At 41.4% G+C, this 57,671-nt stretch carries 48 protein-coding genes and 1 pseudogene; 21 read left to right on the plus strand and 28 right to left on the minus strand.

Annotated features, from left to right (window positions below):
• The first annotated feature begins 288 nt into the window (after nt 1–288).
• Entirely contained in the window at nt 289–1,893 is a 1,605-nt protein-coding gene (locus V7K55_RS09220) for an NAD(P)H-quinone oxidoreductase subunit N (protein WP_334830397.1), read from the plus strand.
• A 276-nt stretch (nt 1,894–2,169) separates the two neighbouring features.
• Here the strand turns inward: V7K55_RS09220 and V7K55_RS09225 are convergent, their stop codons facing one another.
• The 5 genes and pseudogenes from V7K55_RS09225 to V7K55_RS09245 all read right to left on the minus strand — a co-directional run bounded on the left by V7K55_RS09225 (nt 2,170) and on the right by V7K55_RS09245 (nt 7,949).
• A complete protein-coding gene (locus tag V7K55_RS09225; protein WP_334830399.1) occupies nt 2,170–3,537 on the minus strand; it encodes an ATP-binding protein in 1,368 nt (455 codons plus the stop codon).
• 84 nt (nt 3,538–3,621) lie between these two features.
• The gene (locus V7K55_RS09230) at nt 3,622–4,164 is read right to left on the minus strand and encodes a methanogen output domain 1-containing protein (protein WP_334830518.1); all 543 of its coding nucleotides are present in this window, start codon (nt 4,162–4,164) and stop codon (nt 3,622–3,624) included.
• Nucleotides 4,165–4,389: 225 nt separating this feature from the next.
• The gene (locus V7K55_RS09235; RefSeq protein WP_334830401.1) at nt 4,390–5,439 is read right to left on the minus strand and encodes a sensor histidine kinase; all 1,050 of its coding nucleotides are present in this window, start codon (nt 5,437–5,439) and stop codon (nt 4,390–4,392) included.
• Nucleotides 5,440–5,445: 6 nt separating this feature from the next.
• On the minus strand, nt 5,446–6,597 hold the full coding sequence (locus V7K55_RS09240) for an FIST signal transduction protein (protein ID WP_334830404.1): 1,152 nt from the start codon (nt 6,595–6,597) through the stop codon (nt 5,446–5,448).
• Nucleotides 6,598–6,626: 29 nt separating this feature from the next.
• Nucleotides 6,627–7,949, minus strand: a pseudogene (locus V7K55_RS09245) (sensor histidine kinase).
• Between the two features lie 606 nt (nt 7,950–8,555).
• Here V7K55_RS09245 and V7K55_RS09250 point away from each other — a divergent pair.
• Both V7K55_RS09250 and V7K55_RS09255 read left to right on the plus strand, forming a co-directional pair.
• The gene (locus V7K55_RS09250; RefSeq protein ID WP_334830406.1) at nt 8,556–9,527 is read left to right on the plus strand and encodes a terpene synthase family protein; all 972 of its coding nucleotides are present in this window, start codon (nt 8,556–8,558) and stop codon (nt 9,525–9,527) included.
• A gap of 165 nt (nt 9,528–9,692) precedes the next feature.
• Nucleotides 9,693–11,033, plus strand: a complete 1,341-nt coding sequence (locus tag V7K55_RS09255) for a cytochrome P450 (protein ID WP_334830408.1) — start codon at nt 9,693–9,695, stop codon at nt 11,031–11,033.
• A gap of 149 nt (nt 11,034–11,182) precedes the next feature.
• Here V7K55_RS09255 and V7K55_RS09260 read toward each other — a convergent pair whose 3' ends face one another.
• Together V7K55_RS09260 and V7K55_RS09265 are read right to left on the minus strand one after the other, a co-directional pair.
• The gene (locus tag V7K55_RS09260) at nt 11,183–16,858 is read right to left on the minus strand and encodes a trifunctional serine/threonine-protein kinase/ATP-binding protein/sensor histidine kinase (protein ID WP_334830410.1); all 5,676 of its coding nucleotides are present in this window, start codon (nt 16,856–16,858) and stop codon (nt 11,183–11,185) included.
• Nucleotides 16,859–17,602: 744 nt separating this feature from the next.
• Nucleotides 17,603–18,289 (minus strand): response regulator, encoded by a 687-nt coding sequence (locus V7K55_RS09265; protein ID WP_334830413.1) that lies wholly within the window; start codon nt 18,287–18,289, stop codon nt 17,603–17,605.
• A gap of 343 nt (nt 18,290–18,632) precedes the next feature.
• On the opposite strand from V7K55_RS09265, the gene lipA reads away from it, so the two are divergent.
• Both lipA and V7K55_RS09275 read left to right on the plus strand, forming a co-directional pair.
• On the plus strand, nt 18,633–19,565 hold the full coding sequence (lipA, locus tag V7K55_RS09270) for a lipoyl synthase (protein WP_334830415.1): 933 nt from the start codon (nt 18,633–18,635) through the stop codon (nt 19,563–19,565).
• Nucleotides 19,566–19,732: 167 nt separating this feature from the next.
• Nucleotides 19,733–19,870, plus strand: coding sequence for a photosystem I protein PsaX (locus V7K55_RS09275; RefSeq protein ID WP_334830417.1), 138 nt, complete (start codon nt 19,733–19,735; stop codon nt 19,868–19,870).
• A 21-nt stretch (nt 19,871–19,891) separates the two neighbouring features.
• Here the strand turns inward: V7K55_RS09275 and V7K55_RS09280 are convergent, their stop codons facing one another.
• Nucleotides 19,892–20,758, minus strand: coding sequence for a branched-chain amino acid ABC transporter permease (locus tag V7K55_RS09280; RefSeq protein WP_334830419.1), 867 nt, complete (start codon nt 20,756–20,758; stop codon nt 19,892–19,894).
• 207 nt (nt 20,759–20,965) lie between these two features.
• Here V7K55_RS09280 and hrmK point away from each other — a divergent pair, with 207 nt between their 5' ends.
• Together hrmK and larE are read left to right on the plus strand one after the other, a co-directional pair.
• Nucleotides 20,966–22,786 carry a hybrid histidine kinase/response regulator HrmK gene (hrmK, locus tag V7K55_RS09285; RefSeq protein WP_334830421.1) on the plus strand — a complete coding sequence of 607 codons (1,821 nt, stop codon included), beginning with the start codon at nt 20,966–20,968 and terminating at the stop codon, nt 22,784–22,786.
• 110 nt (nt 22,787–22,896) lie between these two features.
• Nucleotides 22,897–23,724, plus strand: coding sequence for an ATP-dependent sacrificial sulfur transferase LarE (gene larE / locus V7K55_RS09290; RefSeq protein ID WP_334830521.1), 828 nt, complete (start codon nt 22,897–22,899; stop codon nt 23,722–23,724).
• A gap of 25 nt (nt 23,725–23,749) precedes the next feature.
• Here the strand turns inward: larE and V7K55_RS09295 are convergent, their stop codons facing one another.
• The 7 genes from V7K55_RS09295 to psaA all read right to left on the minus strand — a co-directional run bounded on the left by V7K55_RS09295 (nt 23,750) and on the right by psaA (nt 31,696).
• Nucleotides 23,750–24,112 carry a DUF4864 domain-containing protein gene (locus tag V7K55_RS09295; protein WP_334830423.1) on the minus strand — a complete coding sequence of 121 codons (363 nt, stop codon included), beginning with the start codon at nt 24,110–24,112 and terminating at the stop codon, nt 23,750–23,752.
• 21 nt (nt 24,113–24,133) lie between these two features.
• Nucleotides 24,134–25,192, minus strand: a complete 1,059-nt coding sequence (locus tag V7K55_RS09300; RefSeq protein ID WP_334830425.1) for an SGNH/GDSL hydrolase family protein — start codon at nt 25,190–25,192, stop codon at nt 24,134–24,136.
• A 515-nt stretch (nt 25,193–25,707) separates the two neighbouring features.
• Nucleotides 25,708–25,872 (minus strand): hypothetical protein, encoded by a 165-nt coding sequence (locus tag V7K55_RS09305; RefSeq protein WP_334830427.1) that lies wholly within the window; start codon nt 25,870–25,872, stop codon nt 25,708–25,710.
• Complete coding sequence (locus V7K55_RS09310) at nt 25,872–26,078, minus strand: hypothetical protein (protein WP_334830429.1); 207 nt, start codon at nt 26,076–26,078, stop codon at nt 25,872–25,874. The genes V7K55_RS09305 and V7K55_RS09310 overlap by 1 nt, the downstream gene beginning before the upstream one ends.
• A gap of 107 nt (nt 26,079–26,185) precedes the next feature.
• The gene (locus V7K55_RS09315) at nt 26,186–26,950 is read right to left on the minus strand and encodes a hypothetical protein (protein WP_334830431.1); all 765 of its coding nucleotides are present in this window, start codon (nt 26,948–26,950) and stop codon (nt 26,186–26,188) included.
• A 141-nt stretch (nt 26,951–27,091) separates the two neighbouring features.
• Nucleotides 27,092–29,317 carry a photosystem I core protein PsaB gene (gene psaB / locus V7K55_RS09320; protein WP_334830434.1) on the minus strand — a complete coding sequence of 742 codons (2,226 nt, stop codon included), beginning with the start codon at nt 29,315–29,317 and terminating at the stop codon, nt 27,092–27,094.
• 120 nt (nt 29,318–29,437) lie between these two features.
• Nucleotides 29,438–31,696, minus strand: coding sequence for a photosystem I core protein PsaA (psaA, locus tag V7K55_RS09325; RefSeq protein WP_334830436.1), 2,259 nt, complete (start codon nt 31,694–31,696; stop codon nt 29,438–29,440).
• Nucleotides 31,697–32,223: 527 nt separating this feature from the next.
• Between psaA and V7K55_RS09330 the strand changes: the two genes are divergently transcribed.
• Nucleotides 32,224–33,879 carry a hypothetical protein gene (locus V7K55_RS09330; protein ID WP_334830438.1) on the plus strand — a complete coding sequence of 552 codons (1,656 nt, stop codon included), beginning with the start codon at nt 32,224–32,226 and terminating at the stop codon, nt 33,877–33,879.
• Here V7K55_RS09330 and glsA read toward each other — a convergent pair.
• A complete protein-coding gene (glsA, locus tag V7K55_RS09335) occupies nt 33,844–34,758 on the minus strand; it encodes a glutaminase A (protein WP_334830440.1) in 915 nt (304 codons plus the stop codon). The two genes, V7K55_RS09330 and glsA, sit on opposite strands and share 36 nt — an antisense overlap.
• Nucleotides 34,759–34,886: 128 nt before the next feature.
• Between glsA and V7K55_RS09340 the strand changes: the two genes are divergently transcribed.
• The 4 genes from V7K55_RS09340 to V7K55_RS09355 all read left to right on the plus strand — a co-directional run bounded on the left by V7K55_RS09340 (nt 34,887) and on the right by V7K55_RS09355 (nt 39,372).
• Entirely contained in the window at nt 34,887–35,426 is a 540-nt protein-coding gene (locus V7K55_RS09340; protein ID WP_334830442.1) for a MarR family winged helix-turn-helix transcriptional regulator, read from the plus strand.
• The gene (locus V7K55_RS09345; RefSeq protein WP_334830444.1) at nt 35,419–36,372 is read left to right on the plus strand and encodes an amidohydrolase family protein; all 954 of its coding nucleotides are present in this window, start codon (nt 35,419–35,421) and stop codon (nt 36,370–36,372) included. Before V7K55_RS09340 ends, V7K55_RS09345 begins: the two co-directional genes overlap by 8 nt.
• Before the next feature lie 44 nt (nt 36,373–36,416).
• Nucleotides 36,417–37,520 carry an FAD-dependent oxidoreductase gene (locus V7K55_RS09350; RefSeq protein WP_334830447.1) on the plus strand — a complete coding sequence of 368 codons (1,104 nt, stop codon included), beginning with the start codon at nt 36,417–36,419 and terminating at the stop codon, nt 37,518–37,520.
• Between the two features lie 337 nt (nt 37,521–37,857).
• Nucleotides 37,858–39,372, plus strand: a complete 1,515-nt coding sequence (locus V7K55_RS09355; RefSeq protein WP_334830450.1) for a thioredoxin-like domain-containing protein — start codon at nt 37,858–37,860, stop codon at nt 39,370–39,372.
• A gap of 79 nt (nt 39,373–39,451) precedes the next feature.
• Here V7K55_RS09355 and V7K55_RS09360 read toward each other — a convergent pair whose 3' ends face one another.
• A complete protein-coding gene (locus tag V7K55_RS09360) occupies nt 39,452–39,985 on the minus strand; it encodes a DUF4352 domain-containing protein (protein WP_334830453.1) in 534 nt (177 codons plus the stop codon).
• Between the two features lie 394 nt (nt 39,986–40,379).
• Here V7K55_RS09360 and V7K55_RS09365 point away from each other — a divergent pair, with 394 nt between their 5' ends.
• The 4 genes from V7K55_RS09365 (at nt 40,380) to V7K55_RS09380 (ending at nt 43,043) form a co-directional block, all read left to right on the plus strand.
• A complete protein-coding gene (locus tag V7K55_RS09365) occupies nt 40,380–40,829 on the plus strand; it encodes a KGK domain-containing protein (RefSeq protein ID WP_334830455.1) in 450 nt (149 codons plus the stop codon).
• On the plus strand, nt 40,826–41,179 hold the full coding sequence (locus V7K55_RS09370; RefSeq protein ID WP_334830458.1) for a DUF952 domain-containing protein: 354 nt from the start codon (nt 40,826–40,828) through the stop codon (nt 41,177–41,179). Before V7K55_RS09365 ends, V7K55_RS09370 begins: the two co-directional genes overlap by 4 nt.
• Before the next feature lie 88 nt (nt 41,180–41,267).
• On the plus strand, nt 41,268–41,927 hold the full coding sequence (locus tag V7K55_RS09375) for a Uma2 family endonuclease (RefSeq protein ID WP_334830459.1): 660 nt from the start codon (nt 41,268–41,270) through the stop codon (nt 41,925–41,927).
• A 198-nt stretch (nt 41,928–42,125) separates the two neighbouring features.
• Nucleotides 42,126–43,043 (plus strand): RluA family pseudouridine synthase, encoded by a 918-nt coding sequence (locus V7K55_RS09380; protein ID WP_334830523.1) that lies wholly within the window; start codon nt 42,126–42,128, stop codon nt 43,041–43,043.
• A 212-nt stretch (nt 43,044–43,255) separates the two neighbouring features.
• Here V7K55_RS09380 and V7K55_RS09385 read toward each other — a convergent pair whose 3' ends face one another.
• The 3 genes from V7K55_RS09385 to V7K55_RS09395 all read right to left on the minus strand — a co-directional run bounded on the left by V7K55_RS09385 (nt 43,256) and on the right by V7K55_RS09395 (nt 45,617).
• A complete protein-coding gene (locus tag V7K55_RS09385; protein WP_334830460.1) occupies nt 43,256–44,023 on the minus strand; it encodes a phycobilisome rod-core linker polypeptide in 768 nt (255 codons plus the stop codon).
• Nucleotides 44,024–44,466: 443 nt separating this feature from the next.
• Entirely contained in the window at nt 44,467–45,012 is a 546-nt protein-coding gene (locus V7K55_RS09390; protein ID WP_334830462.1) for a hypothetical protein, read from the minus strand.
• A complete protein-coding gene (locus tag V7K55_RS09395) occupies nt 45,009–45,617 on the minus strand; it encodes a phycobiliprotein lyase (RefSeq protein WP_442949077.1) in 609 nt (202 codons plus the stop codon). Before V7K55_RS09395 ends, V7K55_RS09390 begins: the two co-directional genes overlap by 4 nt.
• Nucleotides 45,618–45,948: 331 nt before the next feature.
• Here V7K55_RS09395 and V7K55_RS09400 point away from each other — a divergent pair, with 331 nt between their 5' ends.
• The 4 genes from V7K55_RS09400 to V7K55_RS09415 all read left to right on the plus strand — a co-directional run bounded on the left by V7K55_RS09400 (nt 45,949) and on the right by V7K55_RS09415 (nt 48,426).
• Complete coding sequence (locus V7K55_RS09400) at nt 45,949–46,119, plus strand: NblA/ycf18 family protein (protein WP_442949078.1); 171 nt, start codon at nt 45,949–45,951, stop codon at nt 46,117–46,119.
• Nucleotides 46,120–46,509: 390 nt separating this feature from the next.
• Nucleotides 46,510–47,067, plus strand: coding sequence for a bleomycin hydrolase (locus V7K55_RS09405; protein WP_334830464.1), 558 nt, complete (start codon nt 46,510–46,512; stop codon nt 47,065–47,067).
• Between the two features lie 85 nt (nt 47,068–47,152).
• The gene (locus V7K55_RS09410) at nt 47,153–47,647 is read left to right on the plus strand and encodes a bleomycin hydrolase (RefSeq protein ID WP_334830466.1); all 495 of its coding nucleotides are present in this window, start codon (nt 47,153–47,155) and stop codon (nt 47,645–47,647) included.
• A 173-nt stretch (nt 47,648–47,820) separates the two neighbouring features.
• Entirely contained in the window at nt 47,821–48,426 is a 606-nt protein-coding gene (locus V7K55_RS09415) for a HEAT repeat domain-containing protein (RefSeq protein WP_334830468.1), read from the plus strand.
• 56 nt (nt 48,427–48,482) lie between these two features.
• On the opposite strand, the gene V7K55_RS09420 is transcribed toward V7K55_RS09415, so the two are convergent.
• From V7K55_RS09420 to V7K55_RS09440, 5 genes are all read right to left on the minus strand, one after another.
• The gene (locus V7K55_RS09420) at nt 48,483–48,881 is read right to left on the minus strand and encodes a helix-turn-helix domain-containing protein (protein WP_334830471.1); all 399 of its coding nucleotides are present in this window, start codon (nt 48,879–48,881) and stop codon (nt 48,483–48,485) included.
• Nucleotides 48,865–49,164 (minus strand): type II toxin-antitoxin system HigB family toxin, encoded by a 300-nt coding sequence (locus V7K55_RS09425; protein WP_265273077.1) that lies wholly within the window; start codon nt 49,162–49,164, stop codon nt 48,865–48,867. Before V7K55_RS09425 ends, V7K55_RS09420 begins: the two co-directional genes overlap by 17 nt.
• Nucleotides 49,165–49,270: 106 nt before the next feature.
• Nucleotides 49,271–50,179 carry a HEAT repeat domain-containing protein gene (locus V7K55_RS09430; RefSeq protein ID WP_334830475.1) on the minus strand — a complete coding sequence of 303 codons (909 nt, stop codon included), beginning with the start codon at nt 50,177–50,179 and terminating at the stop codon, nt 49,271–49,273.
• Nucleotides 50,180–50,203: 24 nt separating this feature from the next.
• Nucleotides 50,204–50,443, minus strand: a complete 240-nt coding sequence (locus V7K55_RS09435; protein ID WP_334830477.1) for a hypothetical protein — start codon at nt 50,441–50,443, stop codon at nt 50,204–50,206.
• Nucleotides 50,444–50,666: 223 nt separating this feature from the next.
• A complete protein-coding gene (locus tag V7K55_RS09440; RefSeq protein WP_334830479.1) occupies nt 50,667–51,467 on the minus strand; it encodes a DUF1838 family protein in 801 nt (266 codons plus the stop codon).
• A 205-nt stretch (nt 51,468–51,672) separates the two neighbouring features.
• On the opposite strand from V7K55_RS09440, the gene V7K55_RS09445 reads away from it, so the two are divergent.
• Nucleotides 51,673–52,956: a HEAT repeat domain-containing protein gene (locus tag V7K55_RS09445; protein ID WP_334830481.1), complete on the plus strand. Its 1,284-nt coding sequence runs from the start codon at nt 51,673–51,675 to the stop codon at nt 52,954–52,956.
• Between the two features lie 283 nt (nt 52,957–53,239).
• Here the strand turns inward: V7K55_RS09445 and V7K55_RS09450 are convergent, their stop codons facing one another.
• From V7K55_RS09450 to hemC, 3 genes are all read right to left on the minus strand, one after another.
• A complete protein-coding gene (locus tag V7K55_RS09450; protein WP_334830483.1) occupies nt 53,240–54,328 on the minus strand; it encodes an acyltransferase family protein in 1,089 nt (362 codons plus the stop codon).
• A 599-nt stretch (nt 54,329–54,927) separates the two neighbouring features.
• Complete coding sequence (gene glgA, locus V7K55_RS09455) at nt 54,928–56,367, minus strand: glycogen synthase GlgA (protein ID WP_334830486.1); 1,440 nt, start codon at nt 56,365–56,367, stop codon at nt 54,928–54,930.
• A gap of 133 nt (nt 56,368–56,500) precedes the next feature.
• Entirely contained in the window at nt 56,501–57,472 is a 972-nt protein-coding gene (gene hemC / locus V7K55_RS09460; protein WP_334830489.1) for a hydroxymethylbilane synthase, read from the minus strand.
• Nucleotides 57,473–57,671 lie beyond the last annotated feature (199 nt).

Below are 57,671 nucleotides of genomic sequence, written 5' to 3' on the forward strand. Positions count from 1 at the left end.
TTTTCTCCCGCAGGTCTACTGAGTAGGGTTTCATCTGATTTTTTACTTTTATCTTCTCAACTACTGTACCAAACCGTTACACAAAGTGCTGTATTACCGGAAATTATTAGCTTACTGTGACTCCCCTAGTCCAGATAAAGCCTAAGAGCTTCTAGCACCGCCTCTCGATCGAATTTTGCTAATGTGAAATATTAAGCTCTTGTTCAAAGAGGTAGTCCGGGAATTAGAAAACTTGCTAGAGTGAACAGAGTTAGCCTTAATGTCTAATCGCCAAAACCTATACATCTCATGGATTTTGCTAATATTGCATCCCAGTTGAACGCTGGAACGATTTTACCAGAGGGGATTGTTATTCTCACCCTCTTGGGGGTTTTGATTGTTGATTTGATTTTGGGGCGTACATCCGCACGCTGGATTGGATATCTAGCGATCGCAGGTTTACTTGCTTCGATTGTCGCCCTATATTTTCAATGGGACAATCCTAATCCCATCTCTTTTACCGGTGGCTTTAATGGTGATGACCTGAGTATCGTCTTTCGCGGCATCATTGCCTTGTCTGCGGCTGTCACTATACTGATGTCAATTCGCTACGTCGAGCAAAGCGGCACTCCTTTAGCCGAATTCATCGCTATTTTGCTGAGTGCTACTCTTGGAGGGATGTTTTTATCCGGGGCTAGTGAGTTGGTGATGATTTTCATCTCCCTAGAAACCCTGAGTATTTCCTCGTACTTGCTAACAGGTTATACCAAGCGTGACCCCCGCTCCAATGAAGCGGCGCTGAAATACTTGTTAATTGGAGCTTCCAGTACAGCAATATTCTTGTACGGTGTATCACTGCTGTATGGATTATCTGGAGGACAAACTGAACTAAGTGCGATCGCAAATGGCATTGCCACAGCAAAAGTGGGACAATCTTTAGGTTTAGTGATTGCCTTAGTTTTTGCGATCGCAGGGATTGGCTTTAAAATCTCTGCCGCACCTTTCCACCAGTGGACACCAGATGTTTACGAAGGCGCTCCCACCCCAGTCATCGCCTTTTTATCTGTCGGTTCCAAAGCAGCTGGGTTTGCCTTAGCCATCCGCTTACTGACAACAGCCTTCCCCCTTGTTGCTGACGAGTGGAGGTTTGTCTTCACTGCTCTAGCCGTTCTGAGCATGATTTTGGGTAACGTAGTCGCCCTAGCTCAAACCAGCATGAAACGAATGCTAGCTTATTCATCCATTGCCCAAGCTGGGTTTGTGATGATTGGCTTGATTGCTGGGACACAAGCAGGGTATGCCAGTATGATATTTTACCTACTGGTTTACTTGTTCATGAACCTGTGTGGCTTTACCTGCATCATCCTGTTCTCACTGCGGACAGGAACCGACCAGATTGCCGAATACTCTGGTTTATATCAAAAAGACCCACTCCTAACACTGGCGTTGAGTATCGCCCTGCTTTCCTTGGGTGGTATTCCACCATTGGCTGGGTTTTTCGGCAAGATTTACCTATTCTGGGCTGGTTGGCAAGCAGGACTTTATTGGTTAGTCTTGCTGGGCTTAGTTACCAGCGTCGTCTCCATCTACTACTATATTCGCGTAGTTAAGATGATGGTAGTCAAAGAACCCCATGAAATGTCCGACGCGGTGAAGAATTATCCACAAGTACGTTGGGATTTGCCTGGGCTAAGACCCTTGCAAGTCGGGTTGGTGGTAACATTAATTGCTACTTCCATAGCAGGAATTTTGTCGAATCCACTGTTTACATTGGCGAACAATTCCATCTCCAATACCGCATTTTTGCAAGCAACAATCAACAGTAATGTCAAAGCACAAAATCTACTGCTTTTGCCAAAGTTAGATTCGGTTAGTCAGTCTCAACCCTCAGTTGATTCTACCGCTAAGATTTAACCGAGTCTCAGTACAACTTTGTCATCAAAGAAACGCCTGTTTGCTGATTAGCAGACAGGCGTTTGTCATACAGCAGTTTTTTTGCATAAAGTACAAAGCTACAGGTTTGGAGGCAGGAGATATAAATTATTTATATCTGATTTTGAGTCATACGTTTTGTATCTCAGTTAATCACAAGCCATTGTATTTTTTTATCATCTTACTGTATGAAGATGTGCTTATAGAACTTTACTAAAATAAAGCGCAACCTTATATAAGATTGCTATAACTTAAACTTTATGAGGCTGAGTTAATAGGTATCTTGATAACAAATTCTGCGCCTTTCCCTGGAACAGAAAAACAGCTAAGTTGTCCGCCATGTTTTTCAACTATAATCTGATAGCTTACAGATAGTCCTAGTCCCGTGCCTTTACCCACAGGTTTAGTAGTGAAAAACGGATCGAATACCTTTGAGTGAACTTGTTCATTTATTCCCAAACCATTATCAGCAATACTAATCCCTATCCATTTTTCATCGATTACCTCAGTTTTGATTTTAATTTGGGGATGATTATTTATCTGCTTTTGATTGTCAGTTACTTGTGAATTGGCTGCCAACGTCTCCAGTGTATCAATAGCATTAGCAAGAATATTCATGAATACTTGGTTAAGTTGACCAGGATAGCAAATTACATTGGGTAGTTGACTATATTTTTTGATAACTTGAATTTCTGGATACTCATGCCTAGCTTGCAGTCGATGCTCCAAAATCATTAAAGCACTATCAATTCCTTCGTGAATATTAACTTCCTTAAGTTCGGCTTCATCGAGTCTGGAAAAGTTACGTAGCGATTTAACAATTTCCTGAATTCGCTCTGTTCCCACTGTCATTGACTGAAAGAGTTTAGCTATATCTTGAATCAGAAACTCTAAGTCTATTTCTTCTAGTTCCTCTTGGATTTCGGGAGTATTTGGACAAACTTGTTGATAAATTTGCACCAATTTCAGTAAATCATGAGTGTATTTATGGGCGTGGTGAAGGTTCCCATAAATAAAACTCACGGGGTTATTAATTTCATGAGCAATACCAGCGATCATCTGTCCTAAACTAGACATTTTCTCGGCTTGGATAAGCTGAGTTTGGGTAAGTTGTAGTTCCTTTAGTGTTTCTTGCAAAGCATTGGTACGCTCCTCAACCCGAATTTCTAGCTCTTGATTAGCTTCCTTGAGTGCTTCCTCTGCTTCTTTACGTCTTTGCACTTCTCTTGCTAACTCATCAATTTTCTGGTTTAGAAGAAGAAAATTATTGCTGGCTAAATTTCTATTTTCTAAGCGTAAGAGAATTAAAGCTGAAGATCCAGGAGACCAAGGTTGAATAACGGCTCCTTGGCTACGACATATTAATGTTTGTCCATCATTATTTCGTAAAGTCAAAGAGCCAATAACCATTGCTCTACTACTTGAACAAGCTTGCAGATACTTAACAACATCCTCAGTAGACTGAGTTACAAGTTCAAATAGCATTCTTCCTGGCAGTTCTTGACGGCGTAACCCCAGCATCTCTGCTACTGGTTGATTGGTAGCTAACAACTGACCGTCTCCACTCACCAGGAGTAAAGGTTCTGGTAAAACTCTGGCAAATTCAAGAAATTGTTCAGGAGTCATAAGGCTTCCAATTTCATGGTTCGATTCTAATTTACATATCTGCACTCAAGCTTGTATATTAGGGTTGTTTTAACAATGAAGAGTTTACACAGATTCTAGTCCTCTAAAGTATTCTCTACCTTCTGCATCTTCTGCCTCTTCTGTAAATTTTAAGTAAACAATCACTCTACATCCAGAAGCACCCTGTGCTATGGTCTCTTGCAATTCTACTTTCGCATATCCCAGATTATTAGCTGCGATCGTCCCAAAAACGTTTGAAGTTATCATACACATGGCAGGGCGATCTAGAACTTTTTCCCCAAAAGGGCAGATGCGGTTGCCAAAGACAATTTTTTCATCATCCTGCTCAATAATATAAAAATCGCCTTGAATTCGTTTTTTTAAATCAATCAAGACATCAGCGACCTGCTTACGGGAAAGTTTAGAGACTTCCAGGGCGGATTTGTAATCTTGGTCAAGCTGTTTAGCCATCCTTTCACCAACTACACTAATAAATCCAGAAGCTTCTTCTAAGCCAACTACATCCTGCAAAGTGCCAGATAATTCTCTGATTAGTGTACGTAAAAATATATCGCGTTCTAAAGAAAGATTAAGCGTAGCTATCGAATGATTAAGTGCATTAGTCATAAATTTTAAGGGTACAATCTTGGAACTACAGTTATAGAGTTCCCCAAAATACCCATAAAGTAACTGCTTGATATCTTTCTTAAGAGAATTTCGTGTTTGCTTATATTTCCAAGAAGTTGCGATCGCTATCAAAATTGCTGAATCTTGTCGTTGCAACAGTTCCTGGTCTTGAAATTGAATCTTTTTTAAATAAAATTAATTTTAAAAATTGATGGATTTACTATTTTAAGAGATGGGAATGCTGATGATGAACTCAGAACCTTCTCCTAACACAGATTTTACTTCTAGAGTTCCCCTATGTTTTTGAACAATTATTTGATAAGCAATTGATAATCCTAATCCTGTTCCTTTTCCCACAGGTTTTGTTGTAAATAAATGGTCAAACATTTTTTTCTGGATGTCAGCCGATATTCCTACGCCATTATCTTGAATCCTAATCAATGCGTGATTTATATCTTCAATTTTGGCACTAGCAGTATGAATGGTAATTTGATTAGGATGTTTTTTAATTTCATCAAAACTCAATCCATAATTAGATTCTTCTAAAGCATCAATTGCATTTGCCAACAGATTCATAAATACCTGATTGAGTTGTCCTGGAAAGCATTGTAAAGGAGGAAGCTCACCATAATTTTGAACTACTTGAATAGCAGGACGAATATTATTATCTTTCAAACGGTGCTTGAGAATAATGAGAGTGTTATTAATACCTTCATGAAGGTTAAATAAAACTTTATATTCTGTATCTGCTCTAGAGAAATTTCGCAAGCTGTTGCTAATATTAGAAATACGATCGGTGCCTTCCTTCATTGATGAAATAAGCTTAGGTAAATCCTCACATATATATTCTATATCCATCACTTTGATTGTCTCTTGAATTTCTTGAGATGTTTCAGGATAAGTTTGCTGATAGAGATCGATCAGATGTAACAAATTTTGAATGTACTCTTGAGCCGGAGTCAGATTACCTGCTATAAAACCAACTGGGTTGTTAATTTCATGAGCTACATCTGCAACAAGACTTCCTAAACTAGACATTTTATTCTGCATTATCTGAAGATTAAGAAGCATCATCTCTAATTCATTACTTCTTTCTTCTAAATTATTTTGATATTCCTTTAATTCAGCAATTACTTTCCTGAGCAAATATTCTTTTTTTTCATTTGTCTCTTCTAATTTTACCCGATCTGCCTCAGAACGCTCTAATTGCTTTTGGATAATTCTATTCGCTTTTTTTAGTTCCTTAATTTCTTTTTGGTAATCCACAATTTCCATCAGCTTTTACCGAGTTCCCAAAATTAAAGTTACAAAAGTTTCATTGTGAAATTGTGTCTGGCTAATTTTATCTATAGGAGCAATTTCTCCATAAGAATAAAATCCACAGCCAGGTAAATGGTAGTCCAAACAGAGTTTTGTATTCTGGTACTCTTCTTTTGCTCTCGTACCAAGTATTTGCCGACGAGCTACACATGAAAAAAATAAAACAGCACTTGGCTCTACACCTAGATAATTATCTAAGGCATTCATGAATGATGCTTTGGAAGCTGCCAAAATATCTTCATAACCTGCTTCTGCAATTTGAATCACAGCTCCATCTGGAATATCTGCAAAAAAGGTGATACTACCAGATTCTTGATTGTAAGCAATAGGCGCTCTTATATAAAAGTTGTCTCCATTGTGAGCAAATACTGCTAGAGGATATTCCATTGAAGGAGGAAGTAAACCTAGATAATGATGATAAAAATCTAAAGCTGGCTTACCATCTATTTCATAGAGTATGTTCTTATCTACCTTAGTCACTTGGCTTGTTTGACCGATGGGATGCCAACCACTTGCAACACCGTGAGAAAACAATATTGTGCCGGAAAAAAGCAGAATTGGTACAGAATCACTTAATACTTCTGTTTGAAAAAATTGATATGTATTTTGATATCTGGACTGATCGCCTGCTAAACCACCAAATATCGGTACATCTTGACCAAGAGCTAACTTTAAGCCATTCAATATAGATACACCACTAGTTGTAAGACTCTCTGGATGAGTTAAACATAGCTTTGGAGTTGCATTACTTTTTGCTTTGGCTTGCTCTACAGCTTGTTTAGTTACAGTAATTGGATCGCCTGAAACATTGCGTCCAACTCCTGCATAAATTTCAACTTCATCTGAGCAAAACAACATTAAGGTAATTGAGTCTTGTTGAAACTCTAAGACTGAAGAAATTTCTCCATCTGTTGTTCCACCAATCAACTCAATTCCCGGAAAAGCCTGATAAATTTGCTGCAAAATCAGAGAATGTTCAAAGTCAATCGCACAAAAAAGAACCCCAGCTTTTGGTATATCTCCTGTAAGGGAACCGACACATTGCTGAATAACTTCTTCAACTGCCGATAGAGAATCTGGATCGTTGCTGTGACCTACTACTGTTTTAAACATAAAGATTCCTATAACGCCACTGAGTATGATTATGAAATGGGAAGTTTAACGATAAACTCTGAACCTTGTCCTTGTGCTGAATTTACCTCTAGAGTTCCTCCATGTTTTTCGACAACAATTTGACGAGCAATTGATAATCCTAATCCTGTACCTTGACCCACAGGCTTGGTGGTGAATAAATGGTCAAAGATTTTTTCCTGAACATCAGGCGACATTCCCACCCCATTATCTTTAATCCGAATTAAAATATGATTATTGTTTTCAGTGAGAGTGGTTTGAATCAAAATTTGATTAGTATTTGCTTCAATCTAAATATAAGTTCGTCCTATATTAGACTCCTCTAAAGCATCAATAGCATTGGCTAATAAATTCATAAATACCTGATTTAATTGTCCGATAAAGCATTCTAAATCTGGCAAATTATCGTAATCTCTAATGATTTGAATTTCGGGTCGACCCTCAGATGCTTTTAAGCGGTGTTTGAGAATCATGATTGTGCTATCGATGCCATCATGAATGTTGCAAGAAACTTTGCGATCGCTATCTGCGCGAGAAAAGGTTCTCAGACTAGTACTAATATTACGAATGCGCTGAACACCCTCTTTCATTGAGGAAATTAAGTTAGGTAGATCGGAAAGCATATACTTCAAATCTATCGCTGCAATTTCCTCTTGAATTTCTGGAACTGGATTAGGATAGTGCTGCTGATAGAGATCAATAAGGTTAATCATGTTTTGGAAATATACTGAAGCATGTCCGAGATTGCCATGAATAAAACCAACTGGATTATTAATCTCATGAGCAACTCCTGCTACTAATTGACCAAGGGCAGACATTTTTTCTGTCTGTACAAGCTGAAGTTGAGACTCTTGTAGGTCTTTTAATACCCTAGACAACGCTGCTGTCCTTTCTGCAACTCGTTTCTCTAAAGTTTTTGTGAGATTTCGTAATTGCAAATGGGTTTTAATTCTAGCTAATAATTCTTCTTCATGAAAGGGTTTAGTGATGTAATCAACTGCTCCTATACTTAGACCCTTTACTTTACTATCAGTATCAGAATTGGCTGTCATAAAAATTACTGGAATATCACAAGTAGCTAAGTTTTTTTTCAGTCTTTGACAAGTTTCAAATCCATCCAATCCCGGCATCATTACATCTAACAGAATTAAATCGGGTAGTCTATCTTCGGCCTGCTTTATTGCCCTATTTCCATCATTTTCTGTAGCGACTTTAAAGCCAACATTGGTTAATATGTTAAAGACAATTTCTAGATTTGTAGTAGTATCATCCACCACTAAAATCAAACTATCTTCTGGCAGATTAAGTATTTGTAAATATGGCTTGGAATTCATATATTTAAATTAAGTTAAGTTAATTCCTTGTTTATTGTTTACTATTGCCCTGCGATCGCAGCTAAGTCACCTCTACTTTTTTTCGCAGACGGACTGACAATTTTTTTCTCTGACAATCCTATAGTTCCCAAAAAGTCTGATAACAGCAACATTCTCACACCAAATTGCTCTATACGACCATAGGAGCGATCGCTCCAACATAGCCATCAACTACAAATCTGCACTTTCACTAGAGTTGAAGATCCTCTTTCATGAAGGCGATCGCTCTAAAATTAGTTATTATTACCCTTGTCTTTTTATAAATGTAGTGCTAAAGTTACATTGTTGATCCCCATCAGTTAACCTTTTCAGTTAGTCAACCATATTTCTTTTTCCTGGAGACACACAGAAGTGGCTACTTTTATTTTTTAATAAAAGTATGTAGATAACTGTTGAAATATTTATATGTGTTTACATACTACTATGTAGTGGTGTAAATGAAACTTGTGCATTTTAAATATATAATTTTTTTAAAAGTTTTCAAAGACTCTTTAAAGAATAATATCGAGCTACTGTCTGTGTGGTAGGGCAACCCATTTTTTTGGTACTTTAAACTAATACATTGTTATGAATCAATTACTTTGTCCTGGTTTGTACTGTCCATTTCCATCTCAGACTAATAAGTATGTTGATGTTCTAGAAGAGTACTCTCTTGAATGGGTACTTCGCTTCAAACTCTTGCCAAATGAATCATCTTATCAGCGTTTTTGCAAGTCTAAATTTTTTTTATTAGCTGCATCTGCTTATCCTTACAGCAATATTGAAGAACTGAAGATTGCACATGACTGGCTGAGTTGGGTGTTTATTTGGGACGATCAATGCGATCTATCAGAGTTAAAAAACAAACCTGAAGTATTAAATAATTTTCACCAAAGATATTTGGAAATACTTAATGGTGCAGAACTTACGAGCCAGGATACACTATTTAGTCATGCATTAATTGACTTACGACAACGAACTATCCAAAGAGCTAGCATAAAATGGTTCAATTATTTTATCAGCTACTTGGAAGACTACTTTTGTGGGTGTGTTCAGGAAGCAACCAACCGCGCCAAGGGAATTGTACCTGATGTGGACACTTATATTATGATACGTAGATCAAGCGTAGGAGTTTATGCTGTTCTCGCATTAGCGGAATTTTGTAATCAGTTTATGATTCCTGATATTTCAAGAAACCACTCCCTTGTGAAAAAGCTGGAACTAATTACAACTGATATTATTGCCTGGTCTAACGATATCTTTTCAGTATCCAGAGAAATAGCTAGCGGTGATGTTCACAATTTAATATTTGTCTTGCATTATCACAATAAAATTTCTATAGAAGAAGCAATAGATCAGGTGACAAATATCCATAATGAAGCAGTACATTCATTAATCAGAACAGAATCATTTCTTCCAGATTACAGGGAAGAATTAGATGTTGAAATTACCAAATATATATCAGGAATGCATAGTTGGATTCGTGGTAATGTCGATTGGTGTTACCAGTCCTCTCGCTATCAAAATTTAGAGAGGCTGGAGTTAATAGAATTCAAATAATCAGATTTAACCTAAATTGACTAGCTAAAGTTAGTTAAGCAGTGAAATTGTAATATTAACTAGCATCATTTCAATTTGTATTTAATAAATATTTCATCTCCTGCGTATAAAAAATAGTAGGAAGAATAAATCGCCATTAACTCACCATAATTTCAAAAAAAATAGATGCAACTACCTAATCCTCTCAAAAGTCCCTCTTTAGTACAAAAGCTTCATTGGGTTAGTGACCCAATAGGCTATATGGAAAATGCAGCCCAGCAATATCCTGATATTTTTACTGGTGAAATAGTTGGTTTTGGCGATACAGTGGTCTTTGTGAATCAACCCCAAGCAATTCAGGAAATTTTAACTAACGATCGCAAAAAGTTTACAGCCGTGGGCGAACTCAACGGAATTTTAAAGCCTCTTCTAGGGGATTATTCAGTTCTGATGCTGGAGGGCGATCGCCACAAACGCCAACGACAACTCGTGACACCCTCTTTTCATGGAGAGCGGATGCAAGCCTACGGTCAGCTAATCTGTAATGCTTCTGAAAAAATCTTTAGTCAGTTACCACTAAATAAGCCATTTTTTGCTCGTGACCTCACAAAAGAAATATCTCTGCAAGTTATTTTACAGGCTATCTTTGGCTTTTATGAAGGAGAAAAAATTCAAAAACTTAGGCAACTATTGCCATCCTTCTTACAGCTTTTTGAGTCGCCTCTTACCTCTAGTTTATTTCTTTTCTCGTTCTTGCAACAAGATTTAGGAGTTTGGAGTCCTTGGGGAAAGTTCCTGCGCATTCGAGAGAAAATTGATCAATTTCTCTACACTGAAATTGTTGAGTGTAAGCAACAACGCGATCCAAAACGCACCGATATTCTCTCTTTGCTTATATCATGTCGGGATGAAGCAGGTCAACCGATGACAGATCAAGAGTTGCGCGATCAGTTAATAACCCTAATACTTGCTGGCTATGATACTACTGCAACGGCAATGGCTTGGGGATTGTACTGGATTCACAAAAAGCCTTTAGTCCGTGAAAAACTGCTCCAAGAACTGGATACTCTAGGTGATTCTCCAGATCCTATAAGCATTTCCCGACTACCATATCTCACAGCTATCTGTAATGAAACCCTGCGAATTTACCCCGTCACCATGTTTTCGTTTCCCAGAGTAGTGCAAGAACCCCTGGAATTATTGGGACATCCTTTAGATGCTGGAACTATACTGATTCCCAGTATTTATCTCACTCATCATCGAGAGGATTTATATCCCCAATCTAAGGAATTTAAACCAGAGCGCTTTATTGAACATCAATTTTCTCCCTATGAATTCCTACCCTTTGGCGGTGGTGTCCGTCGTTGTATGGGCGAAGCTTTGGCTTTATTTGAAATTAAGCTAGCATTAGCAACCATTGTGTCACACTATGACTTGATGCTAGTTAATCGGCGGCCAGAACAACCTCAGCGTCGAGGTTTTAACCTTGCTCCAAGTAGTGGAGTCAAAATGGTAATGATAGGATAACGTGCGTGTCAAGAGTCTTTAATTAATATGACAACTACACCCGTATCTTAATAGATTTTCAAGTTAAATTGATGGATCAGCAAGTTTGTAGTAAGCACTTTAGTGCTTACTACAAACTTGCTTGAAATATTTTTGCTTACCTACTGAGTCTAGATATCTGACTGTTGCATCGGGATCTCAATCACGAACTCAGTCCCCTTTCCTGATGTGGAATCGCAGGTTAAAGTACCTTTGTGTTTGTCCACAATAATCTGATAGCTAATGGACAGTCCTAACCCTGTGCCACTTCCTACCGACTTGGTAGTAAAAAATGGGTCAAATATTTTCTGCTGTACCGCTTTTGTCATACCAGAACCATTATCGGCAATCCGAATTATCGCCGTATTAGAATCTGTTAGTTCAGTAAAGATGCGAATTTGCCCGACAAAATCAGAAGCTAATAATGCATCTAGATCATTTATTCTTTGTTCTTTGTCATTTACCAATAATGAATGACTAATTACAAATGAATCTTCTAAAGCATCGATTGCATTACTCAGGATATTCATAAACACCTGATTGAGTTGACCAGGATAACAAATAACTTCCGGTAATTTCCCATATTGTTTGATAACTTCAATTTCAGGAAAATTGCTATTTTCCTGAATTCGGTGTTGCAAAATCATTAAGGTACTGTCTATCCCATCATGAATATCTACAGGTTTCATCTCAGATTCATCTAAGCGAGAAAAGTTGCGTAAGCCCAAAATAATATTTCGGATACGCGAACTCCCCACCTTCATTGAAGTGAGAATCTTTAGCAAATCTTCTGCTAGAAAATATATATCAATTTCCTCAAGTTTTTCTTCAATTAAAGGTGAAGGATGGGGATATTCTTGTTGATAAACAATTACCAAATTAAGCAAATCTTGGACATACTCACTAGCATGACTAATGTTGCCATGAATAAAGTTAATCGGGTTATTGATTTCATGAGCAATCCCCGCTACCATTTCTCCTAGAGAAGACATTTTTTCACTTTGAATCAATTGAATTTGGGTACGCTGTAATTCCTGGAGAGTTTCTTGTAAACAGTGATTTTTGTCGTTGAGTTCCTGAGTTCTTTCCTGGACTTTCTCTTCTAAGGTATGGTTATATTCCTCTAAGCTTTCCTTAGCTTGTGCCAAATTTTTGTAGAGAATAGCATTCTCTAGAGATATTGCTGCTTGAGTAGTAAGGAGTTTGAGAACTTCTACGCGATCGTGGGTAAAGGCTCCTGTGGTCAGCTGATTTTCTAGGTAAAGAATCCCAATCAATTTACCTTGATTTAGAAGAGGTATAGACAATAAACTCTTAGGCTCTTCACTAATAATATAGTTGTCACCTGCTAGAAAAGAAACAGCCATTGCATCATCAATAACTAAGATTTCTCTGGAGCGCTTAACATAGTTAATCAAAGTGATGGGAACATCGTAGCTTGACTCAAGGGAAGTGGATGGAAACTCAGTGTAGGTATGCTCAAAATTGGAACTTGAACAAATAGCCGTGACAGTTAATGCTAAGTTATTCCCTTCGCTCAAAACTAAAGCGCATTTAGAAGCTCCCGCATTCTCCATAACAACTTCCATCAAAGTAGAAAGTAGTCGCTCAAGCTCGATTTCTCCAGATAGTGCTTGAGAAGCTTTAATGAATGCGGCTAAATCCAGAGAATCAGAAATACTTGTCTTCGAGCCAATAACAGTTTGTTGATTACTCAGGGTAGATAGAGATGATATAGATGTGTGATTGAAAGAAGTGCTTTCCTCGCTGGAATTGATACTCACTTTTTCTTGCTGGAATATAGGAGCAAGCAATTGAGGATAGTATTTTGCCAAATCATCAACTTTGGCTAATGCTCCCCAACGAATATAACTATAGTAAGCATCTGTGATATAGGTTTGGGCAATCTTATGTTTACCCCATTCTAAATAAAATTTGGCGGCGAGTTCTTGAGCGAGGGCTTCTTCATTAATGTACTCATGTTCTTTAGCAAGAAAGATAGCGCGATCGTAAAATTCCATTGCTTCAAGATATTGACCACCAATCCGATACCTTTCTGCCTCTACAAGATAATATTTGTGTAAATAATTCATTGGAGCATGATGTGCCCAATGCTGCATTTTTTGCTGATTCTCTTGAACCTTATTCAGAATACACTTTTGTTCATCACCCGATGCATCAGGGTATACAGCCAGTCGTACTAGTGAATCATACAAGTAGAAAATAGGAGTAACCTGCTGTCCTATTCCACCTTGTAAATACTTTTCTGCTAAAGTAGCATTCTGTAAGGCTAAAGGATATTGCCGAAATAGGTAACAGAGATGTAGTTTGCTTACATATAAATAGAAAATTCCCATGACATCATTAGTATCATGGTAAAGTGGCAACATCTTTTTTTCATCGTAAGCTTCACCAATTAAATAACAGGGATCTACTGCATTTCCTATTAAGTTCAAGACGCTCTGTTGATGGAGCGTAATCCAGTTAAATACTGTTTTTTGGTTAATTTGTCTGATGACATTACTGTAATTTGCCATCTCACTTTCTAACCCTGTGAGGACTTCACCAATGAAATATGAAGAATAGGAATAAGAGTGAAGATAATAAGCTGCATATTCTAAATCTCCTATTTCTAGTGCGGCATAGTAACCTTCCATTAAAGGTTTTAATACTTTCCTAGTATGTTCCTTCCAATGCCTAATAGTTGTGTTAAATACTAGCAGAATTTTAGCTTGAACACCTTTAGCATTCAGCTTATCTGCCAAACTACTAGATAGTTTGCCAAATTGATAGCCAGACTCAATATCTCCTACTAAACTGCTGAGTATTAACCCGTAATTACCATAGCCCAAAGGAGAGGAAGGAGCATTGCCGTGTTTGAGCGATAAATCGATTGTTTTCAGAACAATGAGCGGAAAAAGTTCAGGAGCAACTGCATAGGTAAGAGGGTTTACAGTTGATAATATACGCATTATTGCTAGAGGTTGGGCTTCTATCATTTTTGGCAGATTAATTAAGTCCTCAATGGGTCTTTCATTGAGATTCAACGTTAATTCTGCCATTGCTAACTGAATATCAGATTGACTTGGATGTTCAGGAAACTTGACTCCTAAAAGATTCAAAAAAGTTAGACCAGTATTTACAGCCTCTAGTGATTGGTTTCGCGCCCCATAAGCCTGAATTTTGATTTCATAAACTTTTACTTTTTCTAGCAGTGTTTCACTTTCCAACACTACCTCTGCTAATTCCTCCATCTGTTCAAAATTGCCAGCCAGGTATGCTGATTCTGTCGCAGTCTCATATAAAGCTAGGGTAAGACCATGTTTTGTCTCCCAACTATCATCTGTCAGCAGTTGGATACCAGTAGTTAAATAATTAAGAGCAGCCGGATAAGCTGTTGATGCTAAAGCTTTACGTCCAGCAATTAGATTCATCTGGGCTAGTTCATCTCGTTTAGTTTGAGGGGAGATGAATTCTACTGCGATATTAAACTGATTGACAAGCTCAAAAATCTTTTCTTCCTGTTCTGCAACCGGAATATTGTTCAATAACAGTAGCCCAATTTTTAAGTGAATTGGCTTTTTTTGTTCTTCAGGAATCAAAGAATAAGCGGCTTGCTGAACTCGATCGTGTACGAATTTATATTTAGGTAGCTGTAAATTAGAACTTGAAAATTGTGTAGATTCTATTCCATGAACAGTAAATTCTTGATTAGTATTTTCTTTTGCAAAAATATTGTAATTCTCAGCCTGTGGTAAAACTAATCCATCAAGTAATGCTTGCCATAAGTCTGATGCTGTATCTATTACAGATTTTTCATTGACGATCGCTAGACTCTTTAAGTCAAATTGATTACCGATACAGGCAGCAAGCTTCAGAACTCTTTGGGTATTTATTGGTAATTTTTCTATTTGCAGGGCAATAAATTCCACTACATCATCTGTGAGAGCTAATTCTTTGACTTTAGAAATATCATACTGCCAATAACCGGCATCAAAGTTTAATCCGATTAGCCCCTCATCATATAAAGACTTAAGGAATTGGACACAAAAGAATGGGTTGCCTTTCGTTTTAGCAAACACCATTTGGGTCAGAGGAACTGCAACTACTTCAGGACAATGCAGAGTATCAACAATGAGATGATTTAAATCACCCTGATTTAAGGGTGCTAGGGTGATTGTATTAATAGCTGCTCCTGATTTCTCAATCTCCTTTAATATAAAATAAAGCGGATCTACCTTGAAAACTTCATTGTCTCGATAGGAACCAATTAACAATAACCCTCCCGGATTTTCATGCATCCGTTCTGTCTCTTCTGAAAGAGAAGACAATCTGCTCTCACACATTAACAACTGAATTAATTTCAAAGAGGCTGTATCTGCCCATTGCAAGTCATCGAGAAAAATAACTAGAGGATGTTCTTTAGTTGTGAAGATTCGGATGAATTTTTCAAACAATAAATTGAAGCGATTTTGGGCAGCAATACCAGAGAGTTCTGTAACCGGAGGTTGCTTACCAATAATCTGTTCAAGTTCAGGAATTACATCGATAATTACCTGGGTCTGTGTACCCAATTCCAGCAGAATTTTGGCTTTCCATTGTTGAATTTGGGCATCAGTCTCTGAGAGTAGTTGCCCGATTAAGTCTCGAAAAGCTTGCACCAATCCTGATAAGGGAATGTCACGTTGAAACTGGTCAAATTTTCCTTTGATGAAGTAACTACGCTGCCGGACAATCGGTTTGTGGACTTCATTAACCACAGCAGTTTTGCCAATGCCAGAGAAACCCGCAACTAATATCATTTCTGTTGCCCCTTCTGTCACACGCTTAAAAGCAGCGAGTAGGGTTTCAACTTCAGCTTGGCGACCATAGAGTTTTTCAGGGATTACAAAACGGTCTGAGATGTCCCTCACACCTAGTTTAAAAGGAGCAATATCTCCTATATCTTGCCACTGGTTTTGGCACACCTCCAAGTCATGCTTTAACCCCAAAGCACTCTGATAGCGGTCTTCGGCATTTTTTGCCATCAGTTTACTGATAATTTCAGACAAAATTGCCGGAATCTTAGAGTTAATCCGGCTGGCTTTTAGGGATTGTTTGGCGATATGAGAGTAAACCAACTCCATCGGATCTTTAGTGGTGAAGGGTAACTGTCCGGTGAGGAGTTGAAAGAAGGTAACACCAAGGGAATAAAAATCAGTCCGATAGTCGATACCTCGGTTCATCCTTCCTGTTTGTTCTGGAGAAATGTAAGCCAAAGTCCCTTCTAGGATATTGGGATTAGTGAGAAATTGAATTTCTCTTGGTAGGAGAGTAGCAATACTAAAATCGATGATTTTTATTTCATCTGTGGTAGGGTTTATTAAGATATTTGCAGGCTTGATATCTTTGTGAATGATGCGATCGCGATGCAGTCCTTCAAGGGTAGAAGCAATTTTAATAGCAATGGGGAAAAACTCATTGAGGGAAAGACAATTTTCCTCCTTCTCCTTGTTCTCTAGTCGCCAATCTTGTAGAGAAATGCCACCAAAATCTTCCATCACTAGGACGTAGCTATTACGGTAGCTTTCTAAGCTATAGGTTTTCACTATCCCAGAAAGATCGAGGCTTTTGGTAATGATATATTGATTGCGGAACTGGGCTATTTCCGCGAACGTAGGATATTCGTTCCGCATTAACTTGAGAATGACTGGTTTTTGGTCTTGTTCTCTAATGCCCCGATAAACTAGGGTTTTACTGCCGGAGTAAATTTGCTCGGTGATGCGATAGCCAGGAAACGCATATAATGTATCTAATACTACTAACATCGTAGACTATGCTCATAATTCTTGTTTCTATGGTTTAGTATTCCCGTGTGAAGGCTATCATTATCATGAAATAATAATTTTGTCTGTTTATTTTGTATTAATGAAAATAGTTTTTACCTAAATATCTGCTCTTGAACTATGTAATTATGAACAGGATAATTTGGGTATAAAGACATAAGCTTACCAAGCACATAGTTACTAAGTTTATCTGGTAAATATTTGCTTTTACTGCTTTTTTCTGTGAGCCAGCTATCAATACGGTTCGGATAAGATCCCCTCGCCTACGGCGACCCCCTTAAAAAGGGGGTAAAGATTAGAAAAAGCGCCCCTTTTAAGGGGGGTTGGGGGGATATTCGAGAGACGAACACCTTAACCAAACCGTGTTGGGCTAACTATGAAGTTGTGATGTAGATTTTGGATATAGCAAATTAAACAATAAAAAAGCCTGCCGTTCTTCTTAGGTTAAGAGCAAACTGCGGCAGGTTTAGTTGGTTTAAGACTACTTTGTTAGAGTGTAAACATCTTCTCCTACGAAGATGCTGCGCGAATAGAGAATTCAAAATTCAAAAATTATAAAGGCGCAGATAATTGCTAGTTATTTTTTCCTGTTTTTGAATTTTGTTGTCAACGATGATTTGTCAACATAAGTGTTTTTGAACTAACTATTTTTACCCGCTTTTAATCGGACACCCGTTATGAAAAACAGGGTGTTTTCGACTGCGATAATAATAATGAGTACAAATGCTACTTGATTTTTTGTTTAATAAAAGTCACAACCTGACTTAGCTGTTTCTTCAAGCCATCGATTTCAGCTTGCATTTTGACAATTTTCTCGTTCAAGGCATTAATTTCTGCCTCAGAGACTCCTGCGGTAGTAGGGGTTGCGTTGCTTGCCGCCGTAGGCATCGCAGTATTTGCAGCAGTAGGAGTTGCTAACGTCGCAGTGTTTGCGACGCTAGGGGCTGCTACTGTAGCAGTTGCAACACTAGAGGTTGTAACTGTGCTATTTTTAACAGCAACCCCCGCTCCGACTGCAACTAATTCTGGGCGTGGCTGTTTCGCCTTGGTCATCGCTAACTTAATTGCGTTAATTAGTTGCTTTTGATCGAAAGGCTTGCCCAGAAATTCAAAGTATTCAAAGGGTTCTGTGATTTTCTCAGTTACTTCTTCCTTGCGACCAGACATGATCACCAAAGGAATTTTCCTTAATTCCGGATCGGCTTGAACTTTCTGGAAAACCTCCCAGCCACTCATTTTAGGCAACAGGAAATCCAGCATAATCAGGCTGAGTTTTTCCTGAAGGATAAAATTTAGTCCTTCTAAACCGTCTTTTGCTTCCAGTACCTCAAAATTGCCCGGAGGCAACATTTCTCGTACTTTTACCCTGACAACTGTAGTGTCATCGATAACTAAAATCTTGTTGCTTGCCACGACTGTTTGCTCTAACAGAAACTTTAAGTGTAAATAGCGGCTTTGCCGATTGTCCTTGAGAATCCTCCCACTATATACAAAATTTCTAGCAATTGGGGGATAGTATATTTCGGTATAAATGACATTGTTATAGGTGTTTTACAAAACCCTTGCTTACTGTTTTTTCGATTTATGTCATGGTGATATTTAAGGCTTTAGCTTTGATTTGAGGCATAAAGGACACGGAGACACGGTGATTTCATTCAGAGTGTTCCCGCATTTCCCGCTTGCTGCGTCTATTCTTATCTATCATTTGTTAATTGACACAACACTCCTCTAATATCCGTATCTTGCTTGGATATCTATGATTTCGTCACAACAAGCTGAACTAAAGTCTGAAATTGCAGCAATGCCTAGCTGGTTACGTCGCCCTATCGGTAAAGCCAGTGAAATCTCTACCGTACAACGCATTATTAAACAGCGCCAAATTCACACAATTTGTGAAGAAGGGCGCTGTCCTAACCGGGGAGAGTGCTATGCCCAGAAAACTGCAACTTTCTTGCTAATGGGGCCTACCTGCACACGCTCTTGTGCTTTTTGTCAAGTAGATAAAGCTCATGCACCGATGCCTCTTGATTTAGAGGAACCCCAAAAGGTAGCACAAGCAGTACAGCTTTTGGGATTGCGTTATGTGGTGCTGACTTCTGTTGCCCGTGATGACTTGCCCGATGGGGGCGCAAGGCATTTTGTGGAGACGATCGCTACTATCCGCCAATTAAACCCAGAAACTCAAATTGAAGTGCTGACCCCTGATTTTTGGGGTGGTGCTGGTGTTGGGGAATCAGGTCAACACCAACGGATAGCGATGATTGTAAGAGCTAAACCAGCGTGTTTCAATCACAATATCGAGACAGTGCGGCGGTTAACTGGGCCAGTACGCCGGGGAGCTAAATACGATCGCTCGCTTCTGGTACTGGCTATGGTTAAAGAAATCGATTCGACAATTCCCACCAAATCAGGTTTGATGCTGGGACACGGAGAAACACTTGATGAAGTCATTGAAGCAATGGCTGATTTAAGGGCTGTGGGATGCGATCGCTTGACTATTGGGCAGTATATGCGTCCAACTCTTGAACATCTCCCAGTCAAAAAATATTGGACTCCAGAGGAATTCGATCAACTCGGCAGATTAGCATGGAAAATGGGATTTAATCATGTCCGTTCTGGGCCTCTGGTTCGCAGTTCCTATCATGCTGGAGAAGAGGAGAGGGAGCAGGGAGCAGGGAGCAGGGAGTAGAGGGGAAAGAGGTAATTTTAATTCTCTCCCTTACCCCCTGCGCCCTACCCCTTTGCCTCTTCCAATCCTCAATTCCCAAATTCACACAAATATTCTTAAAGAATTTGGGTTTTTGGTACGCCAGTTTGGTATTTCTTAAAAAGTCATGACATTAGGAGAATCGCATTATGACCGCTAAAGCTAAGACTTCCGCAGTTGCCGACAGTGGAGCTAAACCTCCCTACGCCTATCGCACAGGCTGGGCAATATTCTTGTTAGCTATCAATTTCCTGGTAGCAGCCTGGTATTTCCACATTATTGAATAGTTAGAAGTGGAATGGTGCTGCTCAAATCGTTCCTTTGAATAAACCTTTGGGACGAATGAGCAGCACCAAAATCATGATTAACAGTGCTACACCCTGTTTATACTGTGAACCCAGCCAGGGCGTGCTGACTTCTTGGACGATGCCAATGATAAAAGCTGCTGCGATCGCACCGTAAGGGTTGCCAATCCCCCCAAGAATCACTGAGGCAAATAACGGTAGAATTAAGAACCACCCCATATTGGGACGCACGGCTGTAATTAACCCATACATACTGCCGCCTAATGACGTAAGAGTGCCAGCAATTAACCAAGTCCAGAAAATTACTCGGTCAACATTGATACCTGAAACCCTAGCTAAGTCTAGATCGTCAGCAACTGCTCGCATCGCCTTACCAATTTTGGTATTTTGCAGCAAGTAATGCAGCGCCAAAATTGCTAGCACCGCTAACCCCAATACCAATAATTGATTTTGCGGTACTTTTAAGCCAAAGATGTCTAAAGCTGTGGTAACAGGCAAATTATAATTTTGGTTCTTGCCACCCCAGATTAAAATAATGCCATTGCGAAGAAATAAGGCAAGTCCGATAGAAATAATAATTAGCGTAGTGGAAGTAGCACGGATAGAGCGCATCCTAGACCACAATAACTTTTCCGATAAGAGCATTGCTGCTACTGTTCCTACCGCTGCCAGGATCATTGACAGCCAAATATTAACTCCAATACTATTGATCAGCCAAGTGAGATAGGCTCCTAAAGTGAGAAAGTCACCATGAGCAAAGTTCGATAACCGTAAAATTCCATAAGTAAGAGTGAGTCCGACTGCGGCTAGAGCAATAATGCTTCCTACCGCAATTCCATTGACGATTAGTTGGGCGAATTGTATATCCATAATTCTTAAGTTGCGGTTTAAAAATTTTAGGTCAGTGGTTCATATAATAATTTTTTTGGACTAGCTGCTAAACTCGACATCATAAGTTATGGTTTATAACAACATAAGTTATGGTTTATAAATAAAAAAGAATTGTCCGCTAATATACATAAAAATCCTTTTTGGATTTTTATGTGAAGCTAAACTTGTTCAGCGGTCTAGTTGACCATGCAGCAGTACTCAAGCTTACCAGACCACAACTCACAGATAGATGCAACGCCAAAACTTTTGACAACAATTCAGCAACTTCGCGCCAAGTTGTGGCTGGAGAGCAGCTTGAACCAGTTGCAAAGTCGCCTTAATCATTACCTGCTTTCTGCTTGTAACAATGTCCTACAGGCAGAAGCCGCAGAAGCAGAAATTCTCCAAGCTGTGGTTAACGAGATTAGCAGTGTAATGAACAGCGGTAATCTGGCGCTTACAGATTATGCCGTCGGCATCGCTCTATTTCAACCACAAGAAACTGTTGCCACAGTTTGTTATGTTTCTCGTTCTCCATCCCCAAACTCACAACCTTTATTTCTGGAAGTGCTGACAGCAGAAAAAAAGCTGCTGTTAAGATTGCAAGAGGTTATAGAAATCGAAGATTTGCAACAGCTTGAGAATCAACAGCCACCGAATGCTTGGCGGTTAGCTGATGATTCTGGTAGCGTTATGGGCTGGCTAATTATCGCCGCAGCGCCCCTAAGCTTTAATCGCGATCCACTCATAGAATCACAAGCTCAACTCAGATCGGAATTAATGGGCAGGTCTGCCAACTACTGTACAACAGCCTTGTCACAACTTAGATATATCCAATTTTGGCAGCAACAATATCAACAGTTAAGTAACTCTAATCAAGAATTGGAGCGCACCAATCAACTCAAAAATCAGTTTCTGGCAAACACCAGCCACGAAATTCGCACACCACTTGGTTCCATTCTTGGGTTTACCCATCTGCTTTTAACTCCAGGGTATGAACCAACTAAAGAACGTCAGCAAGAGTATTTAAATATTATTGAGTCTAGCGGCAAGCACTTGCTAGCTCTAATTAATGATATTTTGGATCTCTCTAAAATTGAAGCAAATCAGCTAGAGGTACAATGCGAGATAGTAGATGTGCGATTGCTGTGTAAAAATGTTTTGGCAATGGTGAAAGAGAAAGCCGCTAGTAAGGGTTTAAAACTGCGTCTAGAAATTGACCCCGATATTACAACCCTAGTAGCTGACTCTTTGCGACTCAAGCAAATGCTGTTGAATTTACTCTTCAATGCCTTAAAGTTCACCAGCAAAGGAAGTGTTGGCTTACAGGTTGTTCCCGAAGGTGTATCTGTACATTTTACAGTTTGGGATACTGGCACTGGCATTTCTCAAGAAGACCAGACTCAACTATTTGAACCCTATTTCCAAATTGCCAAGGCTGTCGCTGGTGGTGCTGAAGGTACTGGTTTGGGTTTAGCAGTGACTCGCAAACTTGCCCAAATTCACGGTGGTTCTGTGAAAGTTGAATCTGAAGTAGATAGAGGCTCCCGTTTTACTCTTGTGCTTCCCCTTAAGCAAGAGGCAAAAGTGGGAATCGATAAGAGAGATGATGAAGCAAAATATTCCTCATCTTCTCTCCCTTTCACCCCTAGTTCTTCCATAGATATTTTACTGATAGAAAATGACTTACCCAATGCTGATTTGATGCAAATTTATCTCCAAAAATTGGGATATCGGGTCACTTGGGTCAAGAATGCTGCCGAAATGTGGGAAGCTCTAACACAGCTAGACCTAGCAGTGATTTTAATGGATGTTTTTCTGGCAGATGAAAATGGTCTTAACTTGGTGCAACAACTGCGAGAACACGAGCAGTATCACACGATTCCGGTAATTGTTCAAACAGCAATGGCGATGAAAGGCGATCGCGAAACCTGTCTAGCAGCTGGAGCAAATGACTATATTTCTAAACCGATTGATTTACCACTTTTAGCCAGTCTGGTAGCCAAGTACAGCAACCCGCCAATATAGGAGGCAGGGAGCAGGGAGACAAGGGGAATAACCAATGACCAATGACCAATGCCCAATGACTACAATAGAAATTGTTGGGTGCTGTAGGGTTTAGGCAGGATTGGGAAATGATGCTGACAGAAAAATTTGAGCAATTAAAAGCCTTATTTCAAGAGATGGAGCAGGCGTTGATTGCCTACTCTGGGGGTGTTGATAGCACTTTGGTTGCCAAAATTGCTTATGATGCCTTGGGCGATCGCGCTCTGGCTGTCACGGCTGTTTCTCCTTCGCTGTTGCCAGAAGAGTTGGAAGATGCCAAAGTTCAAGCCGCAACTATTGGGATTCCTCATAAAATCGTCCAGACTCACGAGATGGAAAATCCTAATTACACTTCCAACCCGGTTAATCGCTGTTATTTTTGCAAAAGTGAGTTGCACGACACTCTCAAACCTTTAGCTTTGCAGTTGGGTTATCCCTACGTAGTAGATGGCGTAAATGCCGATGATTTGCATGATTATCGCCCAGGAATTCAGGCAGCGAAAGAAAGAGGGGCGAGATCGCCTTTAGCAGAAGTGGGTGTCACTAAAGTTGAAGTTCGCCAACTTTCGCAACAACTCGGTTTACCTTGGTGGGATAAACCCGCTCAACCTTGCCTTAGTTCCCGCTTTCCTTATGGTGAGGAGATTACTGTCGCTAAGTTGCAACGAGTTGGGAGAGCAGAAATTTTCTTAAGAAAGCTGGGTTGGCAGAATTTGCGCGTGCGATCGGAAGGGGATACAGCACGCATTGAATTATCACCAGAGCAAATTAAAGATTTTGTGTTAACAACAGATTTACAAAAAGTAGTTTCTGTATTTCAGGATTTCGGATTTCTTTACGTAACTCTGGATTTGGAAGGTTATCGTAGCGGTAAGTTGAATCAGGTTTTGAATCGGGAAGCCTTGGGCGTTAAATTATAAAATTTTGGTTCTATAGAGATCCAGTTTATATTTCTATACCTTCTACAGAAACTAGAAAGCAGCCGTTAATCCTCCAGGCATTATCCGGCTGTTTTTCCATAAAATATAAAGCTCTAAAGGGAACTCCATCGGGGGAAAGTAGTAGCACTGGCTGAGTTATGTTTCCCTGGATGGCTGTTATCTTCTCAAAAAAGACAGAACGAGGACGGTATACTGCTGGGTAGCTTATCTTCACCATCTGCATAAAATTTTCTGGTGTGCCAAATTGCGCCTGAATTCCCGGACTGGCGAAGGCAAAAGCGCCTTCGGCATCATCCTTCTTCAAGGCGGCCAATTGGTGTTCAATTAGAGAACGGATGGCGATCGCATCGTTGTCGGTAACTTCCATAAATCTAAAAGTAGCGATCGCTCAATCTTCACGCTTAGTCACCTTGTATTCTATCTGCTGTAGTGCAGAGCGCCATACATCATAACCCTCTTGCGACAGATGTAAACCATCTGTAGTCAACTCTGGGCGCATATTGCCTTCCATATCTGTAAACCAGCTATAAATATTTAGGTAATAAGCGCCTTCTTGTTTGGCAATCTGGGCCAGTTGGACATTAATGTGACGAATATGACTATTATTGAGATGTTTTCGGAGGCGAGTCGGCAAAAGTGATTGGACAATTATCTGACTTTGTGGATGAGCCTGGCGTAAGCGATGGACAATCCGGCGATAATTACGCAAAAGTGTGTCATCGTTCGTGCCTTTTCGTAAATCGTTAATCCCCGTCATAACATAAATTACATCTGGTCTAGTTGCCGAAAATGCCGTCAACCTTTTTAAAACACCACTAGAAGTATCTCCAGATATGCCTTGATTCAGCCACAATGTCCCAACTGGTAGTTTTTCTTTGGGGAACCACATAGTCAAAGAATCACCAACTAAGATACTTAGATGATTTGTACCTTGACCTTGAGCGATCGCTCTAGCTTCTAAAGCTAATAAACTTTTCCAGTCATCATAAGTTAGTTGACGCTTCCTGATCGACTCCCACAAAGATTGCAAATTATCACTATTTACGCGCGTATAAATCTGACCTGTTTTCAGAGCCGCCAATCTTTGGTAGTAAAGTTGATTACCAGATGTCAATGAAATACCCGTTGCTTGGGCGCTGGGGTTGGCTAATGATTCTGTTGAGGCTGGTAATCCTTCACTACTTAGTTCGGGTACGCTAGAGACATTTTTCTCGTCTACCGTCGGCTGTGAATTTTTTAGGGGTTGGAACGCTTGCCCACTGAGTTCTGGTAAGGAGAGATCAACACTGGGGATGATTTGTCTACTTACTATTACCTGCGAGCCTTGTTTTAAATCCCACAGGAATCTAGAACTTTCTGGCAGGACAATTGACAAATGTGGAAGAGCCGATGCCGGTATTGCTAATCCTGTTAACAAGCCTGCTGCCAACAGATAAGGGTCCCTCATCGCTTTCTCTCTCCTCTACTCACTCTTTTCCCTATCACAACATTAATTGCCTGCATTCAGGAAAATTTTACTTCGGTTAAGTTATTATTCTTATTTACACTGTATAGTTCTGTAAAGTGTGTTGAGGAGATTATCTTAGACAATTTACGATCTCTTTAAAGTACAGTTTTTTCGGTGGTATACAAGTCTGATTTGCGAGAATACTGATACTGAAAGTACTATTTTTACAAAATAACTATTTCGTAGAACTTAGTCGTCACAAATATTATAAGTGTGTATAACTTTGGAGATTATATCATAGGATTATCTGCCCTTCATGAGCAAGCGAAAGATTATGTTAGTTTCAAAGCTTGAAACATGACTGTATTCAACTGCTGAACTTGACTTGCTCCTAATTTACCTATTCTTCTGGTGATTAGTCTACGCTCTATGGTAGTTATTCGAGTCACCCTAACTTTAGAAGCAACCCGTAATCCAGTACTAGTAAAATCTGGATCTGAAGGTTCTAAAATGAACTATTCTGGACTCAAACTACTTATATTTTGAGATGAAATAAAACATAAAGTGACATCATCCCCTATAGTGTCTATCCATAAAACTAAACCAGGGCGTAGCTTTGTTGCACTCAAGTCTGTAAATGGAAATGGAACCAAGACGATATCACCTTTTTGGAGAGACATTAAATAGGTTCTCCGTCGTCAAGTGAGTATATGTCTGGTTCATTTTCAAGAAAGTTAAAGGCTCCTCCAGTTTGAGCAAGTAGAATTAGATCGCGAGTTGAAGCCTCTGATGAATCGAAAAACAGTTTTTCTTCCAAAAGAAAGCGATCTTCATCAGAGAGAGAGAGGATAACTTGTATTAGAGATTCTACGAGTTTAATATTCACTATTGATAAATTAACAACCAAGGGTTGTAAAGGTAGCTTCTATTTCTGCGATTTGCAGTTATTCCATATTGCTGCCTATCACTAAGTTAATTTTAGGAGATCGCAGTCTACCTTTTGTGTTTTGATAGAAAGCTCAAAAATTCTTCTACTACTGCCATTGGTTGGTTGTAGCACTTCTCCGCAGGGTAGTGTTCAACGCAAAGAATTCCTGATTTTTTAAACCAAGCATCCTTTTCTTTATCCTTCTCATACCTGTCTAGATGAAAAGAAATCTCTAATATTCCGAATGTTCCGTCTAAACACACTAAAAAATCTACTTCTCGGTGATCTTCATAAATATTACCTGTTTCATGCCTGACAGCTAGAGGTAGTGGAAAGAACAAGACACCTTTAACTTCTAGCTCTTGTGCAATCCTAATTTCAGACTGTGACGCAAATTTAATCTCATTGTAAATGATCGGCTCTTTACCTTTTCGAGCAAAAGCTTTCTCTGTAATAAGTCCTTGATTCAACTCTTTTGATTTGGCTATTAGAAATTTAATAGTCTTCTGCCAATTCTCTTCTACCTCTAGTAACTTAACTTTGTAGTAGATGGGAAATTTAGCCATATCATTCCAAATATGACCAGCAGCAATGGATACAAAATAATGTCTCAAAGTTTGTTGAATTTCGTCACTATTTGAGACTATTAACCTGAGATTAAGTGGCAAATATATTATAAGACCTGAAATATCCCTATCATATTGATACCATTTAACATCAAATTCTAATTCAGCATCAACAATAATTGCTGCATAGTCGTTCCAGTAATCATTAATTAAAGCTTGAACCCAAGTTCGATGTAATTTTTCTAACAATTCTGAATCTTGCATCAGAAAATATTTCCAAACATACAAATTAATTAATACATACTATATCCCTAACCTCATCCAGTTACAAAATTGATTTCACAAAAAATCCCCCACCTTGCGGCAGGGGATTTTTATTACTTATCTACAAAACTAGCAGCCGAATTAACCGAACTTACCAGCAGTAGAAGCAATCAAGAATGCTGCGTAAGTCACGATGTAGCCAACAGTGAAGTGAGCTAGACCAACTACACGAGCTTGAACAATGGACAGAGCCACGGGCTTGTCCTTCCAGCGAACCAAGTTAGCTAGAGGAGTGCGTTCGTGTGCCCAAACAAGGGTTTCAATCAACTCTTGCCAGTAACCTCTCCAGGAGATTAAGAACATGAAGCCAGTAGCCCAAACTAGGTGTCCAAACAAGAACATCCAAGCCCAGACAGACAGGTTATTCACGCCGTAAGGGTTGTAACCGTTAATCAACTGAGCAGAGTTAGCCCAGAGGTAATCGCGGAACCAGCCCATGAGATATGTAGAGTTCTCATTGAACTGAGCAACGTTGCCTTGCCAAATACCAAGATGTTTCCAATGCCAGTAGAACGTAACCCAACCCAGGGTGTTCAGCATCCAGAAGGTAGCGAGGTAGAAGGAATCCCATGCTGAGATGTCGCAAGTACCGCCACGACCGGGGCCGTCGCAAGGGAAGGCATAGCCGAAGTCCTTTTTATCGGGCATCAGCTTAGAACCACGGGCATCCAAAGCACCTTTGACTAAGATCAAGGTGGTGGTGTGCAGACCTAGAGCGATCGCATGGTGTACCAAGAAGTCGCCAGGGCCAATGGTCAAGAACAGGGAGTTAGTACCAGCATTAATGGCATCTAACCAACCTGGCAACCAAACGTTAGCGTAGTTAGGCCATGCTGTGTAAGCAATACTATCAGGGTTAGATAGCAATGTATCTAAACCGTACAGTACTTTACCATTTGCAGCTTGGACAAATTGAGCAAATACTGGCTCAATCAAGATTTGCTTTTCAGGTGTACCGAAAGCAACAACTACGTCGTTGTGTACGTACAGACCAAGGGTGTGGAAGCCTAAGAAGAGAGATACCCAGCTGAGGTGGGAAATAATCGCTTCTTTGTGCTTCAGCACGCGGTCAAGAACGTTACCCTTATTTTGTTCTGGATCGTAATCACGTACCCAGAAGATTGCACCGTGAGCAAAAGCACCAAGCATCAGGAATCCAGCAATATACTGGTGATGCGTGTACAAAGCTGCCTGAGTTGTGTAGTCCTTCGCAATAAATGCGTAGGAAGGCATGGAGTACATGTGCTGCGCTACTAGGGAAGTAACAACACCTAGCGCTGCTAAGTGCCAACCCAATTGGAAGTGCAGGGAGTTGTTGTAGGTGTCGTAAATACCTTGGTGAGGTAGGTTAAACGGCCCTTCAACTGGAATACCAAAGAAACTCTTGGCATTCAATGCTTCTTTGAGACTGTGACCAATCCCAAAGTTTGTCCGGTACATGTGACCAGCGACAATAAATAGGACTGCGATCGCTAAATGGTGGTGAGCGATGTCAGTCAACCACAAAGCTTCTGTCTGAGGATGGAAACCACCCAAGAAAGTCAGAATTGCAGTTCCTGCACCTTGGGATGTACCAAATACATGTCCGGTGGTGTCAGGGTTTTGAGCGTAAACAGCCCAGTTGCCTGTAAAGAATGGTGTCAAACCGGCTGGGTGGGGTGGGGTATTCAAGAAGTTATCCCAACCTACGTGTTGACCGCGAGCTTCGGGGACAGCAACGTGAATTAAGTGACCAGCCCAAGCCAATGAACTAACACCAAACAAACCTGCTAAGTGGTGGTTAAGGCGATGTTCAGCGCTCTTAAACCATGCCAAGCTAGGACGGTACTTGGGTTGCAAGTGCAGCCAACCAGCAAACAACATTACAGCAGCGAATAACAGCAAGAATACTGAACCGTTGTACAGTTCGCCGTTATTCCGCATACCGATCGTATACCACCAATGGTAAAGACCAGAGTAGGTAATGTTTACCGGATTGCTAGCGCCCGCTTGGGTAAAAGCTTCGATCGCTGGTTTACCAAAGTGGGGGTCCCAAATCGCATGGGCGATGGGACGGATGTGAAGGGGATCTTTAATCCACTGTTCGAAGTTACCTTGCCAGGCCACGTGGAACAGGAGGCTGGATGCCCACAGGAAGATGATTGCCAAGTGACCGAAGTGAGTTGCGAAAATCTTTTGGTAAAGATTTTCTTCCGTCATGCCATCATGGGTTTCAAAATCGTTGCCTGTAGCGATCGCATACCATATCCGACGAGTCGTCGGGTCCTGTGCGAGATCCTGGCTAAATTTCGGAAATTTTGTCGCCATAGGTTTAATAAATCCTCTGACCTTTAGCCATCAAATATCAGCGTCTAGAGTCCTGAGTTCTGAGTCCTGAGTTCTGAGTTTTGACTCAGCACTCAGCACCCAGCACTCAATAACTGATTGCTACCCTACTGAAAGGATGTGTGCATGGAAGAATGCCCAAGTTGTGGCAATTCCTCCTAAGAGGTAATGAGCTACCCCAACAGCCCGACCCTGAATAATACTCAGAGCGCGAGGCTGGATTGCTGGAGCTACCTTCAGTTTGTTATGCGCCCAAACAATGGACTCAATCAGTTCTTGCCAGTAGCCGCGACCACTGAACAGGAACATCAAGCTGAATGCCCAGACAAAGTGAGCGCCTAAGAAGAGTAGACCATAGGCAGATAGCGCGCTGCCGTAGGAATTGATGACTTGTGTAGCTTGTGCCCACAAGAAGTCACGCAACCAACCGTTGATGGTAATAGCACTTTGGGCAAAGTTACCACCAGTGATGTGAGTCACAGTACCATCTGCATCTACGGTTCCCCACACATCTGATTGCATCTTCCAACTGAAGTGGAAAATTACAATTGATATGGAGTTGTACATCCAGAATAGTCCGAGGAATACGTGATCCCAACCAGACACTTGGCAAGTACCGCCACGACCAGGGCCGTCGCAAGGGAAGCGGAAGCCCAGGTTAGCTTTGTCTGGGATCAGACGAGAGCTACGGGCGTACAGCACACCTTTGAGCAGAATTAGGACGGTGACGTGAATGGTGAAAGCGTGAATGTGGTGAATCAGGAAATCCGCTGTACCCAAAGCAATGGGCATCATCGCCACTTTACCGCCAACAGCCAAGACACCGCCGCCAAAGGCATAGCTAACTGGTTCTAGGGCATTAGGTGCAGTTGTACCAGGAGCCAATGTGTGGATATTTTGTATCCACTGGGCAAATACCGGCTGCAATTGAATCCCTGTATCAGAGAACAAGTCTTGAGGGCGACCCAATGCGCGCATTGTGTCGTTGTGGATGTAAAGTCCAAAGCTATGGAAGCCAAGGAAAATAGACACCCAGTTCAGGTGAGAAATAATCGCGTCGCGGTGACGAATCACCCGATCCAGTACGTTGTTTTGGTTCACAACAGGATCGTAATCCCGCACCATGAAGATAGCAGCGTGAGCCGCTCCACCAACGATCAAGAAGCCACCGATCCACATGTGGTGTGTGAATATGCACAACTGCGTAGCGTAATCAGTTGCCAAGTATGGATAGGGGGGCATCGCGTACATGTGATGCGCGATGATGATGGTCAGTGAACCCAAGAAGGCTAGGTTAGTAGCCAATTGAGCGTGCCAGGATGTGGTCAGGTTTTCGTAGAGACCTTTGTGACCTTCACCAGTGAAAGGACCTTTGTGGTTTTCGAGGATCTCTTTAATGCTGTGACCAATACCCCAGTTGGTACGGTACTGATGACCAGCAACGATAAAGAGAACTGCGATCGCTAAATGGTGATGAGCAATGTCACTCATCCACAAGCCGCCTGTTACTGGGTTCAGACCGCCCTTGAAGGTAAGGATGTCAGCATACTGACCCCAGTTCAAGGTGAAGAAAGGTGCTAAACCAGCAGCAAAGCTGGGATACAACTCGGTCAACAAGTCTTTGTTCAAGATGAACTCGTGGGGCAAGGGGATGTCTTTGAGAGCAACACCTGCATCCAAAAGCTTGTTGGTCGGATTGGACACGTGGATTAAGTGACCTGCCCATCCCAAGGAACCACAACCTAGCAATACTTGCAAGTGGTGATTCAGCATCGACTCCACATTCTGGAACCATTCCAGTTTAGGAGCGCGTTTGTGGTAGTGGAACCAGCCGGCAAATAGGAATAAGCCTGCTAATACCAAGCCACCGATCGCAGTTACGTAAAGTTGGAAGGAGTTTGTAATCCCCCAACCACGCCATACTTGGAACAAACCAGAGGTGATTTGAATGCCGTGGAAACCACCGCCAACATCACCGTTTAAAATGTCTTGTCCGACAATCGGCCAAACGACTTGAGCGCTAGGCTTAACGTTCAACGGGTCACTTAGCCAAGCTTCGTAATTAGAAAACTTCGCGCCGTGGAAAATCATTCCGCTCAACCAAACCATCACTACGGCTAAATGGCCGAAGTGGGCTGAGAATATCTTGCGGGAAATGTCTTCTAAATCGCTTGTATGTGTATCGAAATCATGGGCGAGTGCGTGCAGGTTCCAAATCCATGTGGTGGTTTTGGGACCTCTGGCTAAGGATCTGTCAAAGTGTCCAGGTTGCGCCCATCTCTCGAATGAGGTTGGAACTGGATCGTTATCGACGATTACTCTTGCCTTTTTTTCCTCTCGCTCCGGAGGACTTATTGTCATTTGACCTCCTCTCTTGATAAGGAATGAGGAATCATGAATACCACAAAGTGAACCATTACCGCATACTCAGAATTTCACTGAAGCCGCGATGAAGACCCTATGTGGATAGTTGTTTCTCGTTGAATTATAGAGTCTTCACCTACACTTTGTTGGAGATATTTTAACAATAATTCAAACTTCGGGGAATATTGCTGAAATTACCGTCTAATCTGCCTTTTAACTTCAAAGTGTTTACCTAAAAGTCAATAGATTAACCATTTTAATTTACAAAGAATAACAATTGGGAAGTTTTATGATTTTGCTGTATGCACTTGGCTTACAGCTTTTACTGCTATTACTTATGAACATTTGTGTCATATTTCCATTTTCGTAAGTAAAAAGCTGTAAAAAGTATGACTTGTTTTAAAATTTACTGGAATAAGTAGGGGATGTGAGGCAGATTTCACCTTTTGGGCTATAGTGCCAGATGGACAGTTTGAGCGAAAATAATTTGTGCAATTGTCGAAGACTATCGCTGGGTGCAACGCATGAACTCGTGGCAGATAAGGGTGTTAGAGAAGCTCCTCCCTAAGAGGTTCCCGATTCTTAGGTGGATAATCACATTGGTGCTGGTATTAAGCTTGACCAGTTGCGGCGAGAAAGCCGATAGCCAGGAAGTATCAACTGGTTATAGAGAAGACACTTCACAGATTTCTCAAATTTCAAAGCAATTTTCCGAAGTATCCCCACCATCTGTTATCCAAGCACTGCGTCCAAGTTTGGAAGTTTATCAGCCACAAGTGGCAATTGTGACTCCTAGACCTGATGAAGTTTTCCAAGATAATAAAGTTACAGCCAGTTTTCAGGTTAAGGATCTACCAATATTTAAAGATCCACAATTACAACTGGGGCCACATCTCCATGTAATTCTGGATAATCAACCTTATATTCCTGTTTACGACCTGAATCAACCCTTGGTTTTGCCAGAGTTGTCTCCAGGTACTCATACCCTGCGCGTCTTTGCCTCTCGTCCTTGGCATGAAAGCTTTAAGAATGAAGGCGCTTATGCCGAGACAAAATTTCACGTCTTTACCAAAACTGACGACAATAATCCAGATCCTAAGTTACCCCTGCTAACTTACAGCCGTCCTCAAAGTAGCTACGGGGCAGAGCCAATTTTACTAGACTTTTATCTGACTAACGCTCCCCTACACCTCGTTGACAAGGAAAACACTAACGAAGGATTTAGTGATTGGCGTATCCGCGTCACAATTAATGGTGAAAGCTTTGTTTTCGATCGCTGGCAAGCAGTTTATCTGAAAGGCTTCCAAGCTGGGAAAAACTGGGTAAAGCTAGAATTTCTCGATAATCAGGGAAATCCTCTCAAAAATGTCTTCAATACCACAGTGCGAGTCATTGACTACGAGCCAAAGGGTAAAGATACTTTGTCGAAAATTGTTAGAGGAGAACTCACAGCAGATGAGGTAAGAGGCATTGTAGACCAGAATTATAAACTCACACCTACGCCTTCTGTTGAAAAAACACCCCAAATACAACCGAAGCTAGAAAAACAGCCCATTCCTGAAACTGAAGTTCCGAAAGAATCCAAAACACAACCAGAACAACCAAAGTTGGAAGTTCCAACGGCTGTACCATCTCCTACCTTATCCCCGACACCATCAGAAATAATTACGCCAACGGTAACGCCGACTCCTGAATCAACGCCCCTACCTGAAAAAGTTGCACCTCAGCCAACTAAACCTAAAGTTGACGGATTTTTTAACCGTCGGGCTGGTAAGACACCTATTCCACAAGTAACAGTTGCGCCATCTCCGAGTTTGCTACCCACGCTACCAGAGATTATTGAGCCTCCAGCACCAGAAATAATTACACCAACACCAGAATCACAGCCACAGGTAACACCAACTCCTGAATCAACGCCGCTACCTGAAAAAGTTACGCCTCAGCCAGCCAAATCTAGATTTGGCGAATTTTTTAAGCGTCGAACGAGCAAGACACCTACTCCACAAGTAACAGTTGCGCCATCTCCGAGTTTGCCACTTACGCCACCGGAGATTATCGAGTCTCCAACAGCAGAAACAATTACGCCAACTCCTGAATCAACGCCGTTACCTAAAATAAGCGTTCCCGAAGCAGAGAAACCAGAATCAACTAAAGACACTCAACTGCAACTCTTGCGCTAAAGCCTCAACAAATGCGATCGCACCGACAGGATTTCCGATATTATCCAACCCAGGACTGTAGCAAGCGATCGCTCCCTCACCTGGTACTATTGCTACAAGTCCACCACCAATCCCTGATTTCATCGGTAGACCAATCCTGATTGCAAACTCCGCCGAAGCTTCATAAAGTCCACAAGTTGACATTACAGCATTGACAATTCGGCGGTTTTGTGAATTTACTAAGCCATTTTCAAAAGCTAGAAGTTTTCCTAACAGGGCTAAGTCTTCAACTCGCCCAGATATGCAGCATATTTGCTCGTAGGTGTCAAGTGCTGTTTGAATATTTTCTAGATGACCTGTTTCGCTAAGATAATTTGCGATCGCTTGATTGGCTGTTGAACGGGTTAATCGCACTGAAGCCAGCATTTCCTCATCTAACCTGAGTTGGCAACCTGCTAATTGGTTGAGCCATTGACAAAATAAAAGAGTGCGTTGATTTGCGTCCTTTCCTGGTAACTTATCAGCGAGAGTGATTGCCCCACTATTAATCATAGGGTTGCGAGGGTGGCCGCGATCGCTAACTAATTGTTCTAAAGAATTGAAGGCTGCATCCGATGGTTGCACGCCAACCCAAGCAAAAACTGTTTCTGCACCAAAATGTTCTAGCAGATAAAGTAGGGAAAAGGTCTTAATAACGCTCATTAGCGGGAATATACAAGCTGTATCCCCAAAACTGATAGTTTTCCCCGATTTACAGCAGATGTGGACTGCAAACCAGCCAGGATCGGCTTTAGCTAATTGGGGAATGCGATCGATAACTCGTCCCTGTTTAGGCTGGATTTTGGCTAGTTGCACCCACACTGATAACTCCGTAGTCGTTAGTTTATCAAGTTCTTTCAAAAATGATATCCGGTAAACACATTTCTAGTTTATGGGGTTTTTGAAACTGAGAATCTATTACAATAATAACGTTATGACTATAATGTTATAGTGAGAATGACCTTCCCAAAAAAGCAAATCTCTTGAGGATGAAGCCAGTGTCAGTAGAGCGATCGCCAAAACCAAAAAACGAACAACTCAAACCAGCAGAGGTTGATGAACCGTATGTATTGGATGAGGATCTTAGCTATCTCATGGGTAGAGTATTCGCAAAGAATCAGCGCAACTGCTACCAGGAACTTAGCGATCTTGAGATCACACCCCAGCAGTACGTTGTCATGGTGAAACTGTTGGAGAAAGGCGCAACTTCTCAGAACGAACTGGGGCTGTTAGTGGGAATGAAGCCCGTTACCATCCACGGAATCATTCGGATTCTTGCAGCCCGCGGATTGATCGAGACGCATCCGCACGAAAAGGATCGGCGACTGCATATCCACTCAGTTTCCGATGCCGGTAAAGAGATGGTCAATGAGCTAGTTAAGCGCGTGCAAAAAGTAGAAATCAAAAACTTTGCACCTCTTAATCCCACCGAGAAAGAGACATTACGGCACATTCTCAAGAAACTGCTTCCCCAGGATATGGATTCTCAAAGCACGATTGAATTTTTGACAAGGAAAAACCATGTCTAATCCTGCCCGAATTGATGTTCACCAACATATCGTTCCTCCTGATTACGCAAACTGGCTGACTCAGCACGGCATCAAGCCTGGAGGAGGTTCTCTTCCGAAATGGAGTGTAGAAGATGCAATCAACATGATGGATGAGCATGGCATTGCCACTGGAATCCTCTCAGTTTCTACTCCTGGTGTGCATTTGGGCAATGATGCCGAGGCGCGGGTTAAGGCTCGTGAAGTGAATGAATTTGCGGCTAAAGTAGTTAGCGCCCATCCCCATCGATTTGGATTCTTTGCCACCCTAACCTTACCTGATGTCGATGGTGCGATCGCCGAAGCAGTCTATGCAATGGAAGAATTGCACGCGGCTGGGGTAGTTCTGCTTGCAAATACCCACGGTCGCTACCTGGGAGAAAAGGACTTTGACCCACTTATGCAGGAGTTGAACCGCCGCCATGCTGTAGTCTTTGTCCATCCCTCAGAGCTACCAGGGCCAAGCGTACAAGGTGTACCGTCCTTCGCCGCCGATTTCTTGCTCGATACCACCCGCGCTGCGATTAATCTCATCGTGTCTGGGACAATGACCCGCTACACCAATCTGAAAGTGATTCTGTCCCATGCTGGGGGATTCATCCCTTACGCCGCCCATCGGATGGCTCCAGTCTGTTCCCCCGATGGCAACGTCGAAACTGGACTAGAAAACCTCCGCCGCTTTTACTTCGACACCGCCTTGTCTTCCAGTCCGACTGCATTGCCCAGTTTGCTAGCGTTTGCTGACCCTAGCCACATTCTTTACGGTAGTGACTCACCCTTCGCTCCTGTGCAAGCTGTAAGTCGCTTCACAGATGGACTTGATACCTACCCGCTCGACAATCAGCTACGTTCAGCGATTAATCGGATGAACGCCGAAACTCTGTTTCCACAGTTCGCCAACGTACTTACACCAATTTCAAATAGCTAAAAGCAGCAACTCAAAATACAAATGAATTAAGGAGATTATCAAAGATGACAAATAATAGCCATACAGTAGCTACCGTCCCCCTAGATGTGGATGTTGCGATCGTTGGAGCGGGTATCGGCGGACTAGCTACCGCCGTAGCATTGCGTCAGGCTGGCATCGAAGCCCATGTCTACGAACGAACCAAAGTCCTTAGAGAAATTGGTGGCGCGGTGATCATCCGCGAACCCAGTGTGCGGCTGTTGGAGGCATGGGGTGTCAGCGATCGCTTCCATACCGAGGCTGTGCAGACTAAGGTGATCGAATTGCGTGACAGCGAGGGCAAACCCATCGGTACGACCCCTGCCGACATGACCGGCGAAGGCAGGGCTTACTCCGTGCATCGGGCTGATGTCCATGCCCTGCTGCTGGAGGGTGTCGATCAGCAGCACATCCATCTCGGCATGGAAAGCGTCGAGGCTTTTGAAGATGGCGATCGCGGTGTTGTGCGCTTTGCAGATGGGCGGCAGGTTCGCGCCAAGGTCGTGATTGGAGCCGACGGCATCAAGTCTGTGGTTCGCAAGTTCATTCATAACGACGAGATGATCTTCTCGAAGCTGGTTATCCTCCGTGGACTCGCGTCTAGTTCTGCAATGCCTGAAGGGATGCCAAACGATCGGATGTACCTGTGGGGTCAAACTCCCAAGATGCTGACACTGCTACCTCTACGTGGGGGGGATGAGGTCGCGATGGACACCATTATGGTGCAGGACACCCCGCCGAAGGATCTTTGGACGACCGAGGTGCCAACGTCGGAACTACTCGATTTCTTCAAAGGCTTTGATTCTGCCATTATCAAGCTGATCGAAGCTGGGACGGTTCCGGTTCGGGCAAACCCAGTCTATGAACGCGAACCCATCGACACTTGGAGTACCGCACACATCACCCTGCTGGGCGACGCGGCTCACCCGATGGCACCACGCGCCGGTCAGGGCGCGAACCAGGCGATTCAGGATGCCGATGCTTTGGCACGGGCATTGAGCGGGGAAGGAATGACGAACGTTCCCGACGCACTGCGCCGCTACCATGAGGAACGGGCACCGATAACTAAAAAGATGCAACTCGCTTCGAGGTTATCACCCGAAATCCAGCCTCTGCCTGTAGGCAAGTGATTTGACACAGCTTTACCGCGTTGCTTGACGGAGAGAACGCTGACAAAGCCGCTTAAAACGGCAGCAGATAATAATGTTGCCGTTTTACCATTTCTTTGTAAAACTGCGCCAAATTTCCTTTGCTTCTTATTTCTTTCTTTGTGCCCTTTGCGTCCTTTGCGGTTCGTTCCTCATACTAGTTCGGCGCACCTTCATACATAACTAGTATTAGAGTTTCAAAGATAGATGAGGATTATCTCAACCTTAATCCGAATGGCACTAAGATATTAAATAGTCTTATTTACTCCTCTCATCTTCCCAGATTAGATATTAATGCTTTTCTTAGTCCCATTTCTTTATGCTTCCCCGTGTCAGAGCGCCAGAATTACCGCAAAATTACTCTTGGCTCAATACCGATAAACCTTTGTCTCTTAAGCAGTTCAAAGGTAGAGTCGTAATTTTAGACTTTTGGACATACTGCTGTATCAATTGTCTGCATATCCTGCCAAACCTCAAATATTTAGAACAGAAATATAAAGATAGCTTGACTGTTATCGGCGTTCACTCCGCTAAATTTGACAACGAGAAAGAAACAGAAAATATTCGCCAAGCCATCTTGCGTTACGACATAGAACACCCAGTTATAGTTGACAGCAATTTTCGACTTTGGGAAGAGTATGCTGTGCGTGCTTGGCCTACTTTAATAATTATCGATCCAGAAGGTTACGTAATTGGTCAAATAGCTGGAGAAGGAAACCGTGACACTTTAGACGAGTTGATTCAAAAGTTAATTCAGCAACATCAGGATAAAGGCACGATTAATTTTCAAGAACTTAGCTTGACTTTAGAAAAACAGCGTAAACCATTAATTACACCTCTAGCTTTTCCTGGTAAAGTCTTAGCTACCCAAGCGGGTTTATTCATTGCTGACTCTGGACATCATCGCCTGATTATGAGTAGCTTCGACGGCGAAATTCTGCATTTGATTGGTACTGGAAAATCTGGCTTAACCGATGGTGCTTTTAACGAAGCGCAGTTTTTTGCACCACAGGGAATGGCTTATGATACCGAAAATCAGATTCTTTATGTTGCTGATACAGAAAATCATACCCTGCGGCGAGTTGATTTGAAGCGTCAAGTTGTAGAAGCGATCGCAGGAACTGGTGAACAAAGCCGGAATATTCACCCTCATGGCGGTGCTGCTTTAGAAACCGCGCTAAATTCCCCTTGGGATTTAGTGAAAGTGGGAAATACGCTGTTTATTGCAATGGCTGGGCCGCATCAAATTTGGGAAATGGATTTAGAAACTAGCATCATTAAAACTTATGCTGGTACTGGTGCAGAAGCTTGCATTGATGGTTCACTTACCGAATCTGCTTTTGCTCAACCTAGCGGTATTAGCACTGATGGAGAAGAATTATATATTGCTGACAGTGAAGTTAGTTCAATTCGTGGTGTGGGAATTGTAGAACCTTACCAAGTGCGAACGGTTTGCGGTAGTGGGGGTTTATTTGGTTTTGGTGATGTAGATGGACAGGGTGAAGATGTCCGTTTGCAACATTGTTTAGGAGTAGAATTTGCTCAGAGTTTTCTGTGGGTGGCAGATACCTACAATCACAAAATTAAATTAGTTAGTCCTAGTGGCAATTGTCAAACAGTTTTAGGAGATGGTAGTGTTGGTTTACAAGATGGACAAGGTAAGAATAGCCGATTTTTTGAACCTTCGGGATTAAGTGCTATAGATTCATATCTATATATTGCTGATACTAATAATCATGCCATCCGCCGCGTAGATTTGAATACGTTTGAGGTGACGACTTTAGAATTTATTGGTTTATGTGCGCCAGATGTTTGTATTCCGTCTAATCTATAAAGTGATTACCTCACGCAAAAGCGTAAAGGAAAGCTCTGTGTCTCTGCGTGAGATTTAAAAGAGAAGTAATTAAATAGTGCTAAAGTTTTAAAGGGATGAATTCTAAATTTTTACTCTGAATTAGAAATTTATCTGCCTTAATACCTTTAGGTGTGTCAAATAGTAAATCTATAGAACGAGTTTCAGCTGGAGAGAAGGGTTTTCTTAGCAATTGAACATCATATTTGTACTCCCTCTCTTTAGAATCGTATTTGTTGCCTTTGGAGTCAACTAATTCTGAGAATGGAAGAATGAACCAGGCATCATCCTCTCGTTGTCTTTTGCCACTTGTGTTTTTAACCGTTACAGAAACCACTGTCCAAACTTCAGCCGCTTCGTATGTTTTGTACTCTCCTTTAATTTTCTGTCCTGCATACTTTACTCCTGTGACGTTAACTTCCCAACCTTTGCGATTAACTTTACCTTTGACTGCTTTTGAAACTGGTTCAATGTTAGTAGTATCGGCAGCATTTGCTTGAGATGAAGAAGGCTCTAATTTAGCTTCTGGCGACGGTGTACAGGCAGAATTCATCAGTAATAATGCTGCAAGAGATAAGTATTTAAGTTTATTCATGGTTGCACTCTGGTTGTATATCGAAACCTCTTTAAGCCTTTTGAGAGGTTCGTTATTATAATTCCCAAAAATTTACCAACATTAACAAATGATAAAATTTCATAAGCTGAACCACCTCTAATTTTTGAGAATAAGCCAAACCAGTCAAAGGTTACAGGCGAACTATAGCAATCCTATTTGATTTGCAAACACCGAGAGGCTAAGATCCCCGACTTCTTCAAGAAGTCGGGAATCTTTTTGTTCGTAACTTATTTATAATTGCTTTATAAACTATTCTTAACGGTTTGAATACCAGTATTTTCACTGGATTGATGTTGACAATTGCGGATTAAAATAGTTGATTAGTTTATATCATGCAGACAATTCATAATTTACATTGACTACTAGGATTAACATGAACAAGATATGCCAACTATTAGACTTTGATGCTGATGTTTTGTTATTTAATAAAGATACGTATATCGTTAGCAGATTCAAAGAATTGATATCTGAAAATTTTACACAGAAATTTTGTACAAGATTAACGGAACATCATACTGATTTCTCTGTTTCAGGACTTTTTAATAAGCTGTGTATAAACGAAGTTAATTTTAAAGTTGAAGATATCACATGGCAATCTTGTAGCGAAGGTATCAACTGTCAAGTTTTCAGAGTTGGATCTACAGGCTGGCAAGTAGGTAAACTCAGAATAAAAGTCTCTACAGAAATTATTTCTCCATTAGCTAAGAGGGAAGGTGCCAACATGAAGATTACTGTAGTGTTAGAATTTTATCCTGATAATCCTAATCAACCCGAATCGCCTTTAGATGATATTCGTAAAATGATACAAGCAGAAGCAACATGAATACTATCCTCCACATTACGAAACGCCAACAATGGGAAGACGCGAAAATACTCGGTAGCTATCGCGCTGATTCACTAGAGAGTGAAGGTTTTATACATTGTTCAAAGTCAACGCAAATACTCAAAGTTGCACATAGATTTTTTAATAACCAAAAAGAATTGGTAATACTGTTTATTGATTCTGAGAAAGTCCAAGCTGAAATTCGTTATGAAGAGGCTGAAATTGGCGAATTATTTCCTCACATTTATGGTGAGTTAAATGTTGATGCTGTGTATCAGGTGGTTGATTTTGAGGCTGGGGAAGATGGTTTATTTGAGTTGCCGCAAGAAGTTATAAATTTAGAAGAATAACGAACCGCCAAGGCGCAGAGAACGCAGAGAAAGAGATGAAAAGTCAAGGGTTTGATTCATAATGAAATTATTTAACAACTGATATCAGATGGTTACTCTTCAACTCAAACAAATTCGAGTTCCAGCAGGGCAAAGAATAATCCTGGAAGATGTGAGTTGGCAAGTATTTGAAGCAATCCTCAAGGAGTTAGGAGAACATCGCGCGAGTCGAGTAGCATACAGCGAAGGAACGCTAGAAATTATGGCTCCATTACCAGAACATGAACGAGCTAAGGTAATTATTGGAGACTTAGTGAAAGCCTTGCTAGATGAACTCGATCGAAATTGGGAATCTTTGGGTTCAACCACTTTTAAGCGAAAAGATACAAGTGCGGGTATTGAACCTGATGATTGTTTTTATATTCAAAACTATCAGCTAATGATCGGGAAAGACAAGATTGACTTAACAGTTGATCCTCCTCCTGATTTGGCGATTGAAATTGATGTCACCTCTAAAACCCAAATTAGTGCATATCAGGCTTTGAGAGTGCCTGAAATTTGGCGATATGAAAACAAAAATTTAGAAATTAGCTTGCTGCAAGGTGAGCAATATGTAAAGTCTCTCACAAGCGCCACATTTCCTAATTTTCCTATCATTGAACTAATTCCCCGATTTGTGGAAATGGCACGAACCACAGGAATGAGTTCAGCACTTAAGGGGTTTCGACAATGGGTAAGAAAACAGATAGAAGATAGTCAGGGTGAATAAAATTCGCGGCTATATAAACAAGTCTAAGGGATTCCGCGCTTTACTTAAAGAACGGGGAATAAATAATCTAGAGCAATTGTGACCGAATTTAATTTACAAATCCAAGAAAATAGCGATCGCAGCACCAACGCCAAGGGCGATCGCTTCTCTTCTCACGTAGAGGATGCAGCACTTAGCTTACTTCCCTCCAGTAATACGATACACTGCACCGACACTAAAGGCGATCGCATTGACCGTTTCCTTTCCCAAGAATTACCAGATTTATCCCGTTCGCGCATCCAACAGTTAATCGAACAGGGTAATGTCCAACTTAACGATAAAGTTTGCACTTCTAAGAAGATCAATGTCAAGCTAGGCGATCGCATCATTCTGGAAATACCAGAAGCACAACCCCTAGAACTGCTAGCAGAAGATATCCCTTTAGATATTCTCTACGAAGATGACCAATTACTCATTCTCAACAAACCCGCAGGTTTAGTTGTCCATCCCGCACCCGGTCATCCAGATGGCACACTGGTAAATGCTTTGTTGGCTCATTGTCCCAATTTACCAGGAATTGGCGGAGTCCAACGTCCGGGAATTGTCCATCGATTGGATAAGGATACAACGGGAGCGATCGCGATCGCAAAAACGGAAGTTGCCCATCATCATTTGCAAGCCCAACTCAAAGCTAAAACCGCACGCAGAGAATACTTGGGCGTGGTTTACGGTGCGCCAAAAGGTGAAAATGGCAAAATTGACTTACCCATTGGTCGCCATCCTCAAGACCGCAAAAAAATGGCTATTATGCCTGTTGAACAAGGCGGACGATCTGCCGTCACTCATTGGCAAGTACTAGAACGCCTCGGTAACTATACATTAATCCGCTTCCAACTAGAAACTGGACGCACCCATCAAATCCGCGTCCACAGCGCCAAAATGGGTCATCCTATTGTCGGCGATCCAGTTTATAGTTCTGGTCATTCAGTGGGCGTAAATTTGACCGGTCAAGCACTCCACGCTTGGCGACTAAGATTGCAGCATCCCATCTCTGGCGAGATGATTGAGGTGACAGCTACCCCTCCCACCCAATTTACAAAACTTTTGGAAATGCTAAAAAGACGAACTGTACTTTAAGCTCATCTACACCTAAAAGCAGCACTATTTTACAAACATTGGGTATTGATAAAAAACCATGTCCCATACCCATTAACAACTAGCGTGCATCAGACATGGGATAGAGTCTATTTCACTAGTTAAACCTAAATGAAACTCCTACATAACCCAAGACTTATGCACGCTATAAAACGATCAAAGCGATGTACTAGACAGCCTCTGACTAAAAATCGTTACTTAATTCCAGCTAACTGGCGATAAGGTACAGACTTTTCGATATCGATGTTGAATGACGAGATTCTTTGTGGTGTATTGCCTGTTGCATTGACACTTTGTGCCATAGACAAAAATAGAGCCGGATCGCCAGCCTTGGGCTTTTGCTCTTGTGGAAGGAATCTGCGTACTTCGACCTGCCAAATGATTTGGGGGAAACCCAGTTTGGTGCGGTGGTAATCTTCGTATCGCGGAGATTTGATGTTAAATGGCAACTCACCCGCAGATTGAGATGGTAGTATCCGACGGCGCTGATAAGGCACTGTGGAATATCCAAAGTTGCTCAGGTACTCTTCAGTGTTGAGAACTTCATCAACAAAGCCGACAATACCCTTGGTAGCGACCACAATTGACCAAGCGATTTTTTCGCGCTCGTTGTATGGGTCGCGTCCTAGAACGCGCTGAATTACTTGCTCAACAAAGCGATAATTATTGTTGAGATCGTAAAAGCTTTTCTTAAAGGTATTGGAAAGAACCAACCCACGAACAAAGTCCCGGACTGTAATTTGTCCATTACGGAGTTGAGACTCTAAATATGTTTCGCGATCGGCAGCAAAAGCATAAAAGAAAAGTTGACGATATGCTGCTTCAATCAGATCGCCTAAATCTGATGGAGACAGGATATTGTCTGTATTAAAAATCCTGGGCTGTTCATCACCCGGTACTTCATATCCAGCTACACGCTGGTTTTGACTTGAAGGTTCGTATTCTAACAGAGGAATTGCCATTCTAAAGCCTCCATGTTCTTAATTAAAGTTAACAACTTTAAATCACATATTAAGGGAGTAGTTGTATCAGAACCTCAGATTCTGATAAAATTTCACGAAACTTAACTAAGGGTGATTCTAAGTATTGGTAGGAAAAATGATTAGAGTGCTGGTTGTATTTAACCCCTAGCTAATCAATAAAAATCGTGCAATTTCCAGCTTAATAATTACTGCAAATGACTAAAAAACTTTATTCACATATTTCAGATTAGAAGATTGAGTTTCACTTTTTTTTACTGGAGCAATAAAATTTAACATTTAGCAAAAGAAATTAATGAAGGATTGGGGATTGGGGATTGGGGATTGGGTATTGGGTATTGGGTATTGGGTATTGGGTATTGGGTATTGGGTATTGGGTATTGGGAAAAGACTTACTGTAAATTCTCCCCTGCCCCCTGCCCCCTTCAATGACCTATCCAAAATTCCAGAGGATCTATGGTTGATTTACAGTAAGGCCAGCTACGCAAAGTTGCCTCCATCCCTGCCTCCCAGTAGGGTGGTTCTAATCCCAGTCCTAAACATAGATGAGACAAGATGCTAGCAAACTGCTGGTTGTGACCAAAGTCTCCTAGATGGGCATGGGCGTATTCGTGGACGACTACACCAAACCAGTCTTTAGGTGCAACTCGACCGACATCTACCAGAATAGTGATTGGATTTGTGAGAATGTTGCACAGCCCGTCTATACCAAAAGATTGAGCGATGGGGACTGCAAAAATTTGGATGTGGCGACGCTCTTGCGGACGAAAGCACTGATGACACACTTCTAAGTAGGTATTGATCTGAGCGTTTACAGTGTAAATATTTTCGCCAATCCAAGTACAAATGGGGATGCGATCGCGCAGGTTATCGAACACATTCACCATCCCCGGCTCTAGGGCAAGTCCCTGCACTTGATGCAGGTAATCTTGCCCACGAATAAAAGCATCGCTCTGCTTGAGATAATTCACCAGCCCAAAACTGAATAAAATTGTCTTTTTTCCAGAACATCCGGCCCTTGTCTTTCTGTTACCTGTTCTGTGTTGGCAACCTCAGCAGAACTTTCGATGCGGCTTTCACTACAAAACGATGCTGTACTGAAACCACCAAACCGTTTTACCGTACTGGTTCGCAGTCGCATATTGGGGCTGGCAAACCAGAATCTCTCAATGGAACTCATTATTTCATATTCGGTTGTCAACACTAGTCCATCTTCATCATCCATGTGAAAAAGACCGACTACAGGCACAATTTCGGCATAGCCTCTTTCGCGGAGTAATTTGCCGGCCCTTGGGTTATCGCCATCAGGCACGATCGCAAATATGGTTTTTCCCTGATGGTTATCTTCACCCTCTCTATCCCAAGCCATTGTGCCTAGCCAACGCACACGCGAGCCACCTACTGACAGGCTGGGGTCAATTTCATGATAATTGCACAGTTCAATGATTTCTGGATGATTGGCTTCCAGAGTTTCTACCTGTATATCCGATTCTCCCGTCTCTGAGCGCTTGAACGCCAGATGATGAGTTGCCCGTTGCGATCGCCACTTACCAGCACTTAGCTGAAAAAATTCCATTGCGTCTATCAATCTTCTGACTCCTACTTATGACTCCTGCGGATGATGTTTTACGAGTTTTTTCTTTTTAGAGTTATTGGTATACAAACATTCTAAACATTACAGCGATTAGCGATCGGCTTCAAGAAACTCCCTACAAAGGGTTGAGATGGAAATGTTATTACGCAATTGTAAACTTTTATGAGTCCGATTCTTTATAGCTTGACAATGTAGACAGGTTAATGGGTGAAATGCTAAACTAATAGAAAGCGATGTCTAGGACGGGCTACACCGAGGTCATCACATTAGCAGTACGAACAAATACCTTCGATTCAGTCAATCAGAGGAATGAATGATGGATTTTCCAGTCGAACTAACTTTAGAACAACAGTTTCGCTTAAAGAACTTGAAAGACCAGGTAAATAACTTGAGTCAGCAAGAGGCTCAGGAATTTTTATTAGAAGTTTTACGGCAGATGATGGTAAAAGATAATTTAGTTAAACATCTTCTAAAACAAGCTTGATTGAGTAATAAAGAATATTCTTTTCTTAAGACTTACGCAGTGGCAAAATTCCATTTGAATGCGTAAGTCTTAATTTTTTGGGTACTTTTACTTAGCTTTGCCGTTGGTGTAGCCTCTTGGATTGGAAGAGGTTGGGGAGGTAGAAGAGGAAGAGGAGAATTGGAAGATGATTATGAGTGAGAACCTGCAACAAGTCTTTCTCCTTGTCCCAAAGTCATTTTCCCTATGCCCAATACCCAAATTAAATATTACAGATTATTACTTTGTCTCTCATAGTAAAGACTAGGGTACTAACAATCCCCTATGTTTTTCTTTGGCTACTCGCAGTTAATTCTGATCGAGAACAGGCCAAAAATAATATCCGCCATTTGTGAATATTAAGGAGAACTCATGGTTCTTGATGCTTTTTCTAGAGCTGTAATTGCGGCTGATGCCAAAACCGCTGCTATCGGTGGTGCTGACTTAGCAGCCCTTAAGTCTTTCATTGCTGAAGGCAACAAGCGCCTTGATGCAGTGAATGCGATCGCCAGCAATGCTAGCTGTGCGGTTTCTGATGCGATCGCTGGGATTGCTTGTGAAAACACAGGTTTGCTTCAAGCTGGTGGTAACTTATACCCCACTCGCCGCATGGCTGCTTGCCTACGTGATGCTGAAATCGTTCTGCGCTATGTAACTTATGCGCTATTGGCTGGAGATTCTTCTGTATTAGACGATCGCGCTTTGAACGGTCTGAAAGAAACCTACACAGCTTTGGGCGTACCCACCGGATCTTCTGTACGAGCTTTCCAAATCCTGAAGGCTATCAGCGTCGCTCACATCACCAACACCAACACAGAAGCTAACGCTGGCAAAAGGTTCCGTAAACTGGAAACTCCTCAAGGCGACTGCTCTGCTTTAGCTGCTGAAGCTGCTAGCTACTTCGATCGCGTTATTTCTGCTCTGAGCTAATTGCTAATTCCTAACGGCTAAAGCCTATTAGTCAAGCCAACTGAAATTAAAACTCGATCAAATCTAATCTGGAGTATAAAAAGCAATGAAATCAGTTATCACTACGGTTATTGGAGCTGCTGATGCAGCAGGTCGTTTCCCAACCTCCTCCGATCTAGAATCCGTTCAAGGTAGTATTCAACGTGCTAGCGCTCGTCTAGAAGCTGCTGAAAAGCTCGCTGCTGGTATCGATAACGTAGCGAAAGAAGCTTATGATGCTGCCTTCAAGAAATATCCTTACTTGACCCAAGAAGGCGAAGCTGGCGCTACCCAAGTTAAGAAAGACAAGTGCCTCCGCGACATCAAGCACTACCTACGCTTGATCAACTACAGCTTAGTTGTGGGCGGTACTGGCCCTCTGGATGAGTGGGGTATTGCAGGCGCTCGTGAAGTTTATCGCTCTTTGGGTCTGCCTACTGCTCCCTATGTTACCGCGATGACTTACACCCGCGATCGCGCTTGCTCTCCTCGTGATATGTCTCCTCAAGCGTTGGTTGAGTTCCGCTCTCTCCTCGACTATGTAATCAACTCCCTTTCATAGTAATAGGGATTGACTAGACGTAGACGAGCGATCGTTATACTCTAAAACTCAGGGACTCTCAGTCTATTGCTTTGCCTGTATCTGGTTGAGTGATTGACCAAGAGTCCCTCAGTTGTTACTAATTCGTAATTCATGATTTCACTTGGGGGATTTCAACCAGAAAATTTTCTTTTATGACAATAGATTCATTATTTGAACAGTTGAAACACCCCAACCCCAATCTGCGGGAACGAGCCATGTGGGAACTGGCTGAAGTTCGGGATGAAAATACTATTCCTCGCTTGATGGGTATTTTGGATGAAGAGGATGTAACTTACCGTCGATCTGCGGTAAAAGCACTGGGTGCTATTGGTGTAGATGCTGTACCATCACTGGTAGATTCATTAATAAATAGCGAGAATGCAACTATTCGGGGTAGTTGTGCTAAGGCTTTGGCACAGGTTGCTGCGAACCATCCAGATGTTCCTTTTCCGGCTGAGGGCTTAGAGGGATTAAAAACTGCGCTCAACGATCAAAATGCTGTTGTTTATATCGCATCAGTAATGGCGCTAGGTGAAATTGGTTCTCCTGCCTTTGAGATTTTAGCTGAAGCTTTAAAAACAATAGATAATGTTGCAGTGGCTGTGGCGATCGTTAATGCATTCGGTTCGATGGGTGATATCCGAGGTGTAGAAGTGCTGACGGCATTGACAAATGATGAATCTGTTGATCCATACATTCGGGAATCAGCAGTGAGTGCTTTGCCCCGATTAGATCAGGTGATTAAATATAAAAGATAAAAGAGCGATCGCTCTTGAATGTAACTACCTTCATTAATCCCAGTACGACGGATACATTAGATGAACAGACTGGGTGTCACCTTGAAGTAATCTCCGAGTGCCTTAGCTTGTGATTTACTAATCGACCGCTTACCATTCACAATCTCTGATACTACACCACTTGACCCGATGATGTTCACCAAGTCAGCTTGACGGGTGTTACTAACTTGCATAATGTGTTGGAGAATTTCATGCGGTGCTGATTCATCCATTAGATAGTTATCTGTCTCATACGCTTCAATCAGCATTACTATCAGCTTATGCAGAGCTTTTTCTTCTGGAGTCCGATTCTTGCAAAACGTTAGACGCTCTGCCACAGCTAGGGCGCGATCGTATTCCTCTTCCGTCTCAATTACCTTGGGAGCAACTTCAGCTAGCAGACTACTATAAGCAACTTGGTCAAAAGTAAGGGTCATTTTTCCATTTACCTTTGTCATATTCGGCATGAGTCAGGAAATATTTGTAGTAAACCGTTTGGTTTTCATAGTCAATACCGACAATCAGGCGATAATCATTCCCTTTGATGTTAAAAACAGTGAAATTTCCAACTGCTTCAGCATCACGATAAATCTGACGAACGTCCTCCAAATTTTGCCATTCCACCTTCTTGACAGTTGCGTACCAGTCGTCGGTTTGCTTTTTGACATCGGGGTACTGGGCAGCATCAATGCGGAGGTTACGAATCGCAATTAGATGCATTTGTCTTTAGGTTCTTTGTTCATATCCATCAATCAACAAAAAACTAATTGCTAATTAAATACTCTCAAAATGAGAGAAAAATGTCAAGATGTAAACCTGCATCGCTTTATTGCCAAGCATCTTCCTCCAACTGTCTCTCAATTTGAGAAATCGCTAACTCGATCACCGCCTTAACTCCTGCTTCCTCTTCTTGGGTTAGTGCGGCTTGCAGGGGTTCTAAAGCAGTGCGATCGCCAATTTTCATCAATGCCAGAGCCGCCGCTTTTCGAGTTTCCCAATCAGCATGTTGCAGTAACTCCACGAAATTCGGAATCGCTGGTTGATAAGCTAGACTGCCCAAAGCAGATGCCGCTTCACACCGCACCATTGGGGATGAGTCTGTGAGGGCGTTTATCAGGATGTGAAATGCTCCTTCTTCAGTGCCTTCTTCAGCGATTTTTGCGATCGCACCCACCACCGCAGCCCGAACATCAGCCGAGTCTGAGTTAATTTCTCGATATAAATGCTCTTTCGCTTCTGCTCCAATAAATCCCAGCGCCCATACTGCATGACCTTTGGCACTTTCTGGATACTCGCTTGATGCTAAGATTTGCAGCAATGCTGGCACAGCTGCCTCACCGATTTTGGCCAGCCCTCCCACCGCCGAGGTTTTAACCACCGTATCTTCATCATTTAAGAGGGCATTAACCAAAGTGGGAACTGCGATCGGATCGGCAATCAGTGTCAGGGTTTTGGCGCTGGCTCTGCGGACAACTGGGTTTGGATGATTTGCTACAGCTTCCATCAATAAAGGGGTCGCTGGTTTACCGACTTTACCCAACGCCTCTGCAAAACTCAACCGAATCATCCCCCGTGAGTCTCCCATACTCTCAATCATCTGCTTGAGTAGCTGTTCATTATTAGGGTTGAAGGAGTTTAAGCCTAATTGCTCATTGACTGCTGCTAGTATTGCATCAGTTTCTGCCTGGGACAGATTTAACGAATCCTCCCCCGATTGAGTTTTGGAGTTGAGCATTATGACTTATAGCTAAATAGATTACTAGTTGCTGGCGCTCAGGGCAGCTTGCTGATTACGAAGTTCCTGGAGGGCAGAATCAATCTTGGAAAGCTCAGGCTCCAGTTTTGCCATAACATTCACTCTCATCAACTTCGCCCGTTTTGCTGTTTCTGTAGTTTCTTGGATTAGACGTTCCCGATATAGCTCAAGTTCTGCAATCACTTCTGCAACATCTTGAGGGGTTATGTTATCGGTTGTTGTAAGTTCTGAAGTTTCATCCATAACTTTTGTTTCCTAAATGCGTGTTTATATAGTTCGACTGTATTTGGTTACTGGCTAAAGATTGGCACTTAGCAGATACATAAAATTGAACGATTGGCAAGAGGTAACTAATTAATCGCTAACACATGCATATATTCCGATCTTCTCAGATCGCGTTACCACTGGTAAAGCTTTTTGATAGAAATCTTCAAAATTAATTACCAATTCCCAATTCCCAATTATTTTAAGATGTTTCCTCTAGCGGAAAAATATCTCCTCGCAAGTAGGAATCAAAGTTTTTCTTAAAGTATTGAATGCTCGTTACATTCGGCTCATCACTTTCTGTTGGCGTGAACTCATAAATGGGTACTTTCTGCCTTACCAACGTGACCAAGCTTGGATGAAGCTGCTCAAAAGAATCTACTCTAAATATTGTTGTTTCAAACCTTAATTTAGCTGGATGAGCATAACCTAACTTCATCCAGGGCATCCAAGGACAGTCTCTCGCCCACTTTGCAGGAGGAACATCAGTTGCATCGGGGCGGCAAGTATTTGATATAAAGTACTCAACTCCCTTAAACTTTTCTCCAGGACAATAATCTGAATATTTACTATCTCCTGCTAACGGATGTGGATATTCTAAAGGAATTTCCATGACGGAGGTAATATATCCCTTGCCTTTAGGTATAACAAATTTCTTTGGTTTGACTGAACCTTGAACAATACGGTTAGCAATGTGAACTACTGGTACTGGTTGACTTGCTGTTGGTGACTTCCAAAAGTGCAGAATTTCTTGTGTGTCAGGGTCGCAAAATAAACCTAACTCTCTATTGATGCGATACCCAACTTCGCCGTGTTCGGGATCGGGTTTGAGAAATACTTTAGTAGCATTCATCCCAATAATAGAGAACAATTTTTCTTTTGGCTTATCTGGTGTTTCTTGCCACGAAATTTCCCCAGACCAGTTGTAATAAAGCTGTAACCCGTGATTTTTTCTGTAAAAATCGAGGTTATTAAATTCGTAGTCTTCTAAATAATTATTCATATCTGTTTTTATCATCCTCAAATGGCTGCGTAGATAAAAAGTAGCTGTTCTACCTACAATTCTCGCTCAGTAGGCAGTAAGCAGATTTTATTTTGACGTAAACTTAGACTTAACTATTTTGGTCATCCAATGCCCAATGCCCAATCCCTAGTACGATAGTAAACATGACCTCTGAGCAATTATCCAAGAGCCATTTTATAGATCAATGGATAAACGTTTTTTTAAAATGTTTGGGCTAACAGAAGATCAAGCGATCGCAATTATCGATACACCATTAGAACAACTCGAAGACGCTTCTGATAAGTATATTGCTGTTTCCCATTTAATTAACTTCCCCACTGAGCAATCGATCGCGGCTTTGGTACGGGCGATTGAAACCAGTAACCCTGATGAGTTAGATCATCGCATTGTCCGCCGCAAGGCTGTGGAAAGTCTGGGGCGATTGCAAGCCGAATCAGCTTTACCTGTAATTCGGCAATGCCTCAAAGATGATGATATTTATACTGTTGAAAATACCGTGTGGGCGATCGGGGAAATCGGGACTAAAAATCCAGAAATTCTCGAAGAAGTGGCGCAACTATTAGATAAACCAGGTCAAATTTATCGAGTAATTATTCACACCTTAGCTAATGCTGATTATCAGTCGTCTTTAGAAAGGGTAAATAAATTTACTAAAGTTGAAGATGAACCTACTCGTAGTGCGGCGATCGCTACAGTTTGTCGGTTCACCGGTGATTACTCTCAAATAACTGAGGTGATGGCGCTGCTGCAAAGTACCAGCGTCAATGCCCGGCGCGGTTGCATTCAAGACTTGATTGATGCACGTTACTACAAAGCCATCCCAGAAATTGCTCGTTGTCCTGTATCTCTGGTGTTTAGGTTGCGAGGTTTGCGGATGCTTTTGGATGCTGGCGTTCTCAGTGGTGAAATTACCTTTGCAGAAATTCAACCTTACTTAGAACAAGTACTTTACGATCATCCTAATAACCTTGATCTAGTACATGAGTATGACGCAACCCCTGGATTAGATTTTGTCATTAACGAACTCTACGAAACTGATTTTGGCCGCTGCTATTTAGCGACAAAAACCTTATTAGATATCTATGCAGCAGAAGCACCCCAAGCGCTCCTAACAACTTATGGCGACAAAGCATATAACGATTATGGCGCTCATTATCATGTAATGAAACTTTTCGGCTGGCTAAAATATGCTCCCGCGTACGATTTGTTAATAGAAAACCTGCACAACCGCGAACCTCAGTTTCAAAAATCTCGTGCGGCTTGTGCGATCGCTCTTGGTGAATTGGGTGATATACGAGCAATTCCTGAAATCAAAATTTGCCTCAATACCCCAATTTGGGATTTAAAATACGCTTGTTTATTAGCGCTAGACCGTTTAGGAGACTCCTCCGGTTGGGAAATTTGCGCTAATGATGGTGACTGGTTAATTAGGGCGAAAGCAACGACTAATGCCAATATTGCTATTTGATAAAATCAGACTAAATAGGTCGGCGTAAATAAACATAACGTAATTAAAAAGGGTAAGGAGAAAAGTTAAAAAACTTCAACCTTACTCTTTTTACTCTATACTCTACAAAGCTTTATACCAATTATCTGTGAAGCTGCATATTATTTTCAACCCTCCCAAGTTCCCCAATTCCTTGGGGAGTTGCCGCAGGCGGCGGACTTCTTTTTATGCATTTTAATGAAGAATTGGTATTGCATAGTTTGCTTTTAAAGTCTCACTCAAGAGATAACCTTAATTAGTAGTCTTACGTCATGTTTGTAAATACCGTTTTCCTTAGATTTGTAATTAATGGCTTTTCAATATATGAATGGATTAAACATCCTATAAATACTGCTATTACAACAATCAGACATGCAAGAGCATTGGAATATATGATCTGACTTTGAATCAAGTGAAGAAGATTTAATTTGTCTATAATTTTGGTAAAAATCTTGCCTGTTGTTTTTAATAAAAAGCCATGTGCTAAATATATAGAATAAGAGGCATTACCTATATAAATTAAAATTTGGGGTATATTGATTGTCTTTGATAGTTCTAAATAAACAGATCCTATAATCAGGAGCGTGAATGGAATACCATAAGCTACTAATGGGGGGATGCCGGAAACATCATATTCTTTATATTTTGTATTTATCACTGATATAACCAACAGAAAAATTGAACCGTAAATCAATGATGTCGCAAACTTAAATCTGTATTTAGATATTGTATAAGCAGCTAGACAACCCAGCAAAAATTCTAGATTATGTTGGTCAAATATAAAATTCAGCAGAAAATTGTCACCAATTGGTAATAAATTAAAAAGGTTGAAAATTATCCCAACTATCCAAGCAAGAATTATTGGCTGGCAAATTTTTATATTTATCAGAATTAGTAAACTGAATATGCAATAGAAAAAAACTTCATAATTCAGCGTCCAACTTACACCAATAAAAGTAGTATCTAGAATAGAACGGTCTTGAGGTAGCAAGAAAACAGCCTTGATAATTTCGTCTGCACTTCGCTGAAAAATGTTATTTTTCTCAGGATTAAATAGAGAAACTATAATTTTTGTAGTTAAAATGAACCAATATAATGGATATACGCGGATAAATCTTTTAAAGACGAAAGACTTAAACTTATCCGGTTTGCCTACATCAGATTGATGAATATAAAATATAATAAACCCACTGAGTACAAAAAAGAAATCTACACCTATCCAACCGAAATGAAATATTTGCAATAATTTATCTTGCTGTAGTTCATGAGAAAGTATTTGATTACTATGGCTTAGAACTACTAGTAAAGCAGCGATACCGCGATATACCTGTAGCAAATTTAATTTTTGGTTCATAGCATTCGCAGGGTTAGTTGTAGGAAGTAAATAAATTATTTAAATCAATAAATGCCAAAGATGTTGCATACTTTTACTTTCCCTGTTCAAGTTGTAACTTCAAAAACACCATGATAGGAGAAAGTAACATTCTTAGGGAGCAAATGATGTAAGCTTTATACTACTTTGAGCAACTTTTCCCGAACTCTAAATTGGAAATAGTCTATGACTAATATTATTTAATCTAAGTACAATTAATTGGCTAAAGTATACGGGAGCATCCACTTTTGGAAGAAAAATAATTATTTCGTACCATAAACCCACTATATGGGTTGTCTAAAAAAGTCTATCTGCTAAAACTGGATGCTCCGAGGTATAGTACCATATAAATGAGCTACTACGTCAGTAAATCTAAAGATAATTGTGGACTCATTGAGCGAATTTTATAGAATCAGGCGATCGCTGAGAGTACCAATATTTATGAATATCATGACGGTTTTCTTAAACTATAAAAACTGTCAAATCGCAATTTTCTGAAACAAAAAAAACTCGTCAGTAGCATTTTCAGGCTAATCTGAATAATGCTCTCACGAGTTCTAAAAAGTACTTATTTAGGCGATTCAGGACTTGCTACTCTTAACTGCTTCGTTTAACACTACCTCTGGTTGTGGTGTCTCTTCTTCTTCTGGCAAACCGAAAATAGACCTGTACAACTTCACGTACTCTTTGGCAGATTGATGCCAACTAAAATTTTCACTCATACCGCGTTTTTGCAGTTCTTGCCATTGCGGTTTGAAACGGAAGCCTTCCCAAGCCCGGATCATACATGTGAAAAGGTCTAGCGGTTCATAGCGGTCAAAGCAATAACCGGTACCTGCGGCATTTTCTGGGTCGTAATGGCTTACGGTGTCAACTAATCCACCTGTGCGGCGCACAATAGGGACAGAACCATAGCGTAAAGACATCATTTGACTAATACCGCATGGTTCAAAACGACTAGGCATTAAGAAAGCATCAGTACCAGCATAAATGCGGCGAGACAGGGCATCGTTATACAGTAAATAAGTTGCCATGCGTCCAGGAAAGCGGGATGCTAATTCCCACATCTGAGTTTCATAGTAGCGATCGCCTGTCCCCAGCAAAACCAGCTGTGCATCTGTATAAGAGAGGAAGCGATCGAGGATTTGTAATATCAAATCAATGCCTTTTTGTTCCACTAATCGGGTTACAATCCCAATAAAAAAGGCTTTGGAATTAACTTCTAATCCTAATTCTTGTTGTAAAGCAATTTTATTGGCTTTGCGTTTTTCTAAAGTATCAGCAGTAAAAGTTTGCTCAATGTATTTGTCATTTTCTGGATTATATACCTCAGTATCAATACCGTTGATAATCCCAGATAATTTACCGCTAATAAAAGACAGCAAACCTTCTAATGTTTCACCATAAGTAGCTGTCTTAATTTGCTCGGCATAGGTGGGCGAAACTGTATTTACCTTGTTGGCAAATTGTACCGCCGCCGCCATAACGTTATGTCCTTGCATATACCAGGGACACCAAGTAATTTTCTCTAAATACCAACGCCACGGCCCTTGATAAGCCAGGTTATGGATGGTAAACACTGTGGTGATATCAGGATCTTGGTGCATCCACACCGGAATCATCCCTGTATGCCAATCGTGACAATGGATAACATCTGGCTTCCAATAATTCCAGGCAAATTCGGCTGCACCATTAGCAAACAATGTGAACCGCCAATCTTCATCATCTCCAGAATAGATGCGGCGCGGCGTGAAGGACGGATGTCCAAATAAGTACAAGGGAACATCAGTACCAGGCAGAATACTTTCGTATACTGCAAAGTGCTGAAACATGGCATCTCCCCACCAGATGGGTTCTTGGGGAATTTCCATTTTGTCTGGCAGGAAGCCGTAGTAAGGCAAGAATATCCGCACATCATGCCCCATTTCTCTCAGGACTTTGGGTAATGCTCCGACAACATCACCCATTCCTCCTACTTTCGCAACGGGTGCTGCTTCTGCTGCAACAAATAGAATCCGCATGGTAATTTTTGCTTCCCTGAGTCTATATTGTCAAATCAACTTTCTGAATCCCGACCAACGCGACTTGTCGCGTCTGGCACATCAGTGCAACGGCGATCAATTCTTATCTAATCACATCAGCTTGCCCAATTGTTTAGGAACCGCGCTGAATAACCGCAAAGATTTCTGATAAAATTTCTTGCGCTCCCTGTTGTCGCAACAGTTCTGCTAGTTCTATGCCTAGTGCTTCGGCGTTATTGGCAAGTCCGGTGACGGTATCTTTGACGAACTTTTGACCATCTACACTGGCGACTATCCCTGTCAAGGTTAAATTTTCACCAGATATTTCTGTATTTACACCAATAGGTACTTGACAGCCGCCCTCTAAAGACCGTAAAAAAGAGCGTTCGGCGAGACAGCGATCGCGTGTTTCGGGATGTTCAATTGCTTTGAGTAGAGATAGCACTTCACTATCATCAGCCCGGCATTCTATCCCCAAAGCTCCTTGTCCAACAGCGTGGAGGGAGATTTCTTTGGGTAGAACTTGATGAACGCGATCGCCCATTCCCAATCTCTCTAATCCTGCTGCTGCCAAAATTAAGGCATCGTATTCGCCTGCATCCAGTTTTGCTAACCGCGTAATTAAGTTTCCCCGCACATCCTTAAAGGTAAAGTGCGGGAAGTGGTGGCGTAACTGTGCTAACCGCCGTAGCGAAGATGTACCAATTACCGCACCTTCTGGTAACGTATCGATTTGTTTATCTTTATGCTTTTCATGCACCACTAATGCATCGGCTGGGTTTTCCCGTTCAGTGATTGCTGCTAACGTTAACCCTTCTGGTAAGTGAGTCGGCAGATCCTTGAGGGAATGAACCGCAAAGTCAATCTCTTGATTGAGCATTCCAACTTCAAGTTCTTTAGTAAAAAGTCCTTTATCGCCAATCTTAGCTAATGCTACATCCAAGATTTTATCGCCTTGGGTAGACATGGTGTGGACTTCAAAAGTGATGTCAGGAAAGCTTTTCTGGAGTTGCTCTTGTACCCAGTAGGTTTGAACCAGAGCAAGTTGGCTTTTGCGCGAGCCGATCCGAATAGTGCGTGGGGGACTAGAAACTACTGAAGTCATAAAACAATATATCAAACGAGGCGGTAATTCACTCTCATCTAGACTACCGTAGTCAGGGACTCATGGGAATTTTGGGGTTTGAATTTTGGATTTTGGATTACAATTCTTTACTAAAAAGGGAGTGGGGACTGGGGACTGGCGACTGCAAGCCTTGAGATTCTAAGGTAGATGCATGAGGTTCGAGGTTCTAACTTTCTCC

Origin of the sequence: Nostoc sp., assembly GCF_036919895.1 — a bacterium.
In the GTDB taxonomy this organism is placed as follows: domain Bacteria; phylum Cyanobacteriota; class Cyanobacteriia; order Cyanobacteriales; family Nostocaceae; genus Nostoc.

Coding starts and splice junctions, on each gene's coding strand:
- V7K55_RS09280 (WP_334830419.1), bottom strand. CDS start 20,758: ATGGATATACAATTCGCCCAACTAATCGTCAATGGAATTGCGGTAGGA.
- lipA (WP_334830415.1), top strand. CDS start 18,633: ATGATTTCGTCACAACAAGCTGAACTAAAGTCTGAAATTGCAGCAATG.
- larE (WP_334830521.1), top strand. CDS start 22,897: ATGCTGACAGAAAAATTTGAGCAATTAAAAGCCTTATTTCAAGAGATG.
- V7K55_RS09235 (WP_334830401.1), bottom strand. CDS start 5,439: ATGGAAATTGTGGATTACCAAAAAGAAATTAAGGAACTAAAAAAAGCG.
- V7K55_RS09450 (WP_334830483.1), bottom strand. CDS start 54,328: ATGAACCAAAAATTAAATTTGCTACAGGTATATCGCGGTATCGCTGCT.
- V7K55_RS09315 (WP_334830431.1), bottom strand. CDS start 26,950: ATGCAAGATTCAGAATTGTTAGAAAAATTACATCGAACTTGGGTTCAA.
- hemC (WP_334830489.1), bottom strand. CDS start 57,472: ATGACTTCAGTAGTTTCTAGTCCCCCACGCACTATTCGGATCGGCTCG.
- V7K55_RS09410 (WP_334830466.1), top strand. CDS start 47,153: ATGAAATCAGTTATCACTACGGTTATTGGAGCTGCTGATGCAGCAGGT.
- V7K55_RS09225 (WP_334830399.1), bottom strand. CDS start 3,537: ATGACTCCTGAACAATTTCTTGAATTTGCCAGAGTTTTACCAGAACCT.
- V7K55_RS09360 (WP_334830453.1), bottom strand. CDS start 39,985: ATGAATAAACTTAAATACTTATCTCTTGCAGCATTATTACTGATGAAT.
- V7K55_RS09220 (WP_334830397.1), top strand. CDS start 289: ATGGATTTTGCTAATATTGCATCCCAGTTGAACGCTGGAACGATTTTA.
- V7K55_RS09400 (WP_442949078.1), top strand. CDS start 45,949: ATGATGGATTTTCCAGTCGAACTAACTTTAGAACAACAGTTTCGCTTA.
- V7K55_RS09330 (WP_334830438.1), top strand. CDS start 32,224: ATGAACTCGTGGCAGATAAGGGTGTTAGAGAAGCTCCTCCCTAAGAGG.
- V7K55_RS09430 (WP_334830475.1), bottom strand. CDS start 50,179: ATGCTCAACTCCAAAACTCAATCGGGGGAGGATTCGTTAAATCTGTCC.
- V7K55_RS09420 (WP_334830471.1), bottom strand. CDS start 48,881: ATGACCCTTACTTTTGACCAAGTTGCTTATAGTAGTCTGCTAGCTGAA.
- V7K55_RS09435 (WP_334830477.1), bottom strand. CDS start 50,443: ATGGATGAAACTTCAGAACTTACAACAACCGATAACATAACCCCTCAA.
- V7K55_RS09300 (WP_334830425.1), bottom strand. CDS start 25,192: ATGAGGGACCCTTATCTGTTGGCAGCAGGCTTGTTAACAGGATTAGCA.
- V7K55_RS09440 (WP_334830479.1), bottom strand. CDS start 51,467: ATGAATAATTATTTAGAAGACTACGAATTTAATAACCTCGATTTTTAC.
- V7K55_RS09305 (WP_334830427.1), bottom strand. CDS start 25,872: ATGTCTCTCCAAAAAGGTGATATCGTCTTGGTTCCATTTCCATTTACA.
- V7K55_RS09345 (WP_334830444.1), top strand. CDS start 35,419: ATGTCTAATCCTGCCCGAATTGATGTTCACCAACATATCGTTCCTCCT.
- V7K55_RS09375 (WP_334830459.1), top strand. CDS start 41,268: ATGGTTACTCTTCAACTCAAACAAATTCGAGTTCCAGCAGGGCAAAGA.
- glgA (WP_334830486.1), bottom strand. CDS start 56,367: ATGCGGATTCTATTTGTTGCAGCAGAAGCAGCACCCGTTGCGAAAGTA.
- V7K55_RS09230 (WP_334830518.1), bottom strand. CDS start 4,164: ATGACTAATGCACTTAATCATTCGATAGCTACGCTTAATCTTTCTTTA.
- V7K55_RS09395 (WP_442949077.1), bottom strand. CDS start 45,617: ATGGAATTTTTTCAGCTAAGTGCTGGTAAGTGGCGATCGCAACGGGCA.
- V7K55_RS09255 (WP_334830408.1), top strand. CDS start 9,693: ATGCAACTACCTAATCCTCTCAAAAGTCCCTCTTTAGTACAAAAGCTT.
- V7K55_RS09405 (WP_334830464.1), top strand. CDS start 46,510: ATGGTTCTTGATGCTTTTTCTAGAGCTGTAATTGCGGCTGATGCCAAA.
- V7K55_RS09340 (WP_334830442.1), top strand. CDS start 34,887: ATGAAGCCAGTGTCAGTAGAGCGATCGCCAAAACCAAAAAACGAACAA.
- V7K55_RS09365 (WP_334830455.1), top strand. CDS start 40,380: ATGAACAAGATATGCCAACTATTAGACTTTGATGCTGATGTTTTGTTA.
- V7K55_RS09240 (WP_334830404.1), bottom strand. CDS start 6,597: ATGTTTAAAACAGTAGTAGGTCACAGCAACGATCCAGATTCTCTATCG.
- V7K55_RS09260 (WP_334830410.1), bottom strand. CDS start 16,858: ATGTTAGTAGTATTAGATACATTATATGCGTTTCCTGGCTATCGCATC.
- V7K55_RS09445 (WP_334830481.1), top strand. CDS start 51,673: ATGGATAAACGTTTTTTTAAAATGTTTGGGCTAACAGAAGATCAAGCG.
- V7K55_RS09295 (WP_334830423.1), bottom strand. CDS start 24,112: ATGGAAGTTACCGACAACGATGCGATCGCCATCCGTTCTCTAATTGAA.
- V7K55_RS09350 (WP_334830447.1), top strand. CDS start 36,417: ATGACAAATAATAGCCATACAGTAGCTACCGTCCCCCTAGATGTGGAT.
- V7K55_RS09250 (WP_334830406.1), top strand. CDS start 8,556: ATGAATCAATTACTTTGTCCTGGTTTGTACTGTCCATTTCCATCTCAG.
- V7K55_RS09415 (WP_334830468.1), top strand. CDS start 47,821: ATGACAATAGATTCATTATTTGAACAGTTGAAACACCCCAACCCCAAT.
- hrmK (WP_334830421.1), top strand. CDS start 20,966: ATGCAGCAGTACTCAAGCTTACCAGACCACAACTCACAGATAGATGCA.
- psaB (WP_334830434.1), bottom strand. CDS start 29,317: ATGGCGACAAAATTTCCGAAATTTAGCCAGGATCTCGCACAGGACCCG.
- V7K55_RS09275 (WP_334830417.1), top strand. CDS start 19,733: ATGACCGCTAAAGCTAAGACTTCCGCAGTTGCCGACAGTGGAGCTAAA.
- V7K55_RS09385 (WP_334830460.1), bottom strand. CDS start 44,023: ATGGCAATTCCTCTGTTAGAATACGAACCTTCAAGTCAAAACCAGCGT.
- psaA (WP_334830436.1), bottom strand. CDS start 31,696: ATGACAATAAGTCCTCCGGAGCGAGAGGAAAAAAAGGCAAGAGTAATC.
- V7K55_RS09370 (WP_334830458.1), top strand. CDS start 40,826: ATGAATACTATCCTCCACATTACGAAACGCCAACAATGGGAAGACGCG.
- V7K55_RS09425 (WP_265273077.1), bottom strand. CDS start 49,164: ATGCATCTAATTGCGATTCGTAACCTCCGCATTGATGCTGCCCAGTAC.
- V7K55_RS09355 (WP_334830450.1), top strand. CDS start 37,858: ATGCTTCCCCGTGTCAGAGCGCCAGAATTACCGCAAAATTACTCTTGG.